43 protein-coding genes, 1 pseudogene and 2 riboswitches (2 of these 46 only partly in view) are annotated in these 57,671 nt (G+C 39.7%); of the genes and pseudogenes, 23 read left to right on the top strand and 21 right to left on the bottom strand.

Annotated elements, in window-relative coordinates:
* Positions 1–430, top strand: partial view of an exodeoxyribonuclease I gene (gene sbcB / locus GQR53_RS02825; protein ID WP_165742807.1) — the end only. 1,016 nt of this gene lie to the left of the window's left edge; only the last 430 of its 1,446 coding nucleotides appear in the window; its start codon lies off the left edge, out of view; its stop codon occupies positions 428–430.
* Between the two features lie 761 nt (positions 431–1,191).
* Here the strand turns inward: sbcB and GQR53_RS02820 are convergent.
* Positions 1,192–2,073 carry an NAD(P)-dependent oxidoreductase gene (locus GQR53_RS02820; protein ID WP_165742806.1) on the bottom strand — a complete coding sequence of 294 codons (882 nt, stop codon included), beginning with the start codon at positions 2,071–2,073 and terminating at the stop codon, positions 1,192–1,194.
* Positions 2,074–2,194: 121 nt separating this feature from the next.
* Here GQR53_RS02820 and GQR53_RS02815 point away from each other — a divergent pair, with 121 nt between their 5' ends.
* Together GQR53_RS02815 and GQR53_RS02810 are read left to right on the top strand one after the other, a co-directional pair.
* Positions 2,195–2,755 carry a glutathione peroxidase gene (locus tag GQR53_RS02815; RefSeq protein WP_165742805.1) on the top strand — a complete coding sequence of 187 codons (561 nt, stop codon included), beginning with the start codon at positions 2,195–2,197 and terminating at the stop codon, positions 2,753–2,755.
* A 110-nt stretch (positions 2,756–2,865) separates the two neighbouring features.
* Positions 2,866–3,846: a 2-hydroxyacid dehydrogenase gene (locus GQR53_RS02810; protein ID WP_165742804.1), complete on the top strand. Its 981-nt coding sequence runs from the start codon at positions 2,866–2,868 to the stop codon at positions 3,844–3,846.
* 93 nt (positions 3,847–3,939) lie between these two features.
* Here GQR53_RS02810 and GQR53_RS02805 read toward each other — a convergent pair whose 3' ends face one another.
* A complete protein-coding gene (locus GQR53_RS02805; RefSeq protein ID WP_007375800.1) occupies positions 3,940–5,262 on the bottom strand; it encodes a sodium-dependent transporter in 1,323 nt (440 codons plus the stop codon).
* Between the two features lie 141 nt (positions 5,263–5,403).
* On the opposite strand from GQR53_RS02805, the gene GQR53_RS02800 reads away from it, so the two are divergent.
* Positions 5,404–6,162 carry a 4'-phosphopantetheinyl transferase superfamily protein gene (locus GQR53_RS02800; protein WP_165742803.1) on the top strand — a complete coding sequence of 253 codons (759 nt, stop codon included), beginning with the start codon at positions 5,404–5,406 and terminating at the stop codon, positions 6,160–6,162.
* A gap of 59 nt (positions 6,163–6,221) precedes the next feature.
* Here the strand turns inward: GQR53_RS02800 and lysC are convergent, their stop codons facing one another.
* Entirely contained in the window at positions 6,222–7,625 is a 1,404-nt protein-coding gene (lysC, locus tag GQR53_RS02795; protein ID WP_033037701.1) for a lysine-sensitive aspartokinase 3, read from the bottom strand.
* Positions 7,626–7,700: 75 nt separating this feature from the next.
* Positions 7,701–7,873: riboswitch (Lysine riboswitch) on the bottom strand.
* Between the two features lie 101 nt (positions 7,874–7,974).
* Complete coding sequence (gene nhaD, locus GQR53_RS02790) at positions 7,975–9,222, bottom strand: sodium:proton antiporter NhaD (RefSeq protein WP_165742802.1); 1,248 nt, start codon at positions 9,220–9,222, stop codon at positions 7,975–7,977.
* Between the two features lie 223 nt (positions 9,223–9,445).
* On the opposite strand from nhaD, the gene GQR53_RS02785 reads away from it, so the two are divergent.
* The 4 genes from GQR53_RS02785 (at position 9,446) to GQR53_RS02770 (ending at position 14,703) form a co-directional block, all read left to right on the top strand.
* A complete protein-coding gene (locus GQR53_RS02785; protein ID WP_165742801.1) occupies positions 9,446–10,717 on the top strand; it encodes a hypothetical protein in 1,272 nt (423 codons plus the stop codon).
* A 3-nt stretch (positions 10,718–10,720) separates the two neighbouring features.
* Positions 10,721–11,269, top strand: coding sequence for a hypothetical protein (locus GQR53_RS02780; protein WP_024605891.1), 549 nt, complete (start codon positions 10,721–10,723; stop codon positions 11,267–11,269).
* Complete coding sequence (locus GQR53_RS02775; RefSeq protein WP_165742800.1) at positions 11,266–14,043, top strand: ATPase; 2,778 nt, start codon at positions 11,266–11,268, stop codon at positions 14,041–14,043. Before GQR53_RS02780 ends, GQR53_RS02775 begins: the two co-directional genes overlap by 4 nt.
* Positions 14,044–14,151: 108 nt before the next feature.
* Positions 14,152–14,703 carry a DUF4136 domain-containing protein gene (locus tag GQR53_RS02770; protein WP_165742799.1) on the top strand — a complete coding sequence of 184 codons (552 nt, stop codon included), beginning with the start codon at positions 14,152–14,154 and terminating at the stop codon, positions 14,701–14,703.
* 275 nt (positions 14,704–14,978) lie between these two features.
* On the opposite strand, the gene GQR53_RS02765 is transcribed toward GQR53_RS02770, so the two are convergent.
* A complete protein-coding gene (locus GQR53_RS02765; RefSeq protein ID WP_024605894.1) occupies positions 14,979–15,467 on the bottom strand; it encodes a peptide-methionine (S)-S-oxide reductase in 489 nt (162 codons plus the stop codon).
* A gap of 331 nt (positions 15,468–15,798) precedes the next feature.
* Here GQR53_RS02765 and GQR53_RS02760 point away from each other — a divergent pair, with 331 nt between their 5' ends.
* Positions 15,799–17,649, top strand: coding sequence for a TonB-dependent receptor (locus GQR53_RS02760; RefSeq protein ID WP_165742798.1), 1,851 nt, complete (start codon positions 15,799–15,801; stop codon positions 17,647–17,649).
* A 108-nt stretch (positions 17,650–17,757) separates the two neighbouring features.
* Here the strand turns inward: GQR53_RS02760 and GQR53_RS02755 are convergent, their stop codons facing one another.
* Positions 17,758–18,228, bottom strand: a complete 471-nt coding sequence (locus GQR53_RS02755; RefSeq protein WP_165742797.1) for a hypothetical protein — start codon at positions 18,226–18,228, stop codon at positions 17,758–17,760.
* 204 nt (positions 18,229–18,432) lie between these two features.
* Positions 18,433–18,696 (bottom strand): YkgJ family cysteine cluster protein, encoded by a 264-nt coding sequence (locus GQR53_RS02750; RefSeq protein WP_165742796.1) that lies wholly within the window; start codon positions 18,694–18,696, stop codon positions 18,433–18,435.
* Between the two features lie 169 nt (positions 18,697–18,865).
* Here GQR53_RS02750 and GQR53_RS02745 point away from each other — a divergent pair, with 169 nt between their 5' ends.
* The 3 genes from GQR53_RS02745 to GQR53_RS02735 all read left to right on the top strand — a co-directional run bounded on the left by GQR53_RS02745 (position 18,866) and on the right by GQR53_RS02735 (position 24,319).
* Positions 18,866–20,044: an efflux RND transporter periplasmic adaptor subunit gene (locus tag GQR53_RS02745; RefSeq protein WP_165742795.1), complete on the top strand. Its 1,179-nt coding sequence runs from the start codon at positions 18,866–18,868 to the stop codon at positions 20,042–20,044.
* Positions 20,045–20,046: 2 nt separating this feature from the next.
* Positions 20,047–23,196, top strand: coding sequence for an efflux RND transporter permease subunit (locus tag GQR53_RS02740; RefSeq protein ID WP_165742794.1), 3,150 nt, complete (start codon positions 20,047–20,049; stop codon positions 23,194–23,196).
* A 232-nt stretch (positions 23,197–23,428) separates the two neighbouring features.
* Positions 23,429–24,319 carry a dienelactone hydrolase family protein gene (locus tag GQR53_RS02735; protein ID WP_165742793.1) on the top strand — a complete coding sequence of 297 codons (891 nt, stop codon included), beginning with the start codon at positions 23,429–23,431 and terminating at the stop codon, positions 24,317–24,319.
* A 54-nt stretch (positions 24,320–24,373) separates the two neighbouring features.
* Here GQR53_RS02735 and GQR53_RS02730 read toward each other — a convergent pair whose 3' ends face one another.
* Positions 24,374–25,309, bottom strand: a complete 936-nt coding sequence (locus tag GQR53_RS02730) for a LysR family transcriptional regulator (RefSeq protein WP_165742792.1) — start codon at positions 25,307–25,309, stop codon at positions 24,374–24,376.
* A gap of 133 nt (positions 25,310–25,442) precedes the next feature.
* Here GQR53_RS02730 and GQR53_RS02725 point away from each other — a divergent pair.
* Positions 25,443–26,467, top strand: a pseudogene (locus GQR53_RS02725) (zinc-binding alcohol dehydrogenase family protein).
* A 362-nt stretch (positions 26,468–26,829) separates the two neighbouring features.
* Positions 26,830–27,486 carry a nitroreductase family protein gene (locus GQR53_RS02720; RefSeq protein ID WP_165742791.1) on the top strand — a complete coding sequence of 219 codons (657 nt, stop codon included), beginning with the start codon at positions 26,830–26,832 and terminating at the stop codon, positions 27,484–27,486.
* A gap of 80 nt (positions 27,487–27,566) precedes the next feature.
* Here GQR53_RS02720 and ribB read toward each other — a convergent pair whose 3' ends face one another.
* From ribB to dapB, 6 genes are all read right to left on the bottom strand, one after another.
* On the bottom strand, positions 27,567–28,220 hold the full coding sequence (gene ribB, locus GQR53_RS02715) for a 3,4-dihydroxy-2-butanone-4-phosphate synthase (protein WP_165742829.1): 654 nt from the start codon (positions 28,218–28,220) through the stop codon (positions 27,567–27,569).
* Between the two features lie 247 nt (positions 28,221–28,467).
* A riboswitch (FMN riboswitch) is annotated at positions 28,468–28,649 on the bottom strand.
* A 76-nt stretch (positions 28,650–28,725) separates the two neighbouring features.
* Positions 28,726–29,784, bottom strand: coding sequence for a S66 peptidase family protein (locus GQR53_RS02710; RefSeq protein ID WP_165742790.1), 1,059 nt, complete (start codon positions 29,782–29,784; stop codon positions 28,726–28,728).
* A gap of 321 nt (positions 29,785–30,105) precedes the next feature.
* Positions 30,106–30,582: a transcription elongation factor GreA gene (greA, locus tag GQR53_RS02705; protein WP_149592013.1), complete on the bottom strand. Its 477-nt coding sequence runs from the start codon at positions 30,580–30,582 to the stop codon at positions 30,106–30,108.
* 48 nt (positions 30,583–30,630) lie between these two features.
* A complete protein-coding gene (carB, locus tag GQR53_RS02700) occupies positions 30,631–33,849 on the bottom strand; it encodes a carbamoyl-phosphate synthase large subunit (protein ID WP_165742789.1) in 3,219 nt (1,072 codons plus the stop codon).
* A 16-nt stretch (positions 33,850–33,865) separates the two neighbouring features.
* The gene (gene carA, locus GQR53_RS02695) at positions 33,866–35,002 is read right to left on the bottom strand and encodes a glutamine-hydrolyzing carbamoyl-phosphate synthase small subunit (protein WP_165742788.1); all 1,137 of its coding nucleotides are present in this window, start codon (positions 35,000–35,002) and stop codon (positions 33,866–33,868) included.
* Between the two features lie 361 nt (positions 35,003–35,363).
* Complete coding sequence (gene dapB / locus GQR53_RS02690) at positions 35,364–36,167, bottom strand: 4-hydroxy-tetrahydrodipicolinate reductase (RefSeq protein WP_165742787.1); 804 nt, start codon at positions 36,165–36,167, stop codon at positions 35,364–35,366.
* A gap of 354 nt (positions 36,168–36,521) precedes the next feature.
* Between dapB and GQR53_RS02685 the strand changes: the two genes are divergently transcribed.
* The 3 genes from GQR53_RS02685 (at position 36,522) to GQR53_RS02675 (ending at position 39,971) form a co-directional block, all read left to right on the top strand.
* Positions 36,522–37,835 carry a Na+/H+ antiporter NhaC family protein gene (locus GQR53_RS02685; RefSeq protein WP_165742828.1) on the top strand — a complete coding sequence of 438 codons (1,314 nt, stop codon included), beginning with the start codon at positions 36,522–36,524 and terminating at the stop codon, positions 37,833–37,835.
* A 132-nt stretch (positions 37,836–37,967) separates the two neighbouring features.
* A complete protein-coding gene (locus tag GQR53_RS02680) occupies positions 37,968–38,756 on the top strand; it encodes a nucleoside-binding protein (RefSeq protein ID WP_165742786.1) in 789 nt (262 codons plus the stop codon).
* A gap of 198 nt (positions 38,757–38,954) precedes the next feature.
* Complete coding sequence (locus GQR53_RS02675; RefSeq protein WP_165742785.1) at positions 38,955–39,971, top strand: alpha/beta hydrolase; 1,017 nt, start codon at positions 38,955–38,957, stop codon at positions 39,969–39,971.
* 111 nt (positions 39,972–40,082) lie between these two features.
* Here GQR53_RS02675 and GQR53_RS02670 read toward each other — a convergent pair whose 3' ends face one another.
* Positions 40,083–40,880, bottom strand: coding sequence for a M48 family metallopeptidase (locus tag GQR53_RS02670; RefSeq protein WP_165742784.1), 798 nt, complete (start codon positions 40,878–40,880; stop codon positions 40,083–40,085).
* Positions 40,881–41,077: 197 nt separating this feature from the next.
* Between GQR53_RS02670 and GQR53_RS02665 the strand changes: the two genes are divergently transcribed.
* The gene (locus GQR53_RS02665; RefSeq protein ID WP_165742783.1) at positions 41,078–42,280 is read left to right on the top strand and encodes a Bcr/CflA family efflux MFS transporter; all 1,203 of its coding nucleotides are present in this window, start codon (positions 41,078–41,080) and stop codon (positions 42,278–42,280) included.
* A 25-nt stretch (positions 42,281–42,305) separates the two neighbouring features.
* Here the strand turns inward: GQR53_RS02665 and grpE are convergent, their stop codons facing one another.
* Together grpE and GQR53_RS02655 are read right to left on the bottom strand one after the other, a co-directional pair.
* A complete protein-coding gene (grpE, locus tag GQR53_RS02660; RefSeq protein WP_024597391.1) occupies positions 42,306–42,917 on the bottom strand; it encodes a nucleotide exchange factor GrpE in 612 nt (203 codons plus the stop codon).
* Positions 42,918–42,975: 58 nt separating this feature from the next.
* The gene (locus GQR53_RS02655) at positions 42,976–43,941 is read right to left on the bottom strand and encodes an HrcA family transcriptional regulator (RefSeq protein ID WP_024604215.1); all 966 of its coding nucleotides are present in this window, start codon (positions 43,939–43,941) and stop codon (positions 42,976–42,978) included.
* A gap of 154 nt (positions 43,942–44,095) precedes the next feature.
* On the opposite strand from GQR53_RS02655, the gene nadK reads away from it, so the two are divergent.
* The 4 genes from nadK (at position 44,096) to GQR53_RS02635 (ending at position 47,720) form a co-directional block, all read left to right on the top strand.
* Positions 44,096–44,980 (top strand): NAD(+) kinase, encoded by an 885-nt coding sequence (nadK, locus tag GQR53_RS02650; protein ID WP_004335384.1) that lies wholly within the window; start codon positions 44,096–44,098, stop codon positions 44,978–44,980.
* 77 nt (positions 44,981–45,057) lie between these two features.
* Entirely contained in the window at positions 45,058–45,615 is a 558-nt protein-coding gene (locus tag GQR53_RS02645) for a hypothetical protein (protein WP_165742782.1), read from the top strand.
* A gap of 75 nt (positions 45,616–45,690) precedes the next feature.
* Positions 45,691–47,364 (top strand): DNA repair protein RecN, encoded by a 1,674-nt coding sequence (gene recN / locus GQR53_RS02640; RefSeq protein ID WP_024604213.1) that lies wholly within the window; start codon positions 45,691–45,693, stop codon positions 47,362–47,364.
* 32 nt (positions 47,365–47,396) lie between these two features.
* The gene (locus tag GQR53_RS02635; protein ID WP_165742781.1) at positions 47,397–47,720 is read left to right on the top strand and encodes a hypothetical protein; all 324 of its coding nucleotides are present in this window, start codon (positions 47,397–47,399) and stop codon (positions 47,718–47,720) included.
* A gap of 13 nt (positions 47,721–47,733) precedes the next feature.
* On the opposite strand, the gene GQR53_RS02630 is transcribed toward GQR53_RS02635, so the two are convergent.
* The 3 genes from GQR53_RS02630 to gltB all read right to left on the bottom strand — a co-directional run bounded on the left by GQR53_RS02630 (position 47,734) and on the right by gltB (position 55,429).
* Complete coding sequence (locus tag GQR53_RS02630) at positions 47,734–48,756, bottom strand: GGDEF domain-containing protein (RefSeq protein ID WP_331461819.1); 1,023 nt, start codon at positions 48,754–48,756, stop codon at positions 47,734–47,736.
* Positions 48,757–49,546: 790 nt separating this feature from the next.
* Complete coding sequence (locus tag GQR53_RS02625; RefSeq protein ID WP_165742779.1) at positions 49,547–50,962, bottom strand: FAD-dependent oxidoreductase; 1,416 nt, start codon at positions 50,960–50,962, stop codon at positions 49,547–49,549.
* A 9-nt stretch (positions 50,963–50,971) separates the two neighbouring features.
* On the bottom strand, positions 50,972–55,429 hold the full coding sequence (gltB, locus tag GQR53_RS02620) for a glutamate synthase large subunit (RefSeq protein ID WP_004335377.1): 4,458 nt from the start codon (positions 55,427–55,429) through the stop codon (positions 50,972–50,974).
* Positions 55,430–56,106: 677 nt separating this feature from the next.
* Between gltB and GQR53_RS02615 the strand changes: the two genes are divergently transcribed.
* Positions 56,107–57,381 carry an ATP-binding protein gene (locus GQR53_RS02615; RefSeq protein WP_165742778.1) on the top strand — a complete coding sequence of 425 codons (1,275 nt, stop codon included), beginning with the start codon at positions 56,107–56,109 and terminating at the stop codon, positions 57,379–57,381.
* A gap of 201 nt (positions 57,382–57,582) precedes the next feature.
* On the opposite strand, the gene GQR53_RS02610 is transcribed toward GQR53_RS02615, so the two are convergent.
* On the bottom strand, positions 57,583–57,671 hold the 3' portion of the coding sequence (locus GQR53_RS02610) for a Grx4 family monothiol glutaredoxin (protein ID WP_165742777.1). 250 nt of this gene lie beyond the right edge of the window; the window shows 89 of its 339 coding nt (coding positions 251–339); its start codon lies beyond the right edge, outside the window; the stop codon is at positions 57,583–57,585.

The raw sequence follows: 57,671 nt of genomic DNA, 5'->3' as shown, positions 1-57,671 counted from the left end.
AGCCAATACCGACCTTCGCGATAAAGTAACCGAAGTATTTAACGAGCAAGGCGATTACAGCGCAACCACTAACGTTGACTACTTACTTTATGATGGTTTTACAAGCCATGCTGATAAAGCTAAGTTTGCGATTATTCGTGATGCTAAACCAGATGAATTAGCCGGTTTGAATTTGGACTTTGAAGATAAAAAATTCAATACGTTGTTATTTAGATACCGCGCCCGTAACTGGCCTGAAACGCTAAACCAGCAAGAGCTTGACCAATGGCGCCAGTATTGCCAAAACAAGTTAATGCACGGGGAAGATCAACCGTCGATTAACGCGCAAGATTTTATGATCACCCTTGAAAACCTAGCGCATGAACATGACGACAGCGAAAAAAATCTTACAATTTTAAAGGCACTATATAACTACGCACAAAGCATGTAATTTGCTTTAAGTTTGTGTGTGTAACGCATTAAAAACGCGACACTTTAGCAATAAAATGTCGCGTTTTTTTGTTTATAAATATTTGTACCACTACACGCAAAGTAAAATCTATTTCACAAAGAGAAGCGAATGAGGAGTAAATGAGAAGACATAAAAACAATAATTTTTTAGATCTATTACTTCCTCTAAAAGCGCAGCGCCTCATAACCTCTTTGTGAGTAAGTCACTTTTACGGGCTTTGCCCGTCACGCAAGCAAGCTTCGCGTCTACGAAACAACCATAAATCTATACTTTGGGGTAAACGTAGAGCTTGCTCACGTGAAAAGCACAGCTTTTAATTACTTAAATAAAACACTATTCACAAAGAGAAGAGAATGAGGAGTAAATGAGAGGACATAAAAACAACAACCGTTTTAGACTTATCACTTCCTCTAAAAGCGCAGCGCCTCATAACCTCTTTGTGAATAAATTACTTTACGGGCTTGCCCGTCACGCAAGAAAGCTTCGCGTCTACAGAACAATCATAAATATACACTTTGGGGTAAACGTAGAGCTTGCTCACGTGAAAAGCACAGCTTTTAATTACTTAAATAAAACTCTATTCACAAAGAGAAGCGAATGAGGAGTAAATGAGAAACATAAAAACAATAGTTTTTTAGATCTATTACTTCCTCTAAAAGCGCAGCGCCTCATAACCTCTTTGTGAATAAGTCGCTTTACGGGCTTTGCCCGTCACGCAAGCAAGCTTCGCGTCTACAGCGTTACTTTTTATGCAGCGCTTCAATGCGTGCTAGTAAACTTGAGGTGTCGTATCTGCCGCCGCCGAGTGCTTGTACGTCGGCGTAGTATTGATCGACCGTTGCGGTCATTGGTAAAGTAGCGCCGTTGTTTTTAGCTTCATCGAGTGCAATGCCTAAATCTTTACGCATCCAATCTACGGCAAAACCAAACTCATATTCACCCGCCCACATTGTTTTGTAGCGGTTTTCCATTTGCCACGAACCGGCTGCACCTTTAGAAATGGTTTCTATAACTTTTTCACCATCAAGCCCAGCTTGCTTGGCAAAATGTAAGCCTTCGGCTAAACCTTGCACTGCGCCAGCAATACAAATTTGATTAACCATTTTACAAAGTTGTCCCGATCCAACGCCGCCTAACAGTTGGCTAAAGCGACTAAACGCCGCCATAACTGGCTGCACTTTAGCAAATACAGCTTCGCTGCCACCCGCCATAACCGTTAATACGCCGTTTTCGGCGCCAGCTTGTCCACCCGATACAGGCGCATCTATAAAGTCGATATTTTGCAGAGCCGCTTTTGCAGCCACTTCGCGGGCTACTTCGGCAGAGGTTGTGGTGTGATCAACCAAAATAGTGTGCGGTAACATGCCGGCTAACACACCGTCGTCGCCATACACTACTGAGCGCAAATCGTCATCGTTACCAACACACATAAATACAATGTCGGCATTGCTGGCAGCTTCGCGCGGAGTTGATGCAAAGCTTCCTGAATGTTCTGCAGTCCATGCTTGTGCTTTAGCTTGAGTACGGTTATAAACGCATACGCTGTGCCCTGCTTTTGCTAAATGCCCCGCCATTGGGTAACCCATTACGCCTAAACCTATAAATGCGACTTTCATTGACATAAAAATGACCTATTTAACTGATAACTTAGAAACTAGACCTCGATTATGTCAACCGGTCGATAAAAAAGCGAATGAAAATCTTTATAAAATTTCCTTAGCGGGAAAGGTAAGTAGGTAACCTATGGACAGTATTTATCAATTTAATGCACCACTTTTTAACAGCGAAAATTTTCCTCTTAGCCAGTTACAGGGCAAAACCGTCCTTATTGTTAATACAGCGAGTAAGTGTAATTTTTCGGTGCAATTAAACGCGCTCGAAAAGCTCTATCAACAATACAAAAACAATGGTTTTACTGTGCTTGCGTTTCCGTGTAACCAGTTTGGCCAAAATGAGCCGCTTGATAATTTAGCCATTAAAGACTTTTACCAAGATCAATTTAATACCTCGTTTGAGGTATTTGGTAAGGTAATGGTAAACGGGCCAGAAACCCACCCGTTGTTTAATTATTTAAAGTCGCATACGCGAGGTATTTCGCAAAACCGTGCAATTAAATGGAATTTCACTAAGTTTTTAATTAACTCACAAGGGCAACTTGTTGCACGCTATGCACCGCGTACTAAGCCCGAAACACTTAAACAAGTAATAGAAAGTAACTTACTACAAGCCGCTAAGTTAAGCGCTGCAAGAGGTGGTAAAAAGGTATCTTCAAAAACACCTTTGTTTACGTCGGCTAAGGCATAAATTAGGGCTTAATTTAAATCAATAAAATGCGTGTTACTAAAGCACAGGTTTATAAAGTAGTTTATTGTATTAGTAATAAATAATACTCCTTAAGCGTCGAGGCTATTACCATGAACATTGCTTTTTTTAGTACTCAAAAGTACGAACTGCCTTTTTTTGAACAAAGTACACGCGATCACCGCGATATAAAAATAACGTATTTTGAGCAATCCCTAAGCGAACAAACCGCTATTTTAGCAAATGGGTTTGATGCCATATGCGTATTTGTTAACGACACCGTAAACGCCACTGTTATTGAACAACTGGCAAGCCAAGGCATAAATACTATTTTGCTACGTTGTGCAGGATTTAATAACGTTGATTTACCTGCAGCAAAAGCACATAAAATTAAAGTATTACGCGTACCGGCTTACAGCCCTGAAGCCGTAGCTGAGCATTGTATTGCACTTATGCTAACGCTTAGCCGTAAAACGCATAAAGCGTATAACCGCGTACGCGAAGACAATTTTGATTTAAACGGATTGCTTGGTTTTAACTTGCACAATAAAACCGTGGGTATTGTAGGTTGCGGTAAAATTGGCCTTGCGCTGTGTAACATTTTAAATGGCTTTGGCGCTAAAGTATTAGTGTGCGACCCATACGCGCAACCTGGCAATTATACAATTACCGATATAGACACCGTACTTAGCCAAAGCGATGTAATTTCTTTGCATTGCCCTTTAACGGAGCAAACTCATCATTTAATCGATGATGAGGCGTTTAGTAAAATGAAAACCGGCGTTATGCTTATTAACACTTCTCGCGGTGCACTGCTTGATAGTAACGCGTGTATTAGCGCGCTTAAAACTAAAAAGCTAGGTTACCTGGGGCTCGACGTTTACGAGCAAGAGTCGGAGCTTTTTTTTAAAAACCACAGCGACGAAATAAATCAAGACGATATATTCTCGCGCTTAGTGAGCTTTAAAAATGTATTAGTAACGGGGCATCAGGGCTTTTTTACCCAAGAAGCACTCACCGAGATAGCAAACACAACAATGCAAAATGCACTTGAAGTAAGTGAGGGTAGGCCTCTGACTAACGAGGTTTTATAAAAATCTAGGCTTTACCTAAATAACCGGTACAAAAAAAGCGAATAAGGTGAGCCCTATTCGCTTTTTTGTTTAAAAATTTACTTTAAATAGAGCTTAGCCAAACGCGACGTTTGCAAAGACTAAGGTCATTAATATTGGGCAAACAAAACGAATATACTGAGCAAACCAGTAATGTACGCCGGTTGTTGCTTGGTGTAACTTATTACCACGCTGCCACATCCAACCTACTGTAATAAAGTAAAATAAACCCATAAGCGGTAATTGGTATTGAGTAAATAGCATAATAACTAAGCCAAATAACCAATCAAAATTTAATATAATGGCGCTTGCACACACAAGTACAACGGCGCTTACTGCCCATGTTGCTTTGGTGCGGCTAACGTTGTGATTTTCGACTAAAAACGCTACCGGAATTTCAGTGGTTGATATAGTTGACGTAACCGATGCGATAGACATTAATACAAAAAACAATAAACCAACTAATAAGCCAATTTCGCCCATGGTGCTAAATAGCTCAGGTAAAATAGCAAAAATTAGCTGCCCTTCGCCAATCAGTTTACCACCACTAAATACTTCAACACCGTTGTGCTGTGCCACATAAATAGCAGGAATAATAAGTAAACCCGCTAAAAAAGCAACGCCAGTATCAAGTAGTGCAACACCTGCGGTGAGCTTTGGTAAATTAGCATCTGGCTGTAAATACGAGCCGTAAATCATCATACAGCCCACACCTAGTGAGAGCGAAAAGAACGCTTGCCCCATTGCGGCAATAATTAAATTAGGGTCGAGTATTTGGCTAAAATCAGGAATTAAATACGCGGCAAAACCTTCGCTTGCGCCATCAAGTGTTGCAATGTAGGCAATTAAACCAACTAGCAGCACTAGTAACAGTGGCATTAAACGGCGCGACCAGGTTTCGATTCCCGATTTAACCCCTTTTAAAATAATACTGGCTGTTAAAATAAGCATAAGCGGCGTAAATACAAAATTACGCAGCACTGAGTCGCTATGTAAAAATTCGCTTGCGCCTGTGAAACCTAAAAAGGTTGTTATGGGTTCAATAGCGTACGAGAGCATCCACCCTGCCACTATTGAGTAAAAACTTAGCATAACAACTGCGCCCGCAAGACCTATGTAACCGGCTGCTGCGCCTACTTTTCGGCTAGTGTTTTGCCATGCATCGCCCAATGCTTTTACAGGATTAGCTTGTGCTTTGTGGCCTAAATAAAGTTCGGTATACAGCGCAGGAAGCGCAAGTAAAAATATAACAATAAAATAAACCAGTAAAAAAGCACCGCCGCCATGGTTGGCCGCTTGCGTAGGAAAACCCCAAATATTACCCAAACCCACTGCTGCGCCAGCAGCGGCTAAAACAAAACCAAGTCGGCTTTGAAACCCATCACGCACTTGTGCCATACATCTACAAATCTGTTATTATTTTGATTATTGTGAATTAAACCATATTTCATGCCGGCTGAGTAATAAAATTGTACACAGCCTTTGTTAGTGGCGCTAACCGCTCACAATATCAGCGACTTCTTTTGCTTTAGGGCTTTTATGACTGAACACTATTTTAAAAATGCCTTGAGTATTACTTCAACTCAATTGGCAAACTTGTCTTTAGCGAGTAGCAGCATTTTATTATTTAATGCTAAAACACTTGAGCTTAGTGACTTTAATTTGCCTGATTGCTTAAGCCCATTTGAGTTAACCATTATAAACCGCCGCAAAAGCCCACAAGCTAAGCAAGAGTATTTAGCTACGCGGTTATTGTTAAAACACCTTATTAAAATAACGCAGCCGCAACATGCGCACGTGGCACTTAATAAAATGAGTACCGAATTTGACGAGGCAAGCTCAAAGCTGCAAATACACGTAAATGGTGATGTTATTAATACCTGTATTTCGCACTCGCATGGTTTAGTTGGGGTTGCGCTAAATCTTGATAAAAGTGAGTTTGGTTTTGATATTGAAAAAGTAAGCCTAAAGCGCCCGTTTGAAAAGCTTGCTAAGCATTTTTATCATAATGATGAAATTACACTTATCACCAAGCCTACTCATACCCAAGCCCAAGCAGATACGTTTTTTAGAATTTGGACATTAAAAGAGTCACTTGCTAAAGCCACCAGCCGCCCTATTGCAAAGTTACTTAGCCCTAATGTGTTTGACGAATTAAATAGTGCAAAGCTGAGTGCTTGCAGTAATAACGTTACTGTAGTTGATAGCAGTGACAGCAATGTTTGTTTTGATGTAAGTGTGGTGCATAAAAAAAGCATCGACTGGCGATGCTTTTTATTAAATGATTTTGTTAAGTAACTTTATTAAGTGACTTTACTAGGTAACTTTACTAAGTGATTTCCCTGAATAACCGTTACTTATGCAGCAAAATCGTTTTCTAATAAACGGCTATGAATAGACTGTACTACGTTATCTGACTCAGTTTGCTCTACTAAAAAGCACAGGTTGTGCTTACTAGCACCGTGGCAAATTAATCGAATGTTAAAGTCTTTTAGTACACTCATTAAGTTCATTTCGTGTTGGCGTAATTGAATCTCAGAGCCAATAAGTGCCACCAATGTTAGGTTGTTTTCTACCGAAACATGGCAAAACTCTGCAAGCTTATCTAGGCATTCTTGATCAAGCTCTGGGCGCGATGCGTTTTGCGCGTTATCAAGGGTTATAGCTACGCTGATTTCTGATGTAGTTACCAAATCTACCGATATATTGTATTCACTTAATAGTGTAAATACGCGTGCTAAAAAGCCACTTGCTAGGAGCATTTCTGGACTTTTAAGCGTAAGCAAAATTTGGTTTTTACGTTGTGTTACTGCGCGTATACCTGGTTGCTGCGATTTTTCGCGCTCAATCCACGTACCGCCACGCTCAGGCTCGCGGCTAGAACCTACAAACACGTTAATGTGGCTACGGCTTGCTGGTAAAATAGTCGCTGGGTGCAATACTTTTGCGCCAAAGGTTGCCATTTCAGCGGCTTCGTCAAAACTTAAGCGTGCAATAGGCGTCGCTTTTGCGCACAAACGCGGGTCAGTGCTAAAAATGCCCACTACGTCAGTCCAAATATGCACACTTTTAGCGTTAATCGCTTCTGCTAATAATGCAGCGCTGTAGTCTGAACCACCACGTCCTAGCGTTGTGGTGTGACCGTATTCGTCACTACCAATAAATCCCTGAGTTACAATTACTTGAGCGTCTAATAACGGAATTAAATGTTCTTTAGCGGCTTGCGCTGTGGCTGCAACATTGGGCGTTGCTTTACCAAATTGGCTGTCGGTTTTAAGCACCTTGCGCACATCAAAGCGATCGGCATTTAAACCTTGTAAACGCAGCACCTGAGCAAATAAATACGACGATAAACGCTCACCAAAGCTAAGTAGCTCGTCGTGTTGCTGATCGGTTGTTAGTGGCTCTTGAGCCAATGTTTGAAATGCTTTTAAGGTTTCGTTAAAGCCAACCGCTAAATCGGCATCTAGCGATAATTCATCTAAAATAGTTTGTTGAATAGCAAGCACTCCATTTATGTGTTCTTGGCGCTCACTAGGAGTAATGCTTGATTTACACAGTGCAACTAAGTGATTAGTTACGCCGGCACTAGCGCTCACGGCAACAATACGTACGCTTTTATCTGCAACAATAATTTCGCTACAGCGACTCATCGCTTCAAAATTTGCAACACTGGTTCCACCAAATTTGGCAACGATGTAATCTGATTTTGCGCTTAACTCTGTTTGAGGCACTGTTTGTGGCACTGATTGGGTAGTCATTTAGTCTCCTTTCGCGGTATCCAAACCGCAATAAAACAAGAAGAACTTGGCAAAGGAATGCTTGAAGATAAGTCCACTGCCAGAAGCTCTCCACCTATATTGGTGACAGTTTTGAGGATTCAGCCCCATAAACCGAAAAACAATGACGACGTACCATTATTTTCCTCGGCGAGTACTTCCCTCCTTAATGATCATCGGCTTTCGTCGCCTAACATTAAGTACCTAAGTATCGCACCTCTTCTGAATGCTTTATTAACCAGTGGCTAATAAAACAAAACCCCACTAAGTAGCGGGGCTTTGAAAGTTATCGTTTAGACGTCTAGCTGTCAAGCATTTAATAATTTATGAGTTAAATAAAACTGCCCATGTAATACGAGCCCGCATATCCAACCGTGTAACAAATTAATAAATGCAGCGATAAACGCAAGTAGCTCATAAAGGTAAGCGCTTTAACTTTACTCATGGCAATAATGCCCGCAGCCGAACCAATAATAAGCATTGAACCGCCCACGCCCGTTGCATACGTAAACGACAACCAGTGTTGTTGGCTCATTACTATATTGGCTTTTAATAATGCAGCGGTAAGCGGTACGTTATCGACCCCTGCTGATAATATGCCCATTAAGTAGTTTGCGTATTCTGGTGCCATTACCGTGTATAGGTCGGTAAATTTACTCAACATACCAATTTCTTTAAGTGCGCCTACAAGTAAAAGTACACCTACAAAAAACAATAATGTATCGTATTCTATATCGCGAACAAAATCGATTATGTCTTTGTTAATGTCTTTTTTGCGCATTAAAAATTGCGCCACTAAAAACATCACTGATAAGCCAAACAAAAAGGTTAATAGAGGCGGTACGCTGTAAATTACACTTAGCGTAAGTGTGCTCACTACGGTAGATAAAAATATAACAGCAATAGTTATGTCGGTTTTTTCGATGCGAGTTTTACCTGCACTAGCAAACTCAACACGCCCTTTCATACCAATAGATAGTAACGCGGCAAGCAGCATAACACTTGTAAGTGCTGGCGCTATAAGTAGTAATAAATGAGCAATGGTTACTTTGCCATCTAAAAATATCATTAGTGTGGTTACGTCACCGGTTATTAGCGATACCCCACCTGAGTTAACCCCAAACACAATAAGCGTGGCGTATTTAACGAGCTTTTTAGGTTCAAGTTTTAACGACATAACAACCGCAAGCGATATAAGCGTCGCTGTTACGTTATCTGAAATCGATGAAAACAAAAATGCAAAACCACCCACCAAAAACATGAGCTTTTTTTCGCTAATACTTTTTGGCATAACACGGTGCACAATATTTTCTATAAACCCCTTTGAATTTAAATACGCTACAAAGGTCATTGCAGCCATTAAAAATAGCCATAGCGAGGCAATTTCTAAAATATTTTCGTTTAGGAGGTGCTGAATTGTATCGGGGCTTTGCCCGTGAAGAGGGTATATAAAAAGAAGAATCCAGCAAAGCGTACCAAAAAACAGCGTGGTTTTAGCTTTATTAACATGGATTATATCTTCTATAACGATCAGTAAAAATGCAATCGCTATCAGGGTTAGAATAATCGAGGAAACCATGGTAGTTAAACAACCTTTGATATAGTTTTAAAAAACACACAAATAACGTTCCATTTCATGTGCCTATTTTCGGCGCGAATTTTAGCACTGCCTCTATGCAAAAACTATTATTAAATGGTCTTAAAAACGAATACTATATACAGACAAGGTTAATTAAAAAATACGTAATAATGAGTATGAACACAATACTCAATAATAAAATACTAGGATGTTGTAACCTCTTATGATCCCAGCTAAAAAGCTGCTAAACACCATAACCGAACATTGGGGTGTATTAGCGCTATTATTTAAACGTTTTAAAATGGCTGACTTTAGCCTAAAAGACGTACAAAACGCGATTAAGCAAAAGCAGCCTACGTGGTCAAACGAACGCATTTATAAAGAAACAAATCGTTTGTTAAACCAAGATATTTTAATTCCGCTTGCTAAATCCTCTCAACTTGAAATAAATCGTGCTATTGCTGATTTTGCTACTTTTTTACTGCAAGAAGAGCATTTAGGTTTAGCGCAAGAAATTAGCGTACTAGTAGAGGACCTAGCTCGTTTAGGTAACCGCCTAGATAATGCTGGCGAAATAGAAGACTTTGACGACTTACGCCGCTACAGCCGCATTATGGATGATCGGGTGCGTAAAATAATGAAGCTCTATACGCACAACGAAAACGCTATTTTAAATATTGTTGAACAAGCCAAATCAAATAATGCAGTGCAATCGCTGCAAAAGCGTTACAAAGCGGTAATAGAAGCCTTTGACGAATACATAGAGCCAATGCTTGAAATGGTTGATATTCGTGGTGAGTTTCATGCGTGTTTTACCCTCATTGAAGAGCAAATAAGTAAGCAAATACTGCACATTGAGCGCTCAGGTAAAGCGTATAACGATAAACGTATGCTGGAGCAATTACGTACCCGTATACTCGAAATGCATTTAATGGGCCGAGAAAGCTTACGTAAAAGTGCCGATATGCTTATGCCACTGCGCGAGGAGCTTCGCCGTAATAACTTAATTACTCGCCAAGCAGCCAAAGTACTTGGGCTTGTACGTAAAAATGGCGTAGACAATATGCTAAGTGCTGTGCAACCACATTTTGTAAGCGACGCGCAGCGATATTCGCTTGGTCAGCAACGCCATATTGTGGCTTATATGGCAAGCTTGGTTGAATTTGAACACGAAGAATACCAATTGCCTGACCAGCAAGACGTGCCTGCATTTGTTACGCCTAATATTCCTGACTACAACGATGTTAAAACCAGCTTTGCTAAGCGCTTTAATAAAAAACGCAAAAAGCCGCAGCCCTTGCTGCAATTTTTAGACGAAAGCTACCCAGATCTCGATGCCGACGAAATGCTATTTTTGTATCAAAAATTAGTCAGCGACAGCGATATTAAAATAATTCAAAGCGATGAAAAAGCCCGCGTAAAAATTGCCGGTCAGCACTTTTCTTTATATCCATTTAATTCAGAGCCTCAGCCAGATCCAAAGGCAGGTAAATAAACCATGACACACATAAACTTAGACGAGCTAACTCATCTACAAGCCATTAATAAAAAATTAGTAGCGGGTTATCACATTTGCGAGCAAGACAACGTAATGTGGCAAGAGCTTGACCAACACATAGAAGACTACACCGCCCTATTTACCGCTTTAGGTAACGATTTAAAACACGATAGCCGTGGCTTTTATTATTTTGGTAGCGACGAAAGCACACCCAATATGGGCAAAATATCTCGCGCTATCGCACTCACCATTTACATTTTAATTGAGCACTACGCCAATACGGGTAAAGATCCAATGCGCGCATTGTTTGACGACGTAAACGATTTAGAGCTTATGCAAACGCTGGTGCAAATTAACAAACATTTGTTTGATCAGCTTGAGATATTTTCGGGATCGGATTTGCGTAAAGACGTTTACCTGCGCATGGTGCGCTTAGGTTTAGCCCGTGAAGTAGAAGGCGGCTTTATGCTTCAAGCGCCAATTCACCGCTACATAGATGCACTCATGGAAGTAAACGAAGAAACCTATATTACAGAGGACGAGGAATGAAAAATCTATACGGACTAAGCAAACTCGCCCTACTTAACACCGCAGGCTATGCAAAATGTGTGATCCCGCTTGATAAAAGCAGCTCTATTTGCGCGCCCAATAACACAGGTAAAAGCTCGGTTATTAACGCCCTGCAGTTTCCGCTTATTAACGATTTGCGCTTAACAGAATGGGACGGACACGATTTAGATGAAACCCGTAAATTTTATTTTTCATCCGATCAGTCATACATTTTACTAGAAGCTAACTTGCCTCATGGCTCGGTAGTAATTGGAGTTGCAGGACTTGGTAAAATTGCCGGTTACGCGCATCAGTACTTTTGTTATCAAGGTAAGCTTGATTTAGAGCAGTATACGCAAGGTAAAACTATTATTAAATTTACCAAGCTGTTCAACCATTTAAAATCGCTTAACTACAACCCTATTGAGTTAAAAGCACAAGAGTTAAACGCGCTGTTGACTGGCGGCGCAACGGCTTTTGACGGCGACATTAACCTAAAAATGATCCCGCTAAATAATGTACAAGACTCTTCTATTTATAAAGAAATATTTAGACGTATTCTTAACTTACACAAATTAGGCGCAAGCGACGTAAAACGCTTTATGCTACGCGTGTTTGAACGCCATATGTCGAACTCTAAAGTCGACTTTTATGAAGTATGGCGTCGCTCATTTGATAAAGTAAACCGCTCAAAACGCGAATTAAAAGCCCTTGAGTCAATGCAAGAGCCAATAGCCGCGCTTGAATCAATGCTTGAAAACCAAACCGTGCTTAAAGGTAAATTAGCGGCGTATGCGCCTAAAATTGACCAAGCACTGATTGATTTTGACACTTATCAAGAGTCGCAACTCTCTGAGCTTGCCATAGCCCTTGAAGATATAGAGCACGAAAAACACGAGTTTGAGCAAAAACAAAGCCTATACGTACAGCAATCGCGTGATATAGAGCGCAGACAAACTCAAATTGAGCAGTGGTTTTTAGATTACGATGCGCTTAAAAGCGAGTTTGAACTGGTAAATAAAGCCACGCTTAAAACCAGCCTGACTCAATTAAAGCAAGATTACGAGTCGCTTTCGCACTCTATAACCAGCGCACAAGGGCAAAGCCTACACACGCTTGACTACCGCATCAGCGAAACACAAAAACAAATTAAGAGCTTAAAGCTGCAACTTAAAAATCTTGAATTTAATTTGTTTACCCGCATGCGCGAAGACCTCTCGTTAAAAGAAGTAGAAGAAATATCGCGCATTTTAAACCCAGATATTCTCTCGTTTGCAACCACCACTAATGGCGATATAACCATTGATGACGAAGACGCGTTTGGGGAATTTTTATCGCTATTAAGTGAAAACGTTAAAGGCGGCGTATTAACGCTACCAGGTGCGAGCATTAAGCTTAAAAAGCTCTCGCCTGTGCAAATGCAAAGCGGCGAAAACAAAGAGCAATTAACCGCTCAGTTAAATGCACTTGAGCATTCACTTAAAGAGTTTAAGCAACAGCGCGATGTTGCTGCAAACGTTGCCGACAAGCAAAAAGAAAAAGACGCGTTATACGATGAGCTTATGAGCGCAGAAAGCGCGCTAAAACGCTTAGAGCAGTTTGAGGTAATGCAGCAGTCGGTTGAAGCGCAAGCCATGCTAAAAGAGCAGTTATTAGCTGAGCGCGAACAAGTTGACGACTACCTGCAAGATATTCAAAAAAATAGTGGCTCAATTGCCGATCGTCGCTCGTTAATTAAATCGAAACAAGAGCAAATTAATCGCCAAACTGAGCGCTTACGCCAAGTTAAGAGCGAGCGAATTGACCACACGCTTGATTTATACAGCGGTAAAGTAACCCCGTATATGATTGATATTACAGTCGACTTTGATAACTTAAGCGACCTTGTTCATCACTTTAATAAAGACTGCCAAGAGCTGCGTAATTTTGACATAAACGTACGTAATACCTATTTGCATGTATATAATGCGGGTATTACTAAATTCGACAACGAAAACGACGAATATACTAAATACCAAAAGCTAATAAGCGCCTTTCATAATATTGATAACGAACGCGATGCTGTTGAACGCCAAGCACGCGTTGCGCTTACCGAAGTGGCTGCAACTATTAAAGGCTTGCGAGAAGATTTAGACCGCCTTCGCCGCGAAATGAACAGCTTTAATAAAGGCATAAGCCAGCACCGTATTTCAAACCTGCAAGCGTTTAAAATTAACGTAATACCGCGCAAAATGCTGGTTGATAGTATAGATACCATTATCAGCACGTCGCATCAGTTTGAGCAAGGTGACACGCTTGATTTACTTAGCCAAGAACCGTACAGCGAAAGTGCGGTAAACGAAGCGAAAGATCACTTAATTAAACTCGCATCAGATAAAGCGGGCTTAACACTTACCGATTTATTTGATATTCGATTTGAAGTAGTTAACCGCGCAGGTGAAACCGAACACTTTGAAAAAATAGATTCGGCGGGTTCAAACGGCACACGTATTACGATTAAGTTATTATGTGGCATGTTGTTTATTCGTTACTTATTAAGCGATCAGGAACAAAACCTATACCGTATACCAATTTATATAGATGAAGCGGCCGACATTGACCCACAAAATCAAAAAGCGATTATAGAAACCGCACTAAGCTTTGGTTTTGTGCCTATATTTGCCTCAGTTAAGCCGCAAATAAGTTGTGACTACATTGTGCCTATTCGCTCGGTAAAAGACGGTGCACAAAACTGGGTAGATGAAAAAGATTGGATTGAAGTTGAACACAATTAATTGGCCGTTAAGGCTCGACTATTAGACTAATATTTAGGACGTTTAAATAATACACATTTAAACTATGTGTGTTATTTTGAATTAATGCATTTTATTGGAGCAAACGTAATGAAAAATATACTTATTGTTGCAGCGCTAGCACTTCTTACAGCCTGTACACAAACCCCTGATTGGGATTACGATAAATCAGCCAACTTTAGTAATTTTAAAACATTTGCTTGGGTAGAAAACGCCAGCCTAACTAAAGACACAAATAACTACCAAATTAATGGCCTAATGGAAAAACGTGTTCGCACTGCCGTTAACGCTGAGCTGAGCCAAACACTAGGTATGAGCTTAGTTGATGCAGCAGATGCTGATGTACTTGTTAACTATCATGCATCGGTTGATAAAGAGCTTGAAGTAGATACATTTAATGTAAACTACCGCCCGCATTGGGGTTATTGGGGTACTGGTTTTCAACGTGATACAACCGCGCGTGAATACGAAGTGGGCACACTGATTATTGATATTGTGGATCGTGAATCAAACCAACTAGTATGGCGCGGCGCGAAAGAAGGTCGATTAAAGAAAAACCAATCGCCAGAACAACGTGAAGCATCAATTAATAAAACAGTGAGCGAAATTTTAAGTAACTTCCCGCCGCAAAAGCAGCAATAAGTTAAAATTAGCTATAAGTAAGTTTTAAAAGAGCTCACAGTACGTGAGCTTTTTTGTGGGTGATTGTTTTTGGGGCTTACAGACTTAAGTAATTACGAGCTACGCTCGTCACGTCTACAAAATACCGGATTAAACTTTACCTGTAGGCGCTAAGCTTGCTTGCGCGAGAAGCGATAGCTTCTAATTACTTTATAGCGCTATATTCCATCTTAAATTACGAGCTGCGCTCGTCACGTCAGCAAACTGCACGTCTTACAAAAAACACCGCGTCAAATTTACGATTTATACTTATGCAATAACTCAAGCGGTATATGGCAGTAATCATCAGGATGGTTAGTTAAACGGTCTTGATGCTCAGGATCGCTTGGCACATAGTTAGTTAACAGCTCTACCTCTACCACAATTTTATCAGCATCACTTCGCTGGCTTATATAATTGCTAGCGACCTTTAAATGATCTTGGCTTTTGCTATAAATGGCAGTTCGGTATTTGGGGCCTACGTCATTCCCTTGTTTATTAATGCTATACGGGTCAATAATTTCAAAAAAGAAGCCAAATAGCTCGTTCAAGCTAACCGCTTTTGGATCAAAAATGACCTTTACGCATTCGGCATAACCATCGTAATCGCCTTGTGTATTATCATTTTTTCCATTAGCCCGCCCTGCTTCAGTACTTATTACACCAGGTAAGTGCTTTAAAAATTCTTGTACACCCCACAGGCAGCCACCAGCAAAGTAAATAGTATTATATTCTTTAGTATCCATTATAAATGTTACCTAATAGGTAATTATACCGATTGCATTAAAATAGTGTTCTATTATAGCGCCAAGAAAATAGCGCAATAACAAGGCGAAAATTATGACATATAGTTGTATAATTTTTAACGCAGTGAGTGTGCTATTTAATACGATAGAATGACCATGTTTTTAATAAAGTCGGTATTACGTAAATGGTTATCAAATGCAGTTATTAACAAATTAATGTACAATCGCGCACAAAATGACTGCTGTTACATTTAGTTATTTTATCATGCTCAAATATAAGCTTTGAATTTAATTGTAACCGCAGCTACAAATAAAAAATGACGAGAAACACATGAATCGCACACCACACCTTATAATACCTGCAATATTATGCAGCGTGACTGCATTTGCTACTGCTAATACGCTATCTAATGAGTCAACAATCGAACAGATAACCGTTGAAGCTTCACCTACTGCGAATAAACTGCCTGTAGGTACATTCGACTCGCCTATTTCTAATTTAGAGTACGACCCACGTGTTGATCTTCAATCGCGTAATATGGCTGAGGCGCAAGCTGATGTAACTATTCGTGGTGGGATTTTTGAAAACACCGGCTTTAGAGTAGGAAGCGCTACTCTACTTGACCCGCAATCTGGGCATTATTTTGCTGAAATACCCATTGCACCGCAAATGCTAAGCGGTCCAGATGTGTTAACCGGTGCTGATAACGCACTTTATGGTATGAATAGCTCTGTTGGTACGGTTTCGTTTGGTTGGAAACCAATTATAACTGGCGGTAGTGTATCGCTTGGTACTGGCACAAACGACTTTAATCTGCAAAGTATTCACGCTGCTAAAAACACACAAATTGATAGCTTAACTAACTACACTCTGGGCTTTGAAGGTGAGTATTCTCACTCGCAAAGTGATGGCACCATTGATAATGGCGATCATGACTTTTCGCGCGCCTCAGCTCGTGTGCAATTAGCAAGCGAGCACAGTCAAACAGATTTGTTTTTTGGCTCACAAGATAAGTTTTTTGGCTGGCCTAACTTGTACACTCCTTTTGGCGTTAACGAAACTGAAGATTTAGAAACCCGCCTTTGGATGCTTAACCACAAGCAAAGCTACGCTGATAACAGTCACTTTGAAGTATCTGCTTATTATCGTACCCATGACGATCACTATATTTACTCGCGCGAAAATCCAAGTGCATTTGAAGCTTTTCATAAAAGCGAAGTTAAATCGCTTGGACTTTCAGGTCGTCATGAACAAAGCGATGCACTGGCAATAAATTACTCTGCACAATTTATTGATGACTCGATAGAATCAACAACACTTGAAAACAACTTTACTTCACGAAAGTATTATAAGCTGAGTATATTGCCTGAATACACAATAGCGCAAAAAAACCAACAACTTACCTTTCGTTTAGGCGCAGCCTACGACGATACAAATCGTGATGACGCTGAAGTATCAGCTATTGGTGATATAACCTTAAACACCCAAAATAGTGACGGCACAGCGCAAACTATTTATTTATCATACGCGCAGGCGAGCCAAGTTGCAGGCTACACAGCCATTGGCGGCAGCGATTCTGGGGGATTATTTAGAAGTAATTACAATCTTGAGCGCGAAACCACTTCAAACTTAGAGCTAGGGTTATTGCTTGAAGAACAAAGCTGGCAGTTAAATTCGGCTATTTTTTATCGAAAAGATAATAACTTAACCGATTGGACCTTTAATTTTGATTCAACATCAGCGCGCTTTGCAAACCCGGTTGATATTGATACAGCTGGGGTTGAATTTTTAGCGACTAAGCACTTTGATACAGCAAAACTTATAGCAAGCTACACGTATTTACATAAATCAGAAAACTACGGCGCAGCCGATATTGATGCCAGCTTTTACGCGTTAAACTTTCCTGATCACCGTTTAACACTTGGCGCTGTGTACAACCCAACTGATATTTTAGAATTTAGAATAGATAACGAATGGCGTACACAACACAAAAATGCACTTAGAAACGGCAGTGACAACGCGTTATTTACCCAACTAACGCTTAAAATAACCCCGCCACAGTTGAGTAATTTATTTATCACCTTAGCGGCAGATAACTTATGGGATGAGTCGTTTGAAGAAATACCAGGTACACCTGGGCGCGGTGAGCAATATACGTTAAGCGCAACGTATAGTTGGTAGAGTTGAGCTATCACATTCAAAGACCTGTTTATTTAAAATAGGTCTTTGAATAAATATTTGGCAAGGAATAAACGCCATACTAAATATTAAGAAATACGATTACTCAGCTTATATTGAACCAGAACGACATTGTCTTTTTCTTAGCTCATTATCAATTTGTAAAGGGCGACTAAGCTCATCTGTAAGAACCTTTGAAACAACCGTACCGGTTTCAACTTCTTGTATCCAGATTGATATTTTATTCCCATCCCTTTTTCTATTTAACATGTAGCTTTTATTAGAATCTAAATTAACGTTAAAATTAACAAAAGCTTCTTTTTGACTATTTAAAACATCAGGGTTTGAAACACTCGCCTTTACCCATAAATCATGCTTACCACTGATATACTGCTTTGGTTCAGCCCATTGTGTAGGTTTTTTGTTAAAGCACATCAAGTGGACATATTCTAGATCTACTCCCTGCTCTCTTTTAAAGTTTTCGAGTCTGAAGTGATCTTCTTTAATATCGGTTTTAATGGGTAAGTTTGAACAACCTAATAAAGTCACACCTAATGTAAATGCTGTAAGTAAATTTTTCATTTTTCTTTCCTTTTAAAAATTAAGATTGAACGAAATCACCTATAAATGAGATTTATAAAAAGTACCTTACAGTTACCTATATTAGCAACATAGGTTAAATATATCTAATATTTCGCCATAAAATATATTAACGACTGCTTTTAATAACCTTGTGAAGATTTTTATTAATAATATATTGTAAATAGATGTGTATTAAAATGAGGATTAAGTTAGCTCTTCGAGCTCTGTAATAAGCGCTAGAGCTTGCGCATTTGTTGTCCCGCACACATCAAGCGTGGCGCTAAAATCACTACATACTTTAGGTCGACTTTCATCACCAAATAACTTACATAAATTACGTTCATCTAGCTGAATACAGCGCTCTCCGGCTTTTTTACCATTTGGCATACCTGGAATAGGCGAACTAATACTTGGCGCAATACAACATGCGCCGCAGCCTAGCCTGCAATTCATCGATTCGGTTTTCATAATTTCCTCGGTATAAAAAACACTTACTTTAATTTCTTTTTAGGAACTTAATTAGTCGCATAGTGAGTTGTAACACACATATGTAATGCTTTGTTACATCTTAAAACAGCTTGTAAACACTTTATTGCGTATTATTGCTCTGTCACCACCAATTATGAAGGAATGCCTTGTGGCTACTACAAAACAAATAATACTCCCAATCGCTGTTTTAGCAGGCGGTATTGCTTTAGCTTTCGCCTTTATGGCAATGAAAAAACCACCCGAAGAAAAGCCAGAGCAAGATTTACGTCCTTTAGTAGCAACACAAAGCGTACTTTTAGATTCTATAACGCTCGATGTTAAATCGTACGGCATTGTTAAACCAAAGTATCGTACCGAGCTAATAGCACAAGTTAGCGGGCAAGTTATTTCGGTATCAGATCAATTTGTAGAAGGCGCGTTTGTAAAGCAAGGCGATATTTTAGCACGAATTGATGCAAATGATTACGAAGCAGACTTTATTGAAGCGCAAGCGGGTTTAGCACAAGCAAGCTCAGCACTTGAAATAGAACGCGCGCAAGCACATGTCGCTCAAGCTGAGTGGGAGCGCATTAAGTCAGACTCAAGCGATGCTATTGCATCAGAACTTTATTTACGAAAACCACAGCTGGCAGAAAAATTAGCGCGTTACCGCTCTGCTCAAGCAAGTGTTAAACGTGCTAGCCGCAATCTTGAGCGTACTTATATTAAAGCCCCTTATGATGCCATTATTAATGAGCGCACAATTAGCTTGGGTTCAGTAGTAAACCCAGGTAACAGTTTTGGCGCACTAAGCGCAACCTCAGTTGCAGAGGTACGTTTACCGGTTGCCGATCAAGAACTGCAATATTTAAAAAATGGCGGCGTAGGCTCAAATGTTACATTTAACGCAGAATACGCAGGTAAACAAACAATGTGGCAAGCCAAAGTAATTCGCACCGAAGGTGTGGTTGATCAAACAAGCCGTATGAGCTATTTGGTAGCACAACTTGCAACACCTTATGGCGACAAAGCACGCCCTCTTCGTTTTGGTTCATACATTAACGCTACCATTGAAGGTCGCCCGCTTGATAACGCAATAATTGTTGCGCATCATTTAGTTAAAGATAATAAAATTGTAATTTTAAATGACGATTTAACATTATCGTTTAAAACTCTCAATATTATACGCGAACAAAACGGCATGATTATAGCTAGCCAAGGGCTAAAAAATGGCGAGCAAATTATTACCTCAGCGCTTGAGTATCCAACTGAAGGTATGGCAGTAAAAGTTGAAGATATTGCGCCTGATAAAACTGATGTAACTCAACTTGCGCTGAAAGAGGAATAATCATGAACACTCGTGAAACAGGGTTAATAGCATGGTTTGCCCGAAATCCCGTTGCTGCCAACCTACTAATGATATTTATATTAGTGGGCGGTATTTTAATGGCGATGACCATTCGCAAACAAATGTTCCCACAGTTTGAAAGTAACTGGATAAGCGTACAAGCGGTTTACCCAGGTGCAGCCCCGCAAGAAGTTGAAGAAGGAATAACCATAAAAGTTGAGGAAAACCTCGAAGGTATTGAAGGCATTAAACGCCTAATTACTTACTCTAACCGTGGTTTTTCACAAGCGTGGATTGAAATAGAAGAACAATACAATCCACAAGAAGTACTTGATGAAATTAAAGTACAAGTTGATTCAATAAACACCTTTCCTGCGGGAATGGAGCGCCCTGTTGTTCGCCGCGATAAGTTTGAGCAAGAAGTAATGATACTCGCGCTTTATGGCGACATGAGTAACTACCAGTTAAAAGAGCTTGGCAACGATATTAAAGACGAGTTACAAGCACTGCCTCACGTAAATCTTGTTAATTTTAACGGCGGTTTAGAATACGAAATTGGTATAGAAGTTAGCCCTGATAAACTGCGCGAATATGGCTTAACATTTAGAGATATTGCAGGCGCGGTGCAAAATTTTTCGGCAAATATGTCGGCGGGGCAAATACGATCTGAAAACGGTTATATTTCGATGCGTGTTGAAAAACAAGCCTATCGTGGCTTTGAGTTTGAAAAACTGCCACTTATTACCCTTGCTGATGGCGCACAAATTTATTTAGGCGATGTAGCAACCATTAATGACGGCTTTGAAGAAGGCCTACAATATTCTAAATATAATGGTAAAAATTCACTCTCATTTGAAGTTAACGCATCAAAAGATCAAGACATTACCGATGTAGCAAAAGTACTTAAAAGCTACATGGCAGCTAAAGAGCCGCTTTTACCTGCAGGCGTTAAGCTATCTCCTATTGTTGATTTAACTTACTACCTTGAAGGTCGACTCGATATGATGGTCGATAACATGATTTGGGGTGGCTTGTTAGTAATGATAGTACTGGCACTATTTTTACCGTTACGCTTGGCATTTTGGGTAATGATGGGCTTACCGGTGTCTTTTCTAGGCGCCTTTTTATTTATGCCTATTGGCTTTTTAGATGTAACAATTAACCTAGCCTCTCTTTTTGCCTTTATACTTGTACTCGGGATTGTTGTTGATGACGCCATAGTTGTGGGCGAGTCAGCCAGTGCCGAAATAGAAAAATACGGTCACACACTTGATAACGTTGTACGCGGTGTAAAACGCGTCGCGATGCCAGCAACCTTTGGTGTATTAACTACCATTGCGGCATTTTTACCGCAAACAATGGCAACCGGCCCTGGCGCTGCTTTTTCTAAAGCAATTGGTGGCGTGATTATTTTATGTTTGATTTTTTCACTCATTGAATCAAAACTTATTTTGCCTGCACATATCGCAGCAATGAACCCACGTAAACCAAACCCTAAAAATCTATTACATCGCTTACGTATGGTGATTGATAGCAGTTTAAAAAGCTTTGTAAATAACTACTACCTTCCTTTTGTTGGCCGCTGTATTCATTATCGCTATACCGTAATTGTTGGCTTTATGTGTTTGCTTATTGTAAGCGCAGGTATGTTTGCAGGTGGTTTAGTTAAGTTTGTACCAAACCCTAAAATACCGCACGACTTTCCACGTATTGATATAGAAATGAACCTTGCCTCATCTGAGCAAGCAACGCTTGAAACCGCACGTAAAATAGAAAGCGTGTTGTTAAAAGTTGATCAGCAACTACAAGAGCAGTACGGTAAACCGATGATCCGCGATTTATCGGTAAGTCTGCGCGGACGAACGCAAGCAAATATTATGGCCATTTTGGTAGAGCCTGATTTACGCCCTATCGATACCTTTGCCCTAAGTGCATTATGGCGTGAGCAAATGCCCGCCCTACCTGGCATTAAAACCATGACCATTCAAGACAGTATAATGAATGGCGGTCGAGATGATGGCGACGTTAGCTTTAAACTTGAAGGTAAAAATGCTGACGAGCTAAAAGAGGTGGCTGGTAAATTAAAAGCCAAATTACAAACAATGGAAGGCGTTGGCGACGTAAACGACTCAATGCAAAGCGCTACCGACGAAGTGCAACTTGATTTAAAACCACTCGCTTACAGCATGGGTTTAACGCTTGCTGATGTAGCATCGCAAGTTAGCTTTAGTTACTACGGCTTAGAAGCGCAGCGAATATTGCGTGAAGGCGAAGAAATTAAAGTTATGATCCGCTACCCAGAAGACGAACGTAACTCAATTAGTGACATAGCAAGTGTGCGTATTATTACGCCTACTGGCGCTGAAGTTCCGCTAAGTGAAGTCGCTGAAGTTAAATTGGTTGACGGTGTAAACCGTATTCGCCGCGAAAACTCTAAACGTACTGTAAACGTATGGGCTGCGGTAAATACCGACCAAGCCGAACCATTTGCAATTGCAGAAGAAATTCGTGATGAATACTTACCAACATTACTTAAAAGCTACCCTGGCGTTACAAGTGATGTAGCTGGGCGCATTCAAGAAGAGATGGACAGCGCTTCAGAGCAGCTTCGTGACTTTGGTATATCAATGATGATTATATTTGCCTTGTTAGCGATTCCGCTTCGTTCTTACTCGCAGCCACTTATTATAATGTCGGTTATTCCGTTTGGTGTAGTTGGCGCGATGTTTGGCCATATGATTTTAGGTATGACTATGAGCAGCTTATCGATGTTTGGCATTATTGCTGTAGCGGGTGTGGTCGTAAATGACTCCCTCGTTATGGTTGATTTTGTAAACAAAGCACGCGCTGAAGGCGTTGCGATTAAGGATGCTGTAATGCAAGCCGGTGCTCGTCGCTTTAGAGCGATATTACTTACCTCAATCACTACCTTTATTGGTGTAATGCCAATTATTTTTGAAACAAGTTTACAAGCTAAAATTGTTATCCCAATGGCTGTATCACTTGCTTTTGGTGTGTTATTTGCCACAGTAATTACACTGATACTTATACCGTGCCAGTATGTTGCACTAGAAGATGCTAAACGATTAGTACGTAAAATGCGTGGCAAGCCACCACTAGTAGATGCCCAACCAGCACCTACTCACAGCTAAATTAAGTAACATCCCAACCAAAAAAGCTCGGCATATTATGCCGAGCTTTTTATTTTTAGCTTAAAAATAATATTCACCTATTTGCTAACAATACTTCTATTACTTATTTTTTAACACGCAGGATAACTTTGGCAACAGTCCTAATAATTGAGAGAAATATTGCTCGTTTTTTATCCCTAATACGTTATGGTATTTAAATAATAAATAGACATAATAAAATTAAGGAACAGCCATGAATACATCTCCCTCTGATCACATTCCTCAAGAAGCCTTTGATTGGTATGACGAATACGCCCACGGTTTAATGGACCGACGTACTTTTATGAAAAAACTCGGTGGCCTTGCTGCTCTTGGCTTTTCGATGGCTGTACTTACATCAGCATTATTACCTAATTACGCATTGGCTGAACAAGTATCGTTTAATGACGATGATATTAAAGCAACGTACGAAGAATTTGATTCGCCAGACGGGCACGGTAAAGGCAAAGGTTACTTAGCAACCCCTAAAAACATAGAAGGTAAGCTTCCAGTTGTACTTGTGGTCCACGAAAACCGTGGATTAAATCCGTACGTAAAAGATGTAGCAAGGCGCTTAGCGAAGGTAGGCTTTATTGCATTTGCACCCGATGCGCTATTTCCACTGGGTGGCTACCCTGGCAATGATGATGAAGGACGCGCTATGCAAAAAACTATGGACAGAGCTAAAATTCAAAACGATTTTGTAGCTGCTGCGCACTTTTTAAAATCGCATGCTAACAGTAGCGGTAAGTTAGGCGCTGTCGGTTTTTGTTTTGGTGGCTACATTGTTAATTACTTAGCGGCAGTAGATAGCAACTTACTCAGTGCCGGCGTACCTTTTTACGGCACTCCTGCCAGTGAAAGTTTACGTAAAAATATTAAAGCGCCGCTAATGATTCAATTAGGCGAACTGGATAAACGTGTAAACGCGTCGTGGCCACAGTACGAACAAGATTTAAAAGCTAATAATGTTGAATACACTATGCATATGTATAAAGGGGCAAATCATGGTTTTCATAACGACTCTACAGGTAGATATGATAAAGACAATGCCGAGCTTGCATGGCAACGTACCGTTGAGTTTTTTAATAAAAAGCTAAGTTAACGAATACGATAAATGCCACCAGCTCTAAGCCAGTGGCATTATTAAGTAGACTAATTAGCTCAGAGCGCTTTTATCAATAATTCCTTTCTTTACCAACTGCTGCAAAATAGCTTGGGATTTTGCTCTGCATGCATCACGTAGTAAACGCACCGCCGGGGTTATTGACTGCCTACTTGGGCAAATAAGCCAAAGTTCACCATTAACATGTTGATAATCTTGCATTACAGTAATCACCCTGCCATTGAGTAAATCATCAGCTATATCAAGGGCTGATTTTACAGCCAAGCCTTTACCCGCAACGCACCAGCGCCTCACTAAATCGCCATCGTTTGAGGCGCGCCTACCGTCCATTTTAACTTTATATTTTGACTCACCATCGGTGAATTCCCACGTATTATTTATAATATCCTGCAACTGATAAAACAAACCTTGATGCGATGCTAAATCATCAGGATGCACGGGAGCCCCATTTCGTAAGAGGTATTCGTCAGTTGCACATAACAAGCGCGGTACGTTACAAATTTTGAAACCATAAACGCTAGCATCATTAGGCGAGCCATAACGAAGCGCTATATCAACTGAGTCACGGTAAAAGTCGATATTACTATCACTTATATGCGTTCTTAAACTTAGCTTTGGATAAGTGTCCATAAGTTCATCAATCCATGGGATCACTAAGTTACGCCCTAAGTCAGATGAAAGGGCAACACGCAATTCGCCTTCTATTTCGTCGTGCTCACCTTTAAGGTTTTGCTTTGCAAGCTCAAGTACTGCCAAAGCCTGCTCACATTGTGGTATGTAGCGCTCCCCAGCAGCCGATAGCCTCAAATGACGTGTTGTACGAACAAACAGTTCACTACCAAGGGCTGACTCAACACGTTTAATAGCAGCGCTTGCTGTGGCTGTACGCATATCTAACTTAGCAGCTGCGAGCGTAATACTTCTAAACTCAGCGACTTTTAAAATAAGTTTTAAATCTTCTATGTTCATGTTATCTATTTATATTTGATAATGATTCAACAATTATGCGGTTTATCTATGTTAAAGCAAGGTCTATTATATATCTATCAGCTCGCCAAAGCATGGCTTGCACCTTATATGTAAACAAACTAGGACATTTATTATGAAAGCCATTGGTTATAAAAATCTCTTCCTATTACTAACCCTGAATCGTTAATTGATGTTGAATTACCACAGCCAGTTGCAACAGGTCGCGATTTACTTATAAAAGTTAAAGCTATTGCAGTTAACCCAGTAGATTACAAAGTGCGTGCATCTATGCCCCCTGCTGAGGGTGAAGTAAAAGTTATTGGTTGGGATGCCGTTGGTGAAGTTGTTGCAATCGGCGATGCTGTAACGGCATTTAAACTCGGTGATGCGGTTTATTACGCTGGTGATATTACTCGCCCAGGTAGTAATGCAGAATTTCAATTAGTGGATGAGCGCATTGTAGGATTTAAACCGCAGAGCTTAAACGATGCTGAAGCTGCTGCATTACCCCTTACCGCAATAACAGCGTACGAATTATTATTTGAGCATTTAAACATTGTAAAACAAGCTGCTGATGCAACAACAAAATCAGACGAAGTTATTTTAGTAACAGGTGCCGCAGGCGGCGTTGGCTCTATTTTTATTCAAATTGCTAAAGCGATTACTGGCGCAACGGTGATTGCCACTGCATCGCGCGAAAGCTCACAAGCATGGGTTAAAAAACTAGGTGCTGATTATGTTGTTGATCATACAAAACCATTACCCGCTCAAATTGACGCATTAAACATTGGCTCGGTAACACATGTAGCAAGCCTGCACAGTACTGATACTTACTTAGAAGCATATACAGACGTACTTGCACCATTTGGTAAAATTGCAATGATTGACGATCCTGAGTCACTCGATGTAAGTAAATTAAAAATGAAGAGTTTATCTCTACATTGGGAATTTATGTTTGCCCGCTCAATGTTTAACGCCAAAGATTTAATTGAGCAAAGTAAGTTATTAAATCATGTTGCCGATTTGATTGACCAAGGCTACATTCAAACAACGATTGGTAAAAATTTAGGCATTATAAATGCGGCTAACCTGCGTATTGCACACGCAGAACTTGAAGAAGGTCGCTCTATTGGCAAAATAGTGTTGGAAGGTTTTTAATTCCATAAATACTAAACACGCGCTGCCTGAATTAATTGAAGGCACCAATGCAACTGGTGTCTTCAGCCAATATTTCGGGGTGGCTATTAGTGTATTTATATTTATTAAAGAAACTATTACCTAATAATATTTGATAATGATTTAACCATATACCTGTTTATCATATTGTAATAACCCACTACTATCCGTACCTAGCTATATTGATAGGCCTTATTTTACGTAGATATCAATTGAATCAAATAAGTAGAGTGATTTAAAAACACGATATTATTTTTGTAATAAATTTTTAAAAGGGTTTGTTTTTACTAAAACTGACTCAACATAGTAAATACTGGTAAAACACCTACTCAATGGAGAAACTAATGACTCACCCTATTATTAATGACTTAGAAAAGCGTTACACAGCAAAACGTTACGATGCAACAAAACGTGTATCTCAAGACGATTTAGCCGTTATTTACGAAGCTATGCGCCTATCTCCATCATCTATTAACTCGCAGCCTTGGAAATTCATCGTAATTGAATCAGATGAGGCTAAAGAGCGTATGCATAGTACATTTGCTAATAAATTTGCGTTTAACCAGCCACATATTAAAACAGCTTCGCATATAATATTGTTCGCTCACAATCCTAAATATACCCGCGATGACTACGAACAAGTTATTGATGCAGATATTAAAAATGGCCGTACTAAAGCAGAAAATCGCGAACAAGCTTTTGGTGCTTATGCGTTTGTTGATATGAATACTGATGAGCAAGGCGTTAATGAAGAGTGGACTAAAGCACAAACTTACATTGCACTGGGTAACACTATGCATGCCGCTGCACGTTTAGGCATTGATTCAACCCCAATGGAAGGCGTAGACGCACAGCTGATTGGCGAAGTCTTTGAAAAAGAACTTGATGGTTACGTATGCGACGTCGCATTAGTACTTGGCTATCATGATAGCGCTGAAGATTATAATGCTAAATTACCTAAATCTCGCTTAGCAAAAGAGCAAGTTATTCAGGTTTTATAAGTAATACGTTATAAACTTAAATGATAACAATATTAAAAAACCACTTATTTAAATAAGTGGTTTTTTTGCTTTAAAGCAGTTTAACTTACTTTGCGCTGTGCAGCCTGAATGTATTGCACTAAATCTTCAATAGAAACCACGGTCATATTATGTTTATTAGCATAATCACTCACCTCAGGTAAGCGCGCCATTGAACCATCAGGATTTGTCAGTTCGCAAATTACGCCAAATGGTTTTAAGCCGGCAAGTTGCATTAAATCAACGGATGCTTCGGTATGACCGCGACGCACTAATACGCCACCCGTTTGTGCCTTTAAACCAAATACATGCCCTGGGCGCGATAAATCACTTGGTTTTGCATTATCCGCTGTCGCTGCTTTTATAGTAGTTACTCTATCAGCAGCAGACACACCTGTTGTTACGCCATGCTTAGCTTCAATAGTGACTGTATAAGCGGTGTTATTTTGACTCGTATTGTTAGCTACCATTTGCGGTAAGTCGAGCTGTTTAATGCGCTCATCCCCCATGCATAAACAAACAATACCGCTGCCTTCGCGGATCATTTCAGCCATTTGAGAAGTCGTTAAGTGCTCAGCTGAAAATACAAAGTCGCCTTCATTTTCACGGTTTTCATCATCAACAACAAGTACGCCTTGCCCTTGCTGTAGTGCAATAATTGCGCTTTGTACGCGGGTATGGCTTTCGCCGAATTGAGTAAGTAGAGACTGAATCATCATTATATTCCAAATAAAAAATAATAGATTCAGGACTGTGAAAGGATCAGTAATTTATCGCCTAAAATTTAAAGCGAACACCACCAAAATAGCTTAGATAAAATAACAAAAAGCACGCAGCAAAATGCAGCGCACACTGTTATACCAATAACATTAAATTAGTAACTAATTATAGCGCTAAGAAAATAGTTCACTTAATGCGATACAACGATCATGTTTTTAACAAAATTGGTTTTAGTATAATAAGCCATATTCTCTTTCATCCGGACTGTAACCGTCGGCTCTGGCATCTCACCAGATCTGCTTGACCTTTACTTAACCTAATTACTGTAAAAATAAGTTAAATAAAGCGCTCGCGGGCTCATTTAAGTTACAAATAACATTAAACATACCGCCGGTGGGGAATTTCACCCCGCCCTGAGAATTTACAGTAAGCGTTAGCACTTACTGCAAGCCTATTATACGCTTGTATTTATTTGTTTTTCAAAACTAAACACAATAAAAACTACGAAAGTTGAATATTTAACGATGCGCACTCCACAATACCTTCGTTTATATCTGCAACCAGCGTACAGGTAGCACCATTGACCAAATTTAAGTTAGGTTGAACGTGCCCTATATCTGCATCAAAAATTACTGGAAATAAACACCCACCTAACGCTACATCTAACGCATGGCGATAGTCAAAGGCATCGTAATGACCTTGAGTTATTTCACTTCGCCCTAAAACCAAGCCATTGATGTCATCAAATATACCGGCTAATTTTAATGACAGTAAAAATCGTGCAACGGTTGTGGGTGTAAGCTCTGAGTTTTCGAGGTATAAAATAAGCCCTTCGGTCGCACTGTCCTTTTTAAACTCATGCAGCGCTAAAAATGGCGAGTCGAGCAATAAACCTACGGTATCTAAACACCCACCAAATAAGCGACCAGACATCTCTATAGTACGTTTATCTGTGTAGTTTAAACATTGCCAGTTTGTGGGCTCACTCGGGCTGAGTAGTTCGTTCGGGTTTTGCGCGTAATTAGGCTTATTTTTTTGATATAAAGAAGAAGGTCCTTGCTCAAATTTGCTACCGGCTTCGTAGGTCAGAGTTTCAAATATTTGTAGGCTATACGGATTTTTTTCATCAGGGTGTAACTGCATAAGATTGGCGCTGTGAAGGGTTGCCCATTGGCACTTAGCAGTGAGTGCACATGCAATAGTACTCACATCAGAAAAACCAACTAACCACTTAGGCTTTACTTCTTTAATGGCGTTAAAATCAAGTAGTGGTAGTATTTCCATTGCCAGCTCACCACCCATTGGCGGCATAATCGCATCTATTTCATCATCTAATAAAAAACCCATTAGCTGCTTAGCATGCGCTTTAGCATTAAGCTGTTCACGTGGCTTGTTTTGACGTAAAAACTCGCCTTCAACAACATCATACCCTCGTTGTTTTAGTCCATTTATAACAATATCTAATCGTCCGTGATACTTTTCTTTTAGCCCAGATGAAAGCGAGCAAATAGCAATTTTAGAACCTACTTTTAAAGGCGCTGGGTAAAGTATATTAGCCATTGAGTGTTCCTTTTTAATAATACCAACCTGCATAAATCTTTGATCAATTTAACGAATTAAATTGCACTATAACGTCGTTAAAAGTTTTTTATTTAGAACAACTAGATATAAAAACTTTTGCCTAGTTCTAGCGTAATTTTCTTAACGTTAAATAGACCCCATATATAAGCAGATTGGTATAAAGTGATTATGTACCTATATCATCATGCTTACTCTTTATACAATATGAACGCTCTTATTAGTATAGTGATTTATTTAAGGCATAAAAAAACCGATGTAAATACATCGGTTTTTATTTAAAACGTTAAAGTGAGTTATGCGTTAAAGATACTCAACTTCAATGATTTCGTACTCAACGATACCTTTTGGCGTTTGAATAGACACTGCGTCGTCCATTTGTTTACCAATTAAGCCACGTGCAATCGGTGAATTAACAGAAATTAAGTTGTTTTTAATATCTGCTTCATCATCGCCTACGATACGGTATTTTACTTCTGCATCAGTATCTACATTTACTATAGTTACTGTTGTGCCAAAAATAACTTTGCCCGTATTTGGCATTTTAGTTACATCGATAATTTGAACATTTGAAAGCTTTGCTTCAATTTCTTGAATACGACCTTCACAAAAACCCTGTTGCTCACGCGCAGCGTGGTACTCAGCGTTTTCTTTTAAGTCACCATGTTCACGTGCAACCGCAATATCACTTACGATTTTAGGACGGGTAACTGTTTTTAATTCGTTAAGCTCTTTGCGCAGTAAATCTGCGCCACGAACTGTCATCGGAATTGATTGCATACTTTTCTCACTTAACACCAAGGCCCTAGTTGGCCTTGGCACATTTCCTTAGTTCAATCGCAGGTGTAGCTCTTGAACTGACGTTACTTTACTACGGTCATCTGCTTTGTTAGCAGTACAGTTAGCAAAAGCTGCGTTCAAGGTTGTCGTATAGTTGGTTTTATTTTGCAATGCACCACGACGTAACACCTTCGAATCTTCGATCGCTTGGCGACCTTCGGTGGTATTAACGATATAGCTGTACTCTTTATTCTTGATATAATCAAGAATATGCGGGCGGCCTTCATATACTTTGTTTACACGTCGTACTTCAATGCCAGCTTCTTCAAGAGCTTGTGCCGTGCCACCCGTTGCGTCAAGTTCAAAACCTAAGTCGGTCATAATCTTGGCTAATTCAACAATGCGTGGCTTATCGCTATTACGAACAGATAATAACGCGCGACCACCGCGTGGTAAAGTGTTGCTTGCACCTAATTGTGCTTTTGCGAATGCTTCGGCGAAAGTATCACCAACACCCATCACTTCACCCGTTGAGCGCATCTCAGGGCCACGAATTGGATCCACACCCTGAAACTTAGCAAATGGTAAAACAACTTCTTTAACGCTGTAATAAGGAGGGAGCACTTCTTTAGTAATACCTTGGCTTGCCAAAGACTGACCCGCCATACAACGAGCCGCCACTTTTGCAAGCGCTACACCGGTTGCTTTTGATACAAACGGTACAGTACGTGCTGCACGCGGGTTAACCTCAATTAAGTACACTTTGCCATCTTTTACAGCAAACTGTGTATTCATTAAGCCAACAACACCAAGCTCAAGCGCCATATCGGTTACTTGCTTGCGCATTACATCTTGCACTTCTTGCGATAAAGAATGTGCTGGTAATGAACATGCTGAGTCACCAGAGTGAACACCGGCTTGCTCAATGTGCTCCATGATACCGCCAATAATTACTTGTTCGCCGTCGCAAATCGCGTCAACGTCAACTTCAATTGCGTTATCTAAGAAACGGTCCAGTAATACAGGTGCTTCGTTTGATGCAGATACAGCTTCGGTCATGTAGCGACGCAAATCGTCTTCATCGTATACAATTTCCATTGCACGACCACCTAGTACATACGACGGACGTACAACGAGTGGAAAACCAATTTCAACTGATTTAAGTAGTGCTTCTTCAGTTGAAGTTACTGTTGCATTTTCTGGCTGAAGTAAGTTCAAACGCTCAACAAGTTGTTGGAAACGTTCGCGATCTTCTGCACGGTCAATCGCATCAGGTGAGGTACCTATTACTGGCACGCCATTGGCTTCAAGCTCACGCGCTAATTTAAGTGGTGTTTGACCACCGTACTGCACGATAACGCCTTTTGGCTTTTCAACACGTACGATTTCAAGTACGTCTTCAAGTGTAATTGGCTCAAAGTATAGTCTATCAGATGTATCGTAATCGGTAGAAACCGTTTCAGGGTTACAGTTAACCATAATGGTTTCATAGCCGTCTTCGCGAAGCGCAAGCGAGGCATGTACACAGCAGTAATCAAATTCAATACCTTGGCCGATACGGTTAGGACCGCCACCAATAACCATGATTTTGTCTTTATCTGTTGGGTTTGCTTCACACTCTTCATCGTAAGATGAGTACATGTAAGCTGTGTCTGAGCTAAATTCTGCGGCGCACGTATCAACACGCTTGTATACTGGCACGATGTTTAATAGGTGACGTTTTTTACGAATTTCAGCTTCAGATACACCAGCAATTTCAGCTATACGTGGATCTGCGAAACCTTTGCGTTTGAGTTTACGTAGGAAGTCGGCATTTAAACCAGCCATACCTACTTCACCAATTTTTGCTTCGTCTTTTAAAATATCTTCTATTTGTACTAAGAACCAGCGATTAACTTTAGTCAGCTCATAAACATCATCAACGCTCATACCATGGCGCATTGCATCGGCAATGTACCAGATACGCTCAGCACCTGGCTCGCGTAATTCGCGGATGATTTTTTCTTTCGCTTTAGGGTCATCAAGTGCAACTATTGGGTTAAAACCTGTTGCGCCCACTTCAAGACCACGTAATGCTTTGTGTAATGATTCTTGTTGGTTACGACCAATCGCCATTACTTCGCCAACCGATTTCATTTGCGTAGTTAAGCGGTCGTTAGCACCGGCAAATTTTTCAAAGTTAAAGCGAGGAATTTTTGTTACAACGTAATCGATTGAAGGCTCAAAAGACGCTGGAGTTTTACCGCCAGTAATATCGTTTTGAAGCTCGTCAAGCGTGTAACCTACTGCTAGCTTTGCAGCAATTTTAGCAATTGGGAAACCCGTTGCTTTTGATGCAAGTGCAGATGAACGTGATACGCGTGGGTTCATCTCAATGATAACCATACGGCCATCTTCAGGATTAATACCAAACTGCACGTTAGAACCGCCAGTTTCTACACCAATTTCACGTAATACCGCCATAGAGGCGTTACGCATAATTTGGTATTCTTTGTCGGTTAGCGTTTGCGCTGGTGCAACGGTGATTGAATCGCCAGTGTGAACACCCATAGGGTCAAAGTTTTCAATGGTACAAACAATAATACAGTTATCGTTTTTATCACGTACAACTTCTGTTTCGTACTCTTTCCAACCAATCAGTGATTCATCAATCAATAATTCGTTTGTTGGCGATAAGTCTAAACCGCGCTCACAAATTTCTTCAAACTCTTCCATGTTGTAAGCAACACCGCCACCGGTGCCACCCATGGTGAAAGAAGGACGAATGATACATGGTAAGCCAATTCGGCTCATTGTATCTTTAGCTTCTTCCATTGAGTGAGCAATTTCAGCACGAGGACATTCAAGGCCAATGTTTTTCATTGCTACGTCAAAGCGTTCACGGTTTTCTGCTTTGTCGATTGCATCCGCCGTTGCGCCAATTAGCTCAACGCCGTGCTTAGCCAATACACCGTGCTTGTCTAAATCAAGTGCACAGTTTAATGCTGTTTGACCACCCATTGTAGGCAGTACTGCATCTGGCTTTTCTTTTTCAATAATTTTTTCTACCACTTCCCAGTGAATTGGTTCGATGTAGGTAGCATCGGCCATTTCAGGATCGGTCATGATAGTTGCAGGGTTTGAGTTAACTAATATAACTCTATAGCCTTCTTCTCTAAGTGCTTTACACGCTTGAGCACCAGAGTAGTCAAACTCACAAGCTTGACCAATTACAATTGGGCCTGCGCCTAAGATAAGAATGCTTTTTATGTCGGTACGTTTTGGCATTATTACTCCAGTTAAATTAGTGTTTACGCGCTTGCATCAAATCGATGAAGTGGTCAAATAATGGTGCTGCATCGTGTGGACCTGGACTTGCTTCAGGGTGACCCTGGAAGCTAAACGCAGGCTTATCAGTACGATGAATACCTTGAAGCGTTCCATCAAATAACGATTTATGCGTGGCACGAAGCGTACTTGGTAGGCTTGATTCTTGAGCTGCAAAACCATGGTTTTGAGCTGTGATCATAACTACATTACGGTCTAGGTCTTTAACTGGGTGGTTACCACCGTGGTGACCAAATTTCATTTTTTCTGTTTTAGCACCTGAGGCAAGAGCTAATAACTGATGACCTAAACAGATACCAAAAATAGGTGTGTCGGTTTCTAAAAAGGCTTGAATGGCTTCAATAGCGTAAGTACATGGCTCAGGATCACCAGGGCCATTAGATAGGAAGATACCATCAGGGTTTAAAGCAAGTACGTCAGCGGCAGAAGTTTGCGCTGGTACTACTGTAAGTTTACAACCACGGTCTACAAGCATACGTAAAATATTACGTTTTACACCGAAGTCGTAGGCAACAACATGAAACTTTTCATCAGCAGCGTCAAGGGTTTTAAATCCTTCACCTAATGTCCAGCTTGATTCGCGCCACTCAAAATTTTCCTTGGTTGAGACAACTTTTGCTAAATCCATACCTTTTAAGCCTGGGAAGGCTTGCGCGGCTTGTAACGCTTTATTTTCGTCTAGCTCGTCACCGGCAACAATACACCCGTTTTGTGCGCCTTTATCACGCAAAATTCGAGTTAGCTTTCTGGTGTCGATGTCCGCAATACCTAAAATATTACGTTCTTTTAAGTAATCATCTAACGATTGCTCGTTACGAAAGTTACTTGCTAGCAGTGGCAAATCACGGATCACTAGGCCTTTAGCCCAAATTTGATTCGCTTCTTCGTCTTCGCTGTTGGTACCCGTATTACCGATATGTGGGTACGTCAAAGTTACGATTTGTTCCGCGTATGATGGATCAGTCAAAATTTCTTGATAACCAGTCATAGACGTATTGAATACCACTTCACCGACTGACATGCCGTCAGTGCCGATTGCAGTACCGCGAAACACTGTGCCGTCTTCTAGGACTAACAGAGCGGATTTAGTCAAGTTAAACCTCCTAACAGTAAAAAACGGGAGTAAGCAATTGCTTAACACCCCGCCAATACCCAGAGGGATCGTCAAAACCAGATTTTTGTGAGCTTAAATTGTTTTACGCAGTCTTAAATGATGCAGATGTAAAGCATTCAACCTTCAATCATTTTTCTTGCCTAAAACTATTTTCATTCCCACTGAAACCCTGGATTTACTAGCCACTTGGGTATAATTGGAAACACGCATTTAGTAATTTTTGGCAAATTGGCTGCATATTACATGAAGTTGCTATTTAGGTCTAACATTATTTGGTTAATTGTTACAAATAAGTCACTGTAGGTAAAATTAGACCCAAACAGTTAAAATAGTAACTAAACTACTTAAGATCTAGCACATCTTGCATATCATAAAGTCCAGCAGGTTTGTTTTTCAACCAGCTTGCAGCCCTTATAGCACCTAGAGCGAACGTCATTCTCGAACTTGCTTTATGTGTTAATTCAAGCCTTTCGCCCATTGTAGCGAAGTATGCGGTATGTTCACCTACTATATCGCCCCCTCTTAGGACAGAATAACCAATCTCATTTTGAGATTTCGCTGTTTCTACTTGGCTTCGGTCATATACCGCAACCTCGTCGTGATCCCAGCCTTTCGCTTGCGCGATTGACTCACCTATTGCCAGTGCAGTACCCGATGGTGCATCTATTTTATGACGGTGATGCGCTTCAAATATTTCGATATCTAAATCGTCACCAAACTTAGTCGCTGCAGTTTGCACAAGGTTAAGTAATACATTGACACCTACGCTGTAATTTCGCGCAAATACAATAGGGATATGTTTAGCGGCATCGTGTAATAGCGCCATATCATCATTTGTTAAACCTGTTGTGCCAATCACCATAGGAATTTTTTGTGCAACAGCTGTTTTTAAATGGTTTTTCATACCCGCTGGCAGCGTAAAGTCGATTAAAACATCTACATTATCTATTGTACTTTCGTCGCTAAAGCTAACACTGTTATCGGCTGCGCTATTTACTTGATTTACATTAATGCCTAATAGCGATGAACCACTACGAACATATGCGCCTGTAAGTTGTGTTTGCTCTTTAATTGTCACGGCTTCTAATAGGGCTAAGCCCATTCTGCCGTTAGCACCAAAAACACCTATTCGATTTGTAGTCATGGTTTTTACCTAATTTAATTTGAATCCGTTTATTAGCCATATATCCGGGCATTACAAAATACGCAGGTGGGTATTTTTATGCAGTTGGATAAATATTAATCGCTGAAAATCGCGTTGCTATATAGATATTATCTAAAAGTCATGCAATAGTCAGGTGACCTTTTAATTTAATAATAATAACAATACCAGTTTACTTTAGCCATCTATACATTTAAACTTCTATTTCGCGTCGATTTGGTCTTTGGCTTGCGGACGCTGCGGCTAACAACTTTTTAAAATAAAAAGTTGCACTGCTAAATTCAGCTAAAAGAGGAGTTTTGGCTGTGATAAATTTTACTGGTTATGAGGATTATGATGCAGCCATCATTTAATAAAAACAAAGCAATACTTTCTTTACTTCCCCTACTTACCTTTGTAGCGATATTTTTAGGCTCAGGTTTGTATTTGCAATCGCAAGGGGTTGATTATGCTTTTTACCAACTACCTGCACCTGTTGCTATATTGCCCGCTATTATGCTTGCGTTTATTTTAAATAAAGGCACGGTAAACCAATGTGTAGAGACCTTTATTAAAGGTGCCGGACACAACAATATTATTACCATGTGTTTAATCTACTTACTTGCAGGTGCTTTTTCGGCTGTGGCAAGTGCAACCGGTGGTGTAGATGCTGTAGTAAATGCAGGCTTATCGCTTATTCCACCTTCGTTATTGCTCCCTGGTTTGTTTTTAATTGCGGCCGTTGTTTCTACTGCAATGGGAACGTCAATGGGAACAATTGGCGCCATTGGCCCTATCGCTTATGCGGTATCAATTAAAACGGGTATAGATCCAGCATTAATGGCCGGTACGATTGTATCTGGCGCTATGTTTGGCGATAACTTATCTATTATTTCAGACACCACTATTGCAGCTACGCGCACGCAAGGTTGTGAAATGAAAGACAAGTTTAAAGAAAATCTTAAAATTGCAGTCCCTGCAGCCATTCTAACAATCGCCCTGTTGTTTTATTTAACACCTGCTGCACAAGTAGTTGAAACTAAAGACTATGACATTTGGTTAGTACTTCCTTATGCCTTTATTTTAGTGTTAGCAGTTGCTGGCTTGAACGTATTTGTAGTGTTGTTTAGCGGTATTATTTTTGCCGCATTAATGGGCTTTACAGGAAGTTACGAAGGCGCAAGCTTTGTAAAAAACATTTACAAAGGCTTTACTGATATGCAGGAAATATTTTTACTTTCTATGTTTATTGGTGGCTTATCTGAATTTATTCGTATCAACGGTGGTCTTGATTACATTGCTCAAAAAATTCAAGCAATTACTAAAATCATTGCAAAATGGCACCGTAAAGTGGCAGATCAATTAGGTATCGCTGCGTTAGTTTTAACAAGTAATGTATGTATTGCTAATAATACAGTGTCTATTATTGTGGCCGGTCCTATTGCTAAAAAGCTAGCAGATGACGGTGAAATAAGCGGTAAACGCTCTGCCAGTTTACTTGATATATTTGCCTGTGTTACACAGGGTTCATTGCCATACGGTGCCCAAGCATTGTTATTAGGTGCTACGTTTAAAATTAGCCCGTGGGAAGTATCTACCTCGTCATACTACTGTTTTATTTTAGCATTTACAGCCATTGCAGTTATTTGCTTACGCCGTAATAAAGCATAATTTAAACACCGATACTATGTTGCAGCTTAATAAGTAAGCTGCAACATATGTTAAAATAATACTCTACATATCAATCACTTTTGCTATAATGCGCGCCTTCGCGTGTCACTAAAATTATAGTTAAATACAGATATGAAATTTAAAAAATTACTTCCTCTCGTTACTTTTACATCAATTGCTTTATCGTCTTCTGCTTTTGCGGCTAATTGGAGCAGCACAGCACTACATATTAATAATGGCAACCAAAAAAACCCATTCACTGAGCAAGAGTCAAACACCACTGTTTACTCGGTTCAACATGCATCGGGTTACGATTACGGCGATAACTTCTTTTTTATCGATTACAGTAAAGACGATACCGATGATGGTTACCAAGATGCTGATTTTTATGGTGAGTGGTATTCAACGGTAAGCTTATCGGCCATTAGCGGCGAAAAAATTGGCGCAGGCGCATTATTAGATGTGGGCCTTACCGGTGGTATTAACGTTGCTGGCGACGCTAAAGTAATGAAATACTTGCCTGGTGTTAAATTAAGCTGGGATGTACCTGGGTTTAACTTTTTTCAAACGCTATTCACAGCTTACATTGACGATAGTGAAGGTGTAGCAAAAGGCGGGGCTCCTATTGAAACAAATAGCTGGATGCTTGATGTTGCCTTTGAATACCCTTTCACTATTGGCTCACAAAAATTTAGCTTTAAAGGCCACGCTGAATACATTGCAGAACGTGAAGATGAATTTGGTAACGATGTAGAGGCGTGGATACTCGCACAGCCTATTTTAATATGGGATATGGGCCACGCTCTTCAAATGAAAGAAAACACACTACTGTTGGGTATGGAATTACAATACTGGCACAATAAACTAGGTACTGAAGTCACTGAGTCAGTGCCACAAATCCATATTGAGTGGACGTTTTAAGCTTTAACGATACTCGTTTTACCCTACATTAATAAGCGAAGCTCTCTTTTAGCTTCGCTTTTTTCATCTCCAAATTAAACAACGTTGAGCATGACAAAGCCTCAATTGAATAGTACTTAATGTTTGGTTACTATAATGAATTATTCTGAGTTTTATATATTAGAGCTCATATTATTTGTCCTTAATTGGAGCAACCAAATGTCGTCGATTAAAGTTATTTGCTTTTCTACTTTATTGTTATTAACAAACAATGCATTAGCGAGCACAACGCAAGATACCTCTTCACTTTCTTATGATGCGCTTTTAAGCAGTTACCAGTACGACTTTAAAGTAAATTACTTTAACATTGAGTCACAAAAACAGTCTCTTAAAATGGCCTATATTTACTTAAAGCCTACCAAATCCGACATGCCTACAGTGACGCTTATGCACGGCAAAAATTTTAATGCAGATTACTGGACTACCACTGCGCAATACCTGCAATCTTTAGGCTACGGCGTATTAATTCCTGATCAAATTGGTTTTGGAAAATCATCTAAACCAACTAATTACCAGTATTCATTTGCGGCTCTTGCTCATCATACTCATGCGTTAATGGACTCACTTAATATAAAAGAGTCAATTGTATTAGGGCACTCTATAGGTGGGATGCTAGCGAGTCGTTTTGCATTAATGTACCCAAACACAACAAGTAAATTAATTTTACTTAACCCTATTGGGCTTGAAAACTACCTGCAGTATGTTGATTACAAAGATACAAATTTTTTCTATAAAAACGAATTTTCAAAAACGCCAGAAGGCGTAAGAAAATACCAACAAAAAAATTACTACGATGGTAAGTGGAATGCCACATATTCAGCCTTAACCGACTTTATAACAGGGCAAATACAAGGCCCGGATAAAGAACAAATGGCATGGGTAAATGCAAAAACATACGATATGATTTTCACTCAACCTGTAATAACCGAATTTAAAGATTTAACTGTACCGGTTAAATTAATTATTGGTACACGCGATAGAACCGGCCCTGGCCGTAACTGGAAAAAAGACGGTGTTGATTACGAGCTTGGTCGATATGATAAATTAGGCAAACACGCTGCAACACTTATCCCTGACGCACAATTATTTGAACTGGATAATTTAGGGCACCTGCCGCACATTGAAGATTTCGAACGCTTTAAAAATGTATTTAAACAAGCACTTGCTGCTGAATAACCACGCTTAAAAACTAAAATAAAACCCCTGTAGGTAAAATACTTACAGGGGTTTTATTTTAATTACGCATTAATACTAAACGTACACTACTTCAAATAGTAAAGCGCTTAGCTACAGTGTGCATTGTGGGTTTTTACCCTGTGCTTTAGCAGTGCCTTGCTCGCTAAGTGCTTTACTCATTTGCGCTTGTAAATTTTTAATACGGTTACTTGGCGCTGGGTGAGTAGATAAAAACTCAGGGGTTGTACCGCTGCCCGCTGCACTCATATTTTCCCAAAGTGTAACCGACTCTTGTGGATTAAAACCCGCCTGTGCCATTAAATCCAGACCTATAGTATCGGCTTCTGATTCGTGAGAGCGGCTAAATGGTAAAACAACTCCATATTGTGCGCCCAAACCTAAGCCTTGCATAATTTCGTTACGGTATTGAATATTACCCATTTCAAGTGCCGCGCTGCCCAGCTGCATACCGGTATCTAAAATAGAGCTTTGTGAAACACGCTCATTAGAATGCTCAGCTATTACGTGCCCTACTTCGTGACCTAGTACTGTTGCTAGTTGGTCTTGATTGGTGGCTATTTTTAATAAGCCCGTATGAACCCCAATGTAACCCCCAGGTAGTGCAAAAGCGTTAGCAGATTCATCTTCAAATACCACTACTTCCCAATTTTGCGACGCGTATTCTTTTGGTAATACAGCGACTACTTTTTCAGCAATGCAATTTACATATGCATTTGTTTTTGGATCTTTATTAATTGGTTGGCTTTTTTTCATATCTGCAAAGCTAGCTGTGCCCATTTCACTCATTTGTTGATCTGAGTAAAGCGCTATTTGAGTACGTCCTGTTGGTGACGTTTTACAACCGGCTAAAACGGCTGTCGCTAATACTGCAAGTACTAGTTTTTTCATGATAATTCTCTTAAGTAATGAATTTTTTATTGCTTGTAGAATAGCAAACACAGTACCAATTTAAAATATTTGCTTTATGTACCGTTATATTAAAAAAAAACAATATGACGATAAACTTAGCGGGCAAACTAAGTTTATTCAAATACAATGCCCTGTTACACTATAACCATTGTTTTTAGTGATTGTTGAGTTTACACATGGACGCCTCAGCCTCGTCTTTTAATACCCGTATTTTATTGCCTTTATTGGCCAGTATAGTGGCGATTACGCCATTGGCGATAGATATGTACTTACCTGCCATGCTGGTAATTGCAAACGATTTACACACTAATATGCCCAATGTACAAATATCGTTGAGTATTTACTTAGCAGGCTATTCATTAGGGATGCTATTTTTTGGCCCCATTGCCGATCAAATTGGCCGCCGTAAGCTTGCACGTATCGGCTTAACCTTATTTGGTGCAAGCTCACTTGCACTGGCATTTACCACCGAAGTCCATGCTTTTTGGACTCTTAGAGCAGTGCAAGCATTTACGGGAGCGGCAGCAACGGTAGTAGTACCGGGTATTATTCGCCATATTTATCAGCAAAATACAGCTAAAGGAATGTCATATGTATCGATGATTATGATGGTAGCACCGTTAGTTGCCCCCTCTGTTGGTTCGTTTATTTTAGGATTTTCTGTTTGGTCAACCATATTTTTGGTGCTTGCTGGATATAGCTTTTTAATATTGGCGTTAGTGCAAGTGTATCTAATTGATATTCCTATTCACAAAAATGAAAAAAAGGGTCTCGCTCTATTTTTTGATAGCTATAAAACAGTACTCAGTAATAAAGATGCACGTGCCGACATACTCAGTTCTATGTTTGTATCGTTTGGATTTTTTTGCTTTTTGACCTCAGTACCATTTATTTATTTAGATTTATATGAAGTGTCAGAACAGTTATTTGGTGTGTTATTTGCCTTTAACGTAATGGCGCTGATGTTTGGTAACTTTTTAAATACGCGAATTGTACCAAGGCTGGGCTCTCGAAAAATGCTCTATATTGGGCTTACATTTGGATTTGTATCGGGGCTGGCTTTGCTAACATTTAGCTTATTACACTTATCACTTTATTATATTGTGGCTGCTATTGCGCCATTAATGATGAGCTTAGGCGTCACTGCAAGTAATGCTGACTCGCTAATATTAATGAAGTTTGAAAAAAACACAGGCACGGCAACGGCCGTAATTGGCACACTTCGTTTTGGCAGTGGCGCGTTAGTTGGCCCACTACTCGCTATTATGCATGCAAAAAGCGCAGTGCCATTTTCAAGTCTAATGTTTAGCGCTGTGTTGCTTACTATGCTCGTACAGTTAATTCACTATAAAAAAGACAAAAAAAATGCCTCAATATGAGGCATTTTTAAAACTAATAATTCAATTAAGCATCAGCAGCTTTAGAAACCATAACCATTGCAGGGCGTAATAAACGACCATTTAATGTATAACCTTTTTGCATAACAGCAAGTACTGTATTAGGTGTTACATCGTTACTTGGTTGAATTGACATTGCTTGATGAAAATCTGGATTAAACTGCTCACCTTGTGGGTTTACAATTTCAACACCAAACTTTGCAACAGCATCGTTAAAGCTTTTAACTGTCATATCGATACCTTCAAGCAACGGCTTTAAAGTCTCATTTTCTTTATCAGAAAACTCAATAGCACGCTCAAGATTATCAATTACAGGTAGTAATTCGTTAGCAAATTTTTCTAGTGCAAACTTATGCGCTTTTTCTACATCTTGTGCTGCACGACGACGAATGTTGTCTACGTCTGCTGCAGCACGAACAACACCATCTTTTTGATCAGCAATAGTTTGTTTAGCAGCTTCAAGCTCTGCATATAGCATAGCTATTTCTGCTTCAGGGCTTTGCTCTTCTTCTGCATGTTGATCAGCGGCTTCTACTGCTGCTTCTACATCAGCCTGCATTTTAGAAATTTCTTCGTTTAATTCTACTTCTTGCTCAGGGTTTTGTGTCTGCTCAGACATAAAATACGTGCTCCAATTCTTTACAACTGCGGTAATTATGGGGATTGAATAAAAAGATTCAAGAGTTAGATGCCTCAATTAATTTAAATTCTCGAATTATTTCTTCGATTTGCGCTGATTTAGGGCAAATTATACAAAAGCGGCTTTGGTATTCTTGATTTTGAAAGTACGGCACGCTTATTACGATCAATTCATCACACTCAGTAAAAGGCAATTTTTCGCTATTAAGTACCGATACACCGTTTTTAAAAGCGAGTTTATCTTCTACATAATTTAAAAACGAAACACCAATATTTAAACTTTGCTCACAATCGATTTGTTTATAGAGGTAATTTTCGCCAACTACAATACTATTATCTGAGCCTAATTTTTGACTTAGTTGTCGCGTCCATTGATTAAGCGAATCATGACAATTTCGAGGCGCTGTATTTGCCATCGCCTGCATACGATACAAACCCTCCATAAGAGTTTGTTGGCTAAATACGGTATTCAACCATGTTGCAAACTGATAACGAACAGAGTCTGACGAATCATGAGGTTTATCAATACAAATGTTGTGGCTCTGCCCAGCCCTGTCTATTAATAGAATAAGCCAGTCAGTAGAATCAAAATCAAGCACTTCTACTCTAAACACTTGCTGCGAGCTGACTTGTGGTAAACCAACACAACAACATATTTGGTATTTTTGGCTCAAACCATGTGCTAGTTCAACGAGTTGTGATTGCTCTGGTTGCCAATAATTAGCAATGTCAGCGAGTGGAAAAAACTCGTCAAACCAATAATCAAACCCTTCATTTGTGGGCACTCGTCCTGCAGATGTATGAGGTGAATACAATAGCCCCACTTTTTCTAAGCGAGCCATAGCATTACGAACCGTAGCCGAGCATACTGCCATGCCTTTGAGCTTGGCAATTTTTGTTGATGGAACAGGCAAGCCTTCACCATTACAGTACATGTTCATAACAGCTGAAAAAATTTGCTGATCTCGTGAGTTTAGTTTCATGGTATCTACATCTTGTTGCATGAAAGAGATATCGGGGCGTCTAGTTGTTTTTCAAGTCGTGCAGTTAACTGACTGCGAATAAAATTGAAGGTTTATAATATTGCTATAATCTGTATTTTCAAACACTTCTGTTTTGAGTTACTCTACAATTATTAAATCTTTTTGTGCGTACATTATGGACTCTCCTTTTAATACCATTGGCCTAATTGGCAAACCTAATCACCCGGGAGCCGCTGCTACCCTTCAGCGCTTACATACATTTTTACTTGCGCTTGGTTTTGAGGTAATAGTAGAAAAACGCACAGGGAGTCAATTAGACGATATCCCGCATGACAAACTTGTTAAGTTAGTCGACTTAGGAGAACAAGCCGATTTAGCTATTGTTGTAGGCGGTGACGGTAACATGCTTGGTGCTGCACGCGTGCTTGCGCGCTTTAACATTGCTGTAATTGGAGTAAATAGAGGTAACCTTGGCTTTTTAACTGATTTAAACCCTGAAGGGTTTGAAGCGAGCTTAGAGCAAGTCCTCAGTGGTGAGTACCTTGAAGAAAAACGCTTTTTATTAGAAGTAGAAGTATATCGCCACAACGAATTAAAGAGTGCAAATTCTGCCGTTAACGAAGCGGTACTTCATGCCGATAAAGTAGCGCATATGATTGAGTTTGAAGCTTTTATAAATAATGACTTTGTGTTTTCTCAGCGCTCTGACGGTTTAATAGTATCAACCCCTACTGGCTCTACGGCATATTCACTTTCAGGTGGCGGGCCAATTTTAACGCCAGAGCTAAATGCAATATCGTTAGTGCCTATGTTTCCTCATACCTTATCTAGCAGACCTTTAGTGGTCGATGCCGATAACGAAGTACGCTTAAAGCTAAGCCTAGAAAATACAGATAGCTTGCAAGTAAGTTGCGACAGCCATGTTGTGCTTGCCGTATTACCCGGCGATGAGGTAGTAATTAAAAAAGCGGATAAACAATTGCGCTTAATTCATCCAAAAAATTACTCGTACTACAACGTTTTACGTACAAAACTAAATTGGGGTAGTCGTTTGTACTAATTTTATTGCCAAAAGTTAAACGATAGAGCAAAATATTAGTAACAACTAAAAATTAAACATTTCAGGAACAAACGGCAATGACTTATGTAGTATTCTTTGCTTTACTGCTATTAATTACACTTTTATACAGTTACCTCAAAATTGAGAGTAATCGCAAAAAAGCAATCGAAGCTAGAAAAAAGCTATTTAATGAACGTGTTTCGCATGTAAATTCACGCCTTAGAGTAAAACTTAATGATCTTCTTGATGCTAAAATAATTCGCCCAAAATACGTTCCTCGTATTCAAGCTATTGTAAATAATTTTTTTGTTGTTCAATCGCATACAGAAGAGAATTTACAGCAACTTGAAGATACCGCTGACCTACTAATTAATACGTTGTCCAACGAGTTAATTAAAACTAATCAAACGAATATAATCCAACCATTGATTGATAATATACAGTACTTTGTATCTGAGTTACCTCAGCAAGGAATTTTATACAATAAGAGTTTTTACCTAAATACTTTACCTCCACTTATCGGGCTACTTAAAACCGAAGACGCTATACAAGCTACTGATATTGTTGATGATAAAATTGATACCTCCCCAAAAACTTCTGATACACAATTTACTCAAGATGTAAGCGTTGCATAAATAATAAAAAATTAATTTGCAAAAAACCAAAACACTGTATAAATTAACAGTTAATTGACTGGATGGATAAACAGTATGTTAATTGGTTTAGAAGTTAAAAATTTTGCAATTGTTAGTAATTTAAGCACAGAATGGCGCAGCGGTATGACCGCGATCACAGGCGAGACAGGTGCTGGTAAATCTATTGCTATTGATGCGCTATCATTATGTTTAGGTGAACGAGCTGAAGCATCAGCAGTGCGCCCAAGCTCTGATAAAGCAGAAGTATGCGCTCAATTTGACCTAACAGATTTACCGCTAGCTCAATCGTTTTTAGAGCAACATATGCTAAACAATGACGATAATGAATGTTTATTGCGTCGTGTTGTTTGCAAAAATGGACGCAGTAAAAGCTATATTAATGGCAGTGCCGTTACCGCATCACAATTAAAAGAACTTGGTCAATATTTAATATCTATTCATGGACAACATGCCCACCAACACTTATTAAAAGCTGAGCATCAGTTACAGCTTTTAGATGCCTATGCAGGGCATCACCACTTAGTAAATGATGTAAATAACAACTATAAACAGTTTGCTAACTTACAAAAAGAATTTAAACATTTAGAGCAACAACAGCAGCAACAAGCAGCGCAAAAACAATTGTTAGAATACCAAGTTGCAGAGCTCGATGAGTTTGCCTTACAAGAAAGTGAGTTTGATTTAATTGAGGCCGAGCATTACAAACTTAGTAATAGCCAAACAATATTAGAATCGTGCCAACGTGAATTACAATATTTATATGAAAGTGATGAACAAAATGCTTGTTCAATGCTGCAGCACAGTGCCCAACAATTCGCTGAGCTGGCTCAATACGACGAAAGCTTAGCGGGCGTAGCAGCGCTCCTTAGTGAAGCCGCAGTACAAGTTGAAGAAGCAAGCCGTGAAGTTCGAAATTATACTGAGCAAGCAGATTTAGACCCTGCTCGTTTAGGTGAAGTAGAAAATAGACTAAGCGGTGCGATGGATTTAGCGCGTAAGCATCACATAAAACCACAGCAGCTAGTTGAGTTTCATCAATCGATTGCTCAAGAGCTTGAGTCAATAAGTAATAATAGTAATCGTCTAGAGCAACTAGAGTCAGAAATAGAAAGCGCGTTACTTAGTTATAAGCAAGCTGCCGATGAACTAAGTAAAAGTCGCTATGAGTATGCTAATACACTTAACACACTAATAAGTGAAAGCATGGCTAATTTATCGATGGAAAACGGTGTATTTGAAATAGCTTTAACTCAAGAGAGTAGCCGCGCACCAAATAGCTTAGGGTACGATAATGTGTCGTTTTTAGTATCAACTAATCCTGGGCAGCCACTTCAGCCGTTAGCTAAAGTAGCCTCAGGTGGTGAGCTTTCGCGAATTAGCCTTGCTATACAGGTAATTATTGCCCAAAAAGTAACAACCCCAACGCTTATTTTTGATGAAGTTGATGTAGGTATTTCTGGCCCTACGGCATCAGCCGTAGGCAAACTATTGCGCCAGTTAGGTAAGTCTACTCAAGTGATTTGTGTTACCCATTTACCGCAAGTTGCTAGTAGCGCACACCAACAATTTTTTGTAGCTAAAGAAATAGCACAAGGCGAAACGTTCACTCATATGCTGCCTTTGAATAAAGATGGTCGTATTAATGAAATAGCTCGCTTACTTGGTGGTGATAATATCAGTAAAACAGCTAAAGCGAATGCTAAAGAACTAATAATGGCCCATGCCTAATATTGGTTAATAGAGCTTTGAAGGATTAAATAATGCACAGTACTTTAGTTAATTTTTGTATCATTTTAAGTTGGTTTTTATTAGCGCTAAGCAGCTGTTTAATAATTTTTAGTAAATATAAGCATACTTACTTTAAACAGCGTTTACTGAGGTTTTTAAATAGCTTTTTAGTTCTTCAGATAATCGCCGTAGCCTATTACTTTACTAGCGAAAAAATAAATAACCTAAGTGACTTAGGCATCAGTTATTGGGTATTAATTACAATGCAGATTGCCTGTAATGCAATGTGTTACATGAGCGTAAAGCGCAGAAAGGCTAAAATAAAGCCATCACTTGATTCGTTTTCAATGGATTAAAGTAGATAAACTTTTAAGAAGAACACGTTCTGTTTTTACCTTGCGCTTTTGCTTTATAAAGTAGTTCATCAGCACGCTTGATATCAAGATCAATTGAGCGTTCGGCACTTGCAGACATAACACCAATACTTAGCGTAATATTGGTACTATCTGAAAATAAGCTCACAGCTGAAGCTTTAAGGGTGTTGTGGATTTTTTCTGCAACTTGCTCCCCCTGCTCAACTGTTGCATCTGGAATAACAATTAAAAACTCCTCTCCGCCCCAACGTGATGCAATCGCATTTTTTGGAATACTTTTATCAAAGGTTTTAGCTAACTGAATAAGTGCTTCATCGCCAAAATCATGGCCGAATTGATCATTAATTTTTTTAAAATTATCTACATCAGCTAATAAAATTACAAAGGGGGTATTATTATCTTTCAGCTCACTTTTGAAAGCCACAAGCTTATTCATGGTATAGCGACGGTTTGGCAGGTTGGTGAGTGGATCTATAGTTGCTAAAAATTCATTCTTTTGACTCAAAGCAATTATTTTACTGCTGTATTTTTCTCTTGAAAACTCGTAGTAGCCACTCAGCGACGCGACAATTATAAAAGCGAGTATGATTCTGATAGGAAACTGTTCCGGACTATAGTCATATATATTGAATGTATCAGCGCAGTAAAAGCCTAAAACAATCGCTAATAAAAACAAAATTATATCAAATGTACCTCGCTTAAGTCCGCGTATTGAATAAGTAACAGGAGACACTATGAATATCCATATAGGCCCTGTTCCTTGTGCTCCACCAGTGAGGACTAGGTAAAACATTAGTGCATAAAGGTTGTATAAAATTATAGTGCCTGACTTCTCTACTCCCCTACTTATGCTAAATGCCAATAAATAAACAAACGAAGAAACCACCAAGGTACACGCTAATAAATAACTGCTATTAATAAATGCTAAGCTAGCCATAGAAAACGTTGCTATAAACCCTATTGAAGAGAAGAATCGAACAATGAGTTTCCTTTCCGACTTGTTTGAATATTCGTACATAATTTCTATTTATTTTATTAATATATAAAAGCTTACTTGTACACAGAAAGTAAGCAAACCGTAAACAGCGTGCGATAATGGACCAACTTTATATTTAAATCAACTCTTAAGATTAGTTATTTCGGGTTGATAAAAGCGAATACTTTAACCATTACTTACCTTTGTTAGGGATAATGCAATAATATTAAGGGTTAAAAAATAAATAAGTTTACTTTTTTATTCCCACACTACCCGCACTAATAGTACTAGTAATAGTTAAAGTAGTGATATAACACACGTAGTTAAAGATGGTGTTAACGGTACTGTATATATGTATTGAGCCAAGCAACCAATCAATTAACTCTTCAAATCAAAGTATTTATACAACGATGCAAACAAGAGTTATAGCATATTAAGCAACAAAAGAAGCTACAGATTATGGCCAAATAACGTTAGCTAGTACTACTGAAAATCCAAAAAAATCGAGTTGCTATAAGGATATGCCTGTACCCTTGTGTTGGTTAAGTAAAGCGTAAAGTTTGATGTATGAATTAACCCTCAAGGCTGCTTAATAGATGCCCTAAGCATCCGTATTTAGCTCGAAACAAGCTCACCCACACTAAAGCATAATAATCCCTCTTGGTAGTACTCTAAAGGTAAAAACTCAAGGTTTCGCTAAAGAAAGCTATGCTACAGGTGATATTAATATAATACCGTTTGTGGCTAACTACGTTGACATTACATTCGAATAAAACAATAAAAAAAGCAAGCCAGTTGGCTTGCTTCTTATTTATTTTATTAATACGAACAACTAAACTTTTAAGTAATCCATAATACCTTCTGCAGCATTACGTCCTTCAAAAATAGCGGTTACCACTAAATCTGAACCACGCACAATATCGCCACCAGCAAATATTTTAGGGTTCGTTGTTTGATGTGTAAATTCACCCTGTTCTGGTGCATTAATGCCGCCCCAGTGGTTTATTTCTACATCGTATTTTTCTAACCAATCCATTTTGTGAGGCTGGAAACCAAATGCCATAATAACTTGGTCAGCTTCTATCACATGCTCTGAACCAGGTACTTCTTCAGCACGACTTCTGCCATTTGCGTCAGGTTCGCCTAATTTAGTTTTAACCATTCTAACGCCAGTTACTTTACCTTTATCGTTCAATACAATGCCTTTAGGCTGAACGTTATAGGTAAATATAACGCCTTCTTCTTTGGCGTTTTTAACTTCACGTTTAGAACCAGGCATATTTTCTTTATCACGACGATAAGCACACGTTACTTTTGCAGCATTTTGACGAATAGACGTACGCACACAGTCCATCGCTGTATCACCACCACCAAGTACAACGACTTTTTGGTTAGCCATATCAATACACGGCTGCTTAGTCTCGTCATAGCCCATTACACGGTTAGTGTTACCAATCAAAAACGGGAGTGCATCGTGAACACCTGGTGCATCTTCATTTTCAAGACCTGCACGCATACTTTGATACGTACCAACTCCTAAAAATACGGCGTCGTAATCAGCTAAAATTTGATCAAGCGTAATATCAACACCTACTTCAACATTTAACTTAAACTCCACGCCCATTTCAATGAAAATTTCACGGCGCTTTTGCATCACTTCTTTTTCAAGTTTAAAAGAAGGAATACCAAACGTGAGTAGTCCGCCAATTTCTGGGTGACGATCAAACACTACTGGTTTTACGCCGTTACGAACTAAAATATCAGCACACCCTAAACCAGCTGGGCCTGCACCAATAATAGCTACTTTTTTGTCGGTCCAAGTTACATAAGACATATCAGGCTTCCAGCCCATTTTAAATGCCTCATCGGTAATGTATTTTTCAATATTACCAATTGTAACCGCACCAAACTCTTCATCTAATGTACACGAACCTTCACACAAACGGTCTTGTGGGCAAACACGCCCACAAACCTCTGGTAAGCTATTTGTACGATGAGAAAGCTCTGCTGCCTCTATAATACGACCTGTGCGTATTAACTTTAACCATTGTGGAATGTAGTTATGTACTGGGCACTTCCACTCACAATACGGGTTACCACAATCTAAACAACGATCAGCTTGTGAGTTAACCTGATTCTCTGAAAAGGGTTCGTAAATTTCTACGAAAGATTTTTTACGTGACGAGATTGGTTTTTTGCGTGGGTCTACACGCTGCACGTCTATAAATTGATATACATTTTCGCTCATACTGCCCCCTTATTGCGCCTGAACACGTAGTTCGGCACTACTGCGAGCGCGATGCCCGAGTAAACTTTTTACGTCGCTTGATTTTGGTTTTACTAATTTGAACATCGGTAAGTACAGTTCAAAGTTAGCTAAAATGCTTTCTGCTCTGCACGAACCCGTAAGCTCTAAATGCTCAGCAATTAAGCCGCGTAAATGTTCTTGATGCGACGTTAATTCGTCTAGTGTTACTATTTCTACAAGCTCTGGATTAATGCGTTTTTCAAAATCATTTCGCTCATCTAAAATATAAGCAAAACCACCAGTCATACCCGCGCCAAAGTTAACACCTACATTACCAAGTACACACACAACGCCACCGGTCATGTATTCACAACCGTTGTCACCTACACCTTCAACAACCGCTTGCACACCTGAGTTACGAACTGCAAAGCGCTCACCGGCACAACCCGCTGCAAACAGTTTTCCGCCTGTAGCGCCGTACAAGCATGTGTTTCCGGCAATGGTTGCTTTATGGCTTTCAAAAGATGAGCCAAGTGGTGGACGAATCACTAACTTACCACCAGCCATGCCTTTACCTACGTAATCGTTAGCATCGCCAACCAATGTCATTTCAAGACCACCGGCATTCCAAACACCAAACGATTGACCCGCCGTACCGTGTAATTCAATTGCTACGGGGTCTGCCGCCATACCTTGATTACCGTGTTTATCAGCAATATAACCCGAAAGCATTGCACCTACAGAGCGGTCAGTATTACAAATACGACTCACAAGCGAGATACCGCTTGACGTATCAATTGCCTCTTGCGCTTTAGCTAATAAACTTTCGTTTAACTTACCTAGGTAATGCGAACTGTTAGGCGCACTACAATACAGCGTTTCGCCAGTTGGGTTGTTCGGCTGAGCAATAACAGACGATAAATCAATTTTCTTCTGCTTTGCAGTTTTGCCTTCAATTTCTTCTAATAAATCTAAACGGCCAATTAAGTCAGTTAAATTTGCAACGCCTAGGCTAGCCATAATTTCACGCGCTTCTTGCGCTATAAACTTAAAGTAGTTCATCGCCATTTCTGGTAAGCCGTGATAATGCTTTTGACGAAGTGTTTCGTCTTGTGTTGCAACACCGGTCGCACAGTTATTTAAGTGACAAATACGTAAATATTTACACCCAAGGGCAACCATTGGACCAGTACCAAAGCCAAAGCTTTCAGCACCTAAAATTGCCGCTTTAATAATATCTAAACCTGTTTTTAAGCCACCATCTGTTTGCAGGCGAATGCGATGACGAAGGCCATTTTCAACTAGTGCTTGCTGTGTTTCAGCAAGTCCAAGCTCCCATGGGCTACCCGCATATTTAACAGAAGTAAGTGGGCTTGCGCCTGTACCGCCGTCGTAGCCAGAAATAGTAATTAAATCGGCATATGCTTTAGCAACACCTGTTGCAATGGTTCCCACACCTGGCTCTGAAACAAGTTTTACAGAAATAAGTGCTTTAGGGTTTACTTGTTTTAAATCGAAAATTAGCTGTGCTAAATCTTCAATTGAGTAAATATCGTGATGCGGTGGTGGCGAAATTAACGTAACACCTGGTACCGAATAACGAAGCTTAGCAATATACGGCGTTACTTTTTCACCTGGTAATTGTCCACCTTCGCCTGGTTTTGCACCTTGCGCTACTTTAATTTGAATAACGTCAGCACTGCGTAAGTAATGAGGCGTTACACCAAATCGACCTGAAGCGACTTGTTTAATACGCGAGTTTTTCTCTGTACCATAACGCAGTTTATCTTCACCGCCTTCACCCGAGTTTGAACAACCACCTAAGCGGTTCATTGCAATTGCTAGCGCTTCATGCGCTTCTGGTGATAACGCACCAATACTCATTGCTGCTGAGTCAAAACGCTTGTATAGGTTTTCTGCAGACTCTACTTCATCGATGCTTATACCTTGCTCAGGTAATTTAAGCGCTAACATATCGCGCAAAGTCGCAATTGGACGATTATTAACTAAATCAGCGTACGCACTGTAGTCTTTATAATCACCTGATCGAACCGCTTTTTGCAGAGTTTGAATAACATCTGGATTATAAGCATGATACTCACCACCGTGAACGTACTTAAATAAACCACCGTGGCTTAATAATTTACGCTTACTTAAAGCAAGTTTGTGCAAACTTTGCTGATCGTCATCAAAGTCGGTAAAGCATGCACCTTGTATACGACTTGCAACGCCTTTAAAGCACATTTCAATAATCGCATCAGATAATCCCACCGCTTCAAACAACATTGAACAACGATAAGACGCAACCGTACTTATGCCCATTTTAGACATAATTTTGTATAAGCCTTTATTAATGGCTTTACGATAAGCAAGGGTCACTTCGCAATACGACTTATCAATAATTTTGCTGTCGCTCATCGCAACTAACGATTCATACGCAAGGTATGGATAAATTGCCGTAGCACCAAAACCTAATAGCACAGCAAATTGGTGCGCATCTCGCACGCTGCCAGTTTCAATGATAATATTTGATTCACAGCGCAAGTTGTTATCAACTAAGCGTTTTTGTACCGCACCTACAGCCATAGCTGCTGGAATTGGTAAATTTATTTCATCAAAGTTACGGTCAGTTAAAATAAGCATGATACAGCCCGCAGCTGCTTTTTCTTGTGCTTGGTCACAAATACGCGTAACCGCGTTTTCTAAACCCTCTTCAACTGTGTAGGTAATATCAATTTTACAGTAGCTGTAGTGCGCTTCATCAGCATTTAATAGCTGCTGCATGTCTGCGTACATTAAAATTGGTGTATCAAACTGTAGGCGCTTAGCGTGGCCTGTTGTTTCGTTAAATACGTTTTGCTCACTACCAATACAGGTTGCAAGCGACATTACATGGTTTTCACGTAGTGGATCGATAGGTGGATTTGTTACTTGCGCAAATTTTTGGCGGAAGTAATCATAAAGTGAACGATGCCCTTCACTAAGCACAGCAAATGGCGTGTCATCACCCATTGAGCCTGTCGCTTCTTGGCCGTTTTCACCCATTACACGAATAACGCTATCAAGCTCTTCGTTGGTATAACCAAACATTTTTTGATATTTAGCTAGCGTTTCGTCATCAAATGAGCGATTACCAGCGTCTTGCTCAGTAAGTTCTTCAAATGGAACTAAACGTTTAACGTTTTCTTCAAGCCATGACTTGTAAGGATGGCGAGATTTTAAATCCTGATCGATTTCATCCGAGTGCCAGATTTTGCCAAGTTTAGTATCAATAACTAATAATTCACCTGGACCAACACGGCCTTTTTCAACCACTTCATCGGCAGTGTAATCCCAAATACCCACTTCTGATGCAAGCGTAATAAAACCATCTTGTGTAATTACATAACGTGCTGGGCGAAGTCCATTACGGTCAAGGTTACACGCCGCAAAACGACCATCCGACATAACAATACCTGCCGGGCCATCCCATGGTTCCATATGCATAGAGTTAAAATCGTAAAATGCACGTAAATCGTCGTCCATTGCACGGTTTTTCTGCCATGCAGGCGGCACGAGCATACGCATAGCGCGGAATAAATCCATGCCGCCAGCTAAAAATAGCTCAAGCATATTATCTAGGCTTGATGAATCAGAACCGGTTTCGTTTACAAACGGCGCTGCGCTTTGTAAATCAGGAATAAGCGGTGACGCAAATTTATAAGAACGTGCGCGTGCCCACTGGCGGTTACCTTCAATAGTATTAATTTCACCATTGTGTGCTAAATAGCGGAAAGGTTGAGCTAAAGGCCAACGCGGCTGAGTATTAGTAGAAAAGCGCTGATGGAAAACACAAATCGCACTCGTCATACGAATATCAGCTAAATCTAGGTAAAAATTAGGTAAATCCGCAGGCATCATTAAGCCTTTATAGATAGTTACCAAACCAGATAGACTTGCGATATAGAAAGCTTCATCATCAACAATGCGCTTTTCAGCGCGGCGGCGTGCTACATATAAGCGACGCTCTAAGTCTTTAGAACGCCAACCTTCTGGCGCGCTAACAAAAATTTGTTCAAAACCTGGTAATTGCTGTACAGCAATAGGACCCAACATAGATGGGTCGGTTGGTACAACACGCCAACCTAAAATATTTAGCGTTTCTTTTTCTAATTCTTCGCTAAGTATTTGTTTTGCAGCTTGTGCTAAAACAGGGTCTGAATTTAAAAATATCATACCCACTGCGTAGTTTTTGCCTAAGTGCCAATTATGTTCACTGGCAATTGCACGGAAAAAGCTATCTGGTTTTTGTAATAATAAACCACAGCCATCACCTGTTTTACCATCGGCAGATATACCGCCACGGTGCTGCATGCGATCAAGCCCCGTAATAGCAGTACGAATAAGCCTATGACTAGCTTGACCATTAACTTGGGCTATTAAGCCAAAGCCACAATTTTCTTTTTCTAACTTTGAGTCGTATAACATAGACCCCTCCCCTTGCTGCACTGTTAGCGTGGATGAACTGCTCGACGATTTGCTAACAGACGGACAAAACTAGCCTCTATCTTAAATAGAGTCAATAGCACTTTGAATACATATTCACATTCTTGAATATTTCTCACTTCATAGCAAGATTTCTTTTTATCATTATTTTTAACATTTAGCGTTATTTTAACCACTATTTTTTCATGACACTGGTGTCAAGTTTAACATATTGTAAAAAACACAAGCGCCCAAAGCCGCAGCTTACGTAAACGTAAAGGCAAGCAAAAGTGAATAAGTATTCAACATATGAAGGGCTATTCAGTTAACATTTAGATAGTTTTATGCTATTTCATTACTTTAATGGCTTAACACTCCCGATTATTGCTGCTCATTAGTATAGTTATGAAAGTTCATGTCCTTTTTTGTACATTAATAGTGAATTTTTATTTAAAGCGGTGTCCGATGCGGACATCATTTTCAAGAAAAAAATAAAAAGCACTTTAATATCAATGCGATAATAGTTGGCATATTAATCGTATAGCTTTACATATAATCGCTAATTGGAATTACCATGTTTACTCTAAGCTTATTTTTACTCTCTCCTATTGCCGCCATTTGCACCGCAGCTTTATTACTGCTGTGCGAAAAATACATAAAAGCAATGTAGGGGGAATTAAATGATTAAAGATACCAGCGCACAAGACGTACAAGTAAAGGCACCTATAAGCTATAAAAAATACGCGATAATCACTGCGATTGTTTTCATTGTGGTCTCTACAGTTGCTTATATTTTTTTAACGAGTCATAGCGCTAAAAGCTCTATTAGCCGCTCAAAAGTACAGATTGCAAAAGTACATGTTAAAGCGCTCATTCGAGACATTGCCGCCAGTGGTAAAATTGTTGCTGCGTTACTGGCCTATAGCCATAATGATGAATTAGGTCATTTGTGCCAGCTTTATAACCAAACTGCAAAGCAATTAAGACAAGAAAAACAATGGGTTTACCAACGAGAGTTGATGCTTGATAAGGTATTACAAAATTCCCCTCAAGCTGTATTATTGGTGAATGATAATGATTTTATTGTTTATAGTAATCATAGTGCGAGGGATTTTTTTAATGCAAGTACAGCCCTTGAAGGCGAAAAAATCTCATTATTATTATCTAAAGCTCCACAGCAAATAATTAATGCCGTTAATAAAGGCGTAGATGGTTTATTTATTCTCGATAAAGCAGAACAAGAACCGCAAACATGGCATCTTTCAATGGGTCGCTTATTGCTTAACAACCAGCACCACAGGTTGTTTGTATTTAAACAATTGAGCCGCCAAGAAGTTGAAGTTTGGAAAAAGGTTATTCGGATCATTAGCCATGAACTCAATAACTCACTAGGTCCTATGTCATCCATGTTACATAGTGCACAGCTGTTAACGCAGAAAGTGGATGAACCTCGTTTACAACGCGTTTTCACTACCATTGAAGAGCGGATAAAGCATTTAAACGAGTTCGTTCAAGGCTATGGTAAGTTTGCTAAACTACCACCACCTAAAATAACAACGGTTGATTGGCATTCATTACTCGATCAATTACAAAGCCAATGGCAATTTAATTGCGACCTTCAAAAAGAAATCACCACACGAGCCGATCAAACCCAAATAGAGCAATTACTCATTAATCTGTTGAAAAACGCACATGAATCAGAGTCGCTAGCAGAGCATATTAGTTTAAAAATAACACAAGATAGCCTCGGCACTCATATTAATGTGAGCGATCAAGGAAAAGGTATGAGTGAAACGGTTATGGCCAGTGCGCTTATCCCTTTTTATTCTACCAAGGTGGCAGGAAGTGGATTAGGGTTGGCACTGTGTCGAGAAATTGTTGAAGCTCATCATGGGCAAATTAGTCTACACAATCGGGACGTCGGCGGGATCAGTGTTTTTGTAAGTTTACCTTGAGAGTTGTTTAACTTTAAGGCTGAAAGCCTATCCAATTTAGGGGCGATTCAATCGCGCTCTGAAGTTTGTGGCCTTGAAAGCTAAGTAAAAGCCTAATAAAGCTGCCTTATCACTCCTTACTTTTAGCGTATAAGCAACAACCGTAAATTATTTATAGACATAAAAAAAGCTGCAAATTGCAGCTTTTTTTAGCCTAAACACTTATTCAGCGTCTGCAGGTTTATGCTTTGCAGCTGTTTCTGCAATCAGTGGTTGTAATTCACCGCGTTGAAACATTTCGATAATAATGT

This window comes from Pseudoalteromonas sp. Z9A6 (genome assembly GCF_011378805.1).
Classification (GTDB): Bacteria; Pseudomonadota; Gammaproteobacteria; order Enterobacterales; family Alteromonadaceae; genus Pseudoalteromonas; species Pseudoalteromonas distincta.
This window is presented reverse-complemented; position numbering and strand designations above follow the sequence as displayed.

Bases quoted from the DNA above. Each gene is read 5' to 3' on its own strand.
- GQR53_RS02820 (WP_165742806.1), bottom strand. From the start codon at position 2,073: ATGTCAATGAAAGTCGCATTTATAGGTTTAGGCGTAATGGGTTACCCA.
- GQR53_RS02815 (WP_165742805.1), top strand. From the start codon at position 2,195: ATGGACAGTATTTATCAATTTAATGCACCACTTTTTAACAGCGAAAAT.
- GQR53_RS02810 (WP_165742804.1), top strand. From the start codon at position 2,866: ATGAACATTGCTTTTTTTAGTACTCAAAAGTACGAACTGCCTTTTTTT.
- GQR53_RS02805 (WP_007375800.1), bottom strand. From the start codon at position 5,262: ATGGCACAAGTGCGTGATGGGTTTCAAAGCCGACTTGGTTTTGTTTTA.
- GQR53_RS02800 (WP_165742803.1), top strand. From the start codon at position 5,404: ATGACTGAACACTATTTTAAAAATGCCTTGAGTATTACTTCAACTCAA.
- lysC (WP_033037701.1), bottom strand. From the start codon at position 7,625: ATGACTACCCAATCAGTGCCACAAACAGTGCCTCAAACAGAGTTAAGC.
- nhaD (WP_165742802.1), bottom strand. From the start codon at position 9,222: ATGGTTTCCTCGATTATTCTAACCCTGATAGCGATTGCATTTTTACTG.
- GQR53_RS02785 (WP_165742801.1), top strand. From the start codon at position 9,446: ATGATCCCAGCTAAAAAGCTGCTAAACACCATAACCGAACATTGGGGT.
- GQR53_RS02780 (WP_024605891.1), top strand. From the start codon at position 10,721: ATGACACACATAAACTTAGACGAGCTAACTCATCTACAAGCCATTAAT.
- GQR53_RS02775 (WP_165742800.1), top strand. From the start codon at position 11,266: ATGAAAAATCTATACGGACTAAGCAAACTCGCCCTACTTAACACCGCA.
- GQR53_RS02770 (WP_165742799.1), top strand. From the start codon at position 14,152: ATGAAAAATATACTTATTGTTGCAGCGCTAGCACTTCTTACAGCCTGT.
- GQR53_RS02765 (WP_024605894.1), bottom strand. From the start codon at position 15,467: ATGGATACTAAAGAATATAATACTATTTACTTTGCTGGTGGCTGCCTG.
- GQR53_RS02760 (WP_165742798.1), top strand. From the start codon at position 15,799: ATGAATCGCACACCACACCTTATAATACCTGCAATATTATGCAGCGTG.
- GQR53_RS02755 (WP_165742797.1), bottom strand. From the start codon at position 18,228: ATGAAAAATTTACTTACAGCATTTACATTAGGTGTGACTTTATTAGGT.
- GQR53_RS02750 (WP_165742796.1), bottom strand. From the start codon at position 18,696: ATGAAAACCGAATCGATGAATTGCAGGCTAGGCTGCGGCGCATGTTGT.
- GQR53_RS02740 (WP_165742794.1), top strand. From the start codon at position 20,047: ATGAACACTCGTGAAACAGGGTTAATAGCATGGTTTGCCCGAAATCCC.
- GQR53_RS02735 (WP_165742793.1), top strand. From the start codon at position 23,429: ATGAATACATCTCCCTCTGATCACATTCCTCAAGAAGCCTTTGATTGG.
- GQR53_RS02730 (WP_165742792.1), bottom strand. From the start codon at position 25,309: ATGAACATAGAAGATTTAAAACTTATTTTAAAAGTCGCTGAGTTTAGA.
- GQR53_RS02720 (WP_165742791.1), top strand. From the start codon at position 26,830: ATGACTCACCCTATTATTAATGACTTAGAAAAGCGTTACACAGCAAAA.
- ribB (WP_165742829.1), bottom strand. From the start codon at position 28,220: ATGATTCAGTCTCTACTTACTCAATTCGGCGAAAGCCATACCCGCGTA.
- GQR53_RS02710 (WP_165742790.1), bottom strand. From the start codon at position 29,784: ATGGCTAATATACTTTACCCAGCGCCTTTAAAAGTAGGTTCTAAAATT.
- greA (WP_149592013.1), bottom strand. From the start codon at position 30,582: ATGCAATCAATTCCGATGACAGTTCGTGGCGCAGATTTACTGCGCAAA.
- carB (WP_165742789.1), bottom strand. From the start codon at position 33,849: ATGCCAAAACGTACCGACATAAAAAGCATTCTTATCTTAGGCGCAGGC.
- dapB (WP_165742787.1), bottom strand. From the start codon at position 36,167: ATGACTACAAATCGAATAGGTGTTTTTGGTGCTAACGGCAGAATGGGC.
- GQR53_RS02685 (WP_165742828.1), top strand. From the start codon at position 36,522: ATGCAGCCATCATTTAATAAAAACAAAGCAATACTTTCTTTACTTCCC.
- GQR53_RS02680 (WP_165742786.1), top strand. From the start codon at position 37,968: ATGAAATTTAAAAAATTACTTCCTCTCGTTACTTTTACATCAATTGCT.
- GQR53_RS02675 (WP_165742785.1), top strand. From the start codon at position 38,955: ATGTCGTCGATTAAAGTTATTTGCTTTTCTACTTTATTGTTATTAACA.
- GQR53_RS02670 (WP_165742784.1), bottom strand. From the start codon at position 40,880: ATGAAAAAACTAGTACTTGCAGTATTAGCGACAGCCGTTTTAGCCGGT.
- GQR53_RS02665 (WP_165742783.1), top strand. From the start codon at position 41,078: ATGGACGCCTCAGCCTCGTCTTTTAATACCCGTATTTTATTGCCTTTA.
- grpE (WP_024597391.1), bottom strand. From the start codon at position 42,917: ATGTCTGAGCAGACACAAAACCCTGAGCAAGAAGTAGAATTAAACGAA.
- GQR53_RS02655 (WP_024604215.1), bottom strand. From the start codon at position 43,941: ATGCAACAAGATGTAGATACCATGAAACTAAACTCACGAGATCAGCAA.
- nadK (WP_004335384.1), top strand. From the start codon at position 44,096: ATGGACTCTCCTTTTAATACCATTGGCCTAATTGGCAAACCTAATCAC.
- GQR53_RS02645 (WP_165742782.1), top strand. From the start codon at position 45,058: ATGACTTATGTAGTATTCTTTGCTTTACTGCTATTAATTACACTTTTA.
- recN (WP_024604213.1), top strand. From the start codon at position 45,691: ATGTTAATTGGTTTAGAAGTTAAAAATTTTGCAATTGTTAGTAATTTA.
- GQR53_RS02635 (WP_165742781.1), top strand. From the start codon at position 47,397: ATGCACAGTACTTTAGTTAATTTTTGTATCATTTTAAGTTGGTTTTTA.
- GQR53_RS02630 (WP_331461819.1), bottom strand. From the start codon at position 48,756: ATGTACGAATATTCAAACAAGTCGGAAAGGAAACTCATTGTTCGATTC.
- GQR53_RS02625 (WP_165742779.1), bottom strand. From the start codon at position 50,962: ATGAGCGAAAATGTATATCAATTTATAGACGTGCAGCGTGTAGACCCA.
- gltB (WP_004335377.1), bottom strand. From the start codon at position 55,429: ATGTTATACGACTCAAAGTTAGAAAAAGAAAATTGTGGCTTTGGCTTA.
- GQR53_RS02615 (WP_165742778.1), top strand. From the start codon at position 56,107: ATGATTAAAGATACCAGCGCACAAGACGTACAAGTAAAGGCACCTATA.